The following is a 57671-nucleotide window of genomic DNA, read 5'->3' as shown; positions in this document are numbered from 1 at the left end:
AGCCCGGCCCCGCCGGGACCGCCGGGGTTGGTCAGCATCACGCCCTGGTACTGCGAATCCGGCGTGGTGTGCAGGATCCTCGACACCGCGAGCCGGATGGTGGCGCCGCGCGGACGGGCGTAGTCGAGCGGAACGGTGAGGAATCCGCACTGCGCGCCGAGGGCGGCCAGATTCGGGTCCGCGCAGCCACCCCATGCGATCCGGGTCGTGGCGGCCGCCGTCGCGGACGCTCCGGCGACGGTCATCAGAACACCGACCACGGCGGCGGCAACCAGTTGCCTCGTCCGGCGGCGGATCATCGTGCTCTTCACGCGCCCTCCCTGGGTGTGAGTGCGGCAGCGTCAGCATTTGTGATGCTTGTCGACATCGCGCACCGGGGGCAACGTTCCATTGTGCGCAGTGCGCGCCCGACGGTCCTCGGAATCCGGTGCCGGCCGTTACCGGCCGGCTGATGACGCACGCGTGGAGAAGTTTCGTCGTCCCGCTCACGGCATGCTGAGCGAGAGCGTGCGCCACAATCGCGCCGGCCGCAACGACGGGGCCGGCCATGGTTCGGGGCAATTCTGAGGGGAATCGGGCTATGAATAAGGGCAGCCGGTTGAACGTTGCCATCCTCGGAGCGGGGCTCATTGGGCTCGATCTCTTGACAAAGATCAAGCGTTCCAGATTCCTGGACTGCCAATTGGTGGTGGCGCGCGACAGTCAGAATCGCGGATTGCGCACCGCGGCGGAACTGGGCTACCGGACGGCCAGCGGCGGGGTCAGGTCACTGGCGTCCGCCCCGGTGAGTTTCGATGTCGTGTTCGACGCCAGCAATGCGGCCTCGCACGCCGAGCACTGGGAGTACCTGGAGGGCCTCGGTGCGTTGGTCGTCGATCTGACACCGAGCAGGATCGGCCACATGATCGCGCCCACGGTGAACGGGGCGGACGCCCTGGTGCACCGCAACGTCAGTTTGATCAGCTGCGGCGGCCAGACGGCGATTCCGATCCTGCACGCGCTCACCCAGCGGTACTCGCCCGATTACATCGAGGTGGTGACGACCGCGGCCAGCCAGAGTGTGGGCCGGGCCAGCCGGTTGAACCTCGACGAGTACGTCGGGACGACGCAGGCCGCCATCCGTGCGTTCACCGGGGTGCCCGACGTCAAGGTCCTGCTGAACCTCAGCCCCGCCGAGCCGCCTCCCACCTTCCGTGTGGCGATCTCGATGACCGGCGACGACTTCGATCTGGACGTGATCCGCAAGCACGTGACCGCGGCGGCGGAGGAGGTCCGGACCTTCGCCGCGGGCTTCGACATCGCCGCGTGCAGCGTCGTCGACGGCAGAGCGTTCATCGCGATCGAGGTGAGCGCCTCGGGAGATCTGATCCCGCGCCACGCGGGGAACCTCGACATCATCAACTCCGCCGCCATCTACGTCGCCGAGCAGTACGCAGCGGGCCGTCCGGTCGACCAGAAGAGGACAGTGAGCTGAACATGGACCAGGCTACGCAGGAGGACGCCGTGACGATCCGGCCGGTGACCATCCACGACCCGACACTGCGCGACGGCCAGCACGCGATTCGTCACCAACTCGGTCGCGATCAGCTCCGGCGGTACGCCGCCGCGGCGGATGCGGCCCGCGTCCCGGTCGTGGAGGTGGGTCACGGCAACGGCCTCGGTGCGTCGTCGCTGCAGGTGGGCCGGGCCGCGCTGACCGACGCCGAGATGCTCACGGTGGTTCGGGAGCAGCTCTCGCACAGCAAGATGGCCGTGTTCATGCTGCCCGGTTGGGCCACCACACACGATCTCAAGGAAGCGGTGAACCACGGCGTCGACGTGGTGCGGGTCGGTGCCCACTGCACCGAGGGCAACACCATGGAGCGATACCTCGGTTTCCTGCGGGACGCCGGAGTGGAGGCGCAGAGCGTGCTGGTGATGAGCCACATGGCCGCACCCGGACGGCTCGCCGAGGAGTGCCGCCGGCTCGTGGACTACGGCGCGTCAGCCGTAGGGATCATGGACTCCGCCGGGTACTACCTGCCCGAGGACGTCAGCGAGCGGATCACCGCCATAGCCGGGGCCGTTGACGTGCCCATCATCTTCCACGGGCACAACAACCTCGGGATGGCCGTGGCCAACTCCGTGGCCGCGGCGCGCGCCGGGGCCACGATCATCGACGCGTGCGCCAGAGGATTCGGGGCGGGCGCCGGCAACACCCAGCTCGAGGTGGTGGTACCGGTCCTCGAACGGAGCGGCTTCTCCACGGGCGTCGACCTGTACGGCCTTCTCGACGCGGCGGACCTGGCCGAGCGGGAACTCATGCCCAAGCCGCCGACCATCGACTCGGTGGGCATCGTGAGCGGGCTCGCGGGCGTGTTCTCCGGCTTCAAGAACCCGGTGCTCGACGCGGCGGGGCGCGAGAACCTGGACCCGCGTGACATCTTCTTCGAGCTGGGCAGACGCCAGGCGGTGGCCGGCCAGGAAGACCTGATCGTCGACGTCGCCGCGGCCCTGAGCAGAAGCAGGGCCGGTGTCCCGGACTCGACGCACTAGAACCGCCGCGCCGGGCGCCGTCTGACGTGCCTTCCCTCGACCCCTGGGAGTTGCCGTGCGCATCCTGGTCCTGAACTGTCCGAGCAAGACCCACCTGTACGCGCTGACGCCGCTCGCCTGGGCCCTGCGCACGGCCGGGCACGAGGTCCGGATGGCCACCCAGCCGGACCCGGTCGGGCTGACCGCCCAGGATGTCGCGCACTGCGGCCTGACCGCGGTGCCCCTCGGCGAACCGATCGACCTGACCGCGATGGTGTCCGAGAAGGCCGCCGAGGGGGAACCCGCCGTTCCGCACGCGGAAGCCGGGCCATACGAGAACGGGCGCAAGTCGGTGCAGGCCGACTACGCCGCAGACGACCCGCTGGGCGAACTCACCGCCCTGGCCGACTGGCACTTCACCACCTTCAACCCGGACACCGTGATCGACGCCGCAGTGCGCGTCGCCCGGGCCTGGAAGCCGGACCTGGTGCTCTGGGACGGCATGACGATGGCCTACGCGGGCCCGGTCGCCGCCCGGGCCTGCGGCGCCGCGCACGCCCGCCTGGTGATCTGCACCGACGCGCTGATGCAGCTGCGGAACGCGGCGCGGGCTGTGGACCCGACGCGCGACCCCATGCGGGCCGCCCTGGAGCCGATCCTCGCCCGGTACGGCCTGGACTTCACCGAGGACCTGGTGACCGGCCAGTGGTCGGTGAACGCGATGGCGCCCTGGACCTGGCAGCCGGAGGGCATCGACTACCAGGCGGTGCGGGCGGTGCCGTTCAACGGCCCGTCGATCGTTCCGGAATGGCTGTACGCCGAGCCGGAGCGCCCGCGTGTCTGCCTTACGCTCGGCCTGTCGTTCCGCGAGCTGAACGCGGGCGCTTCGACGAGCGACATGCTGGACGCGGTCGCCGACCTGGACGCGGAGGTCGTCGTGACGCTCAGCAAGGAGCAGCACGACGCCCGGGTGACCCTGCCGGGCAACGTTCGTTCAGTTCCCTTCGTGCCGCTGACCGCGTTGCTGCCGACCTGCTCGGCGATCGTGCACCACGGCGGGTACGGCACGGTCATCTCGGCCACCCATTACGGCGTGCCGCAGCTGATCGTGCCGGGCAAGTTCGGCGGGGACAAGTTCTGGGGCCCACTGGCTGTCGTCACTGCCCTGGAGGAGCAGGGCGCCGGCGTCTACGCCAGCGATCCCGGCCGGCTCAGCGCCGACGTCCTGCACGGCCACCTGCGGCGGGTGCTCGGCGATCCGTCGTACGCCCGCAACGCCGAGCGCCTGCGCGCCGAGGCCGCGGCCGTCCCGTCGCCCAACGACGTGGTGCCGGAGATGGAGAAGCTGACGGCTCTCCACCGTGCCGGTTAGCGGCCTGAGACTGTCCGTCCACTTTCGGAGGCCGGCCGGCGGGGATGCACCCCGCCGGCCGTTCTGACGTTTCGGGGCCGGCCGGTCGCGAGGTGGGGTGACCGGCAACGGGGTCAATCGGGCAGCGGTCACGCCGGCGATCGCCCTTCCGACGCACTGGTCAGCGCGAGCCCGCAGCCGGCCAGCTCTCGATCTGGTCGAGCACCAGCCGGGCCAGTTCCGGTGTCACGTCATCGGGCCGGTCCCTGGTGGGCGGCGGGGTGATCCGGTACCGGCCCGGACCGGTACCGGGGAGCACGAAGTGGGGGTCGTCGGTCAGCACCGTGACCTCGACCGCCTCGGCGGGCGGCTCGGCGGGCCGGTCGTTGCGGCAGGCCAGCAGAAAGGCGAGCCAGGTCCGGTACGACACCAGCAGCTCGGAGAAGGCCAGCGGGGCGCTGTCGAGGCCGTGCCGCTTCGCCAGCTCCGTCATCTCCGCCCGCATGAGCTGTTCCATCTCCGCGACACAGGACCAGGGATCGCCGTCCAGGTCGGGACACGGTTGACCGCCGGCCCCCAGCTTCGCCTGGAACTCGGAGAACCCCTCAACGACGTGCTCCGTACCCGGCCAGGTCGGCTGCACCAGGATGGCGGTGACCTCCCGGACGGCGCTCAGGTGGCCGGCGATCCGCAGGGACAGGGCCGCGGCGCTGCAGTGGCTCACCACGAACAGCCGCTGGTCGCCCGCCGCGGAGGATTCGGCGCGGAAGAGGGCGGCTGCCTCGTCCGCCAGTTCCGCCAGGGAGGCGTAGAGCCGGCCCCCGGACAGCGCGCCCCGCGGATCCACCTGGTAGATCCGCTGATCGGTGGCCATTTTACCGAGCAACTGGCTGAGCCGGGGCGTCCCGTTGAGCGCCTGAAAGTCGGTGACCAGCACCTCCGCCCCGTCGCCGGAGCTGAGCTGACTGCAGAGTTGGCCGGTGCCGGCGACGGGGCGCATCGGTGTTTCCTTTCGTCAGGCGCTGTCGAAACGGCCGATCGCGCGTCAGGACGGTTCGCCGTCCAGGGCCGCGACGGCGCGCTCCACCGCGATCCGCGTGTGATACAGGTCGTCGGGTTCCTGCGGCAGGTCGAAGACGAAGGTGCGGGCACCGCCCTTCAGGTACGTCGCCACCGCCTGCGCCACCTCGTCATAGCTCCCGACGAGGTACGGGCAGAACGTGTGGTGGTACCGGAAGGGAACGAGCCAGTACGCCCCGCCCTCCCCCTCGTCGGCGATCGGCACGGAGGCGAGCTGCGGCTGCCAGGACGACACTGCGGCCGAGAGGAGCAGTTTCATCCGCTCCGCGCCGTCCGGATCGGCCGGGAACCGCTTGTGCGCGATCCGCCACGCCTCGGACGAGTCGTCACGGGCGATGATGCCGATGCTGATGCCTGCGCCGAACCTGTTCTTGCGGGTGTCCGGACTGGCGAACTCGGCGGGCAGCAACGGGAAGGAGAGCTGGCTGAGGCCGAGTGACTCGCCCGCCTGCAGGCTGGCCGCCGACGAGCCGGACACGTACGCCGTGGGTAGCAGATCTGCGGGCACCGGGGTCGTGAGCCGCGCCCGCCGGAAGTTGTAGTACCGCCCCTCGTGACTGGTCAGGCCGCCGTCGAGCAGCGCTCTGACGATCGTCACGTACTCGACGAGCCGGTCGTACCGGGCGTCGTGCGGCAGCGCGTCACCCTGGACCCGGAGGTCACGGCTGAAGCCGCCGCTGACGTAGTTGAGGTCGACCTGCCGTCCGTACAGGTGGGCCAGCGACGAGATCGCCCGGGCCAGCGCGAACGGGCTCTTGTCCAGCGGCTGTACCGCGATGAGCGGCACGAAGCCGGCCGTGTTCGCGATGGCGGCCTGTGCCGACATCCAGGCGTCGATCGAGGTGTTGTCGCTGTACAGCAGGGCCCCGCGGTAGCCGGCCTCATCGGCCCACCGAGCGGTCTCCAGCAGCTTGCGCAGGTGGGAGTCCTGGCCGTAGCCGATGCTCGACCGACATGTCGAGTAGATGGTCACACCCCTGGCCGCCAGATCCATCGTTCCTCCTCCGGGAGGTCGTCTCGTGTCGATCAGGACTGTCCGGTCGTCTGCGGTGGCGCCTGACCGGCGACCGCACCGACGGACGGGTCGGCGAGGAAGCTCTGCAGGCTGATCCTGATACCGAGCTGGCTCTCCAACCGGGCGACGAGCACGGCGCCGAGCAGCGAATGCCCGCCCAGGTCGAAGAAGTTGTCGTCGACGCCCACCCGGTCCACCCCGAGCACCTCGGCGAACAACTCGCACAGGGCCTGCTCGGCCGGGGTGGACGGTCCCCGGGCCGGGCCCGCGGCGTAGTCCGGGGCGGGCAGTGCCCGCCGGTCCAGCTTCCCGTTCACCGACCTGGGCAGCTCGTCGATGGCCACCACGGCGGACGGCACCATGTGTCCGGGCAGGGCCCGGCCCACCGCGGCCCGGACAGCGGCCGGGTCCACCTCGTGCGCCCGGCCGGCCTCGGGCACCACGTACCCGACCAGGCGGCGGTCGCCCGGGCGGTCCTCCCGCAGCGCCACCACGGCCCGGGCCACACCGGGCTGCCCGGCCAGCACGGCCTCGATCTCGCCCAGCTCGATCCGGAAGCCCCGAAGCTTGACCTGCTCGTCGACCCGGCCCAGGAACTCCAGCTGGCCGTCGTTGCGCCAGCGCACCAGGTCACCGGTCCGGTACATCCGCTCACCGGATGCGAACGGGCAGGCCACGAACCGCTCCGCGGTCAGCCCGGGCCGGTTCAGGTAGCCCCGCGCGAGGCACGGCCCGGCCAGGTACAGCTCCCCGGGCACCCCCGGCGGCACCACACCCAGCCGCTCGTCGAGCACGTACGCCCGCACGTTCCACATCGGCACCCCGATCGGCGGTGTCTCCCCGCCGCCGGACAGCCGCCGGCTCATCGTCGTACCCACGGTCGCCTCGGTCGGGCCGTACCCGTTGTAGATCCGCCGGTCCGCCGACCACGCGGCGATCAGCTCGGCGGAGCTGGCCTCGCCCCCGACGATGAGGCACTCCAGGTCCGGCACCTTGGCGGGCGTCGCACCGGCGAGCGTGCTGGGCGCCACCATCGCGTGGGTGATGCCGAGCTCGTGGAACGCCTCGGCCAACGGCTCCCCGGCCAGCGGCCACTGCTCGGGAAGCACCAACGCCGCTCCGGCGGTCAACGACAACAGCAGCTCCACGAGTGACATGTCGAAGCTCAGCGAGAGCAGCTGCGCCACCCGTGACCCCGGCCTGGTCTCGAAGGTGTGCACCAGGAACGCCGCCAGGCTGGGCAGGCCCCGGTGGCTGACGACGACGCCCTTGGGCCGCCCGGTGGACCCGGACGTGTAGATCACGTACGCCGGATGACCGGGCAGCAGTGGCGCGATCCGCTCCCCGTCGGCGACCTCGCCGTCGGGCTGGCTCGCCACCGCGGCGGCCACCGCCGGGTCGTCGAGGACGACCCGCACGCCCGCGGCGGGCAGGTCGGCGTCGAGCTGCCGGGTCGTGAGCATCCCGATCGGCGTCGCGTCGGCGAGCATGAACGCGATCCGGTCCGCCGGATACCCCGGATCGACCGGCAGATACGCCGCACCGGCCTTCACCACACCCAGCACCGCCGCCACCATCTCCAACGACCGCGGCAACGCCACCGCCACCACCCGCTCCGGCCCCGCACCCAACCCCACCAGATACCGCGCCAACCGGTTCGACCGCGCATCCAACTCCGCGTACGACCACGACACACCACCGAACTCCACCGCCACCGCGTCCGGCGTCCGCGCCGCCTGCGCCGCGAACAACTCCGGCAACACCACACCAGGCACGTCCCGGGCGGTGTCGTTCCACCGCGAGAGGACCAGCTCGCGTTCCGCCGCCGACAGCAGCTCCACGCCGCTGATCCGCTGACCCGGGTCGGCGGCGACGTGGCCCAGCAGCCGGACCAGCCGCTCCGCCAGGGCCTGCGCGGTGCTCGCGTCGAACAGGTCCGCCGCGTACTCCAGCGTGACGCCGATCCCGCCGGGGGCGCCGTCCGGCTCATGTCGCGACCGGTACGTCAGCGACAGGTCGAACTTGGCCGACTGCTCGGGCAGCGGCAGGTTCGTGGACTCCAGGCCGTGGACCTGCCAGTCCCGGCTGGTGTCGTCGTCGGAGGCCAGCGTCACCTGGAACAGGGGGTGATGAGTGGTCGACCGGACCGGGTTCAGCACCTCCACCAGCCGCTCGAAGGGGACGTCCTGGTGCGCGTAGGCCGCCAGGTCCTGCTCCCTGACGCGGCGGAGCAGCTCCCCGAAACTCGGGTCACCCGACAGGTCGGTCCGCAACACCAGCGTGTTGACGAAGAACCCGACCAGGTTGTGCAGTCTCTCGTCTCCACCTCGACCGGCCACCGGCACGCCGATCGGGATGTCGGCGCCGGCGCCGGAACGGGACAGCACAACCGCGAGCGCGGCCTGGAGCACCATGAACAGCGTCACCTGGTGCCGGCGCGCCAGCTCCGCCAGCCCGCGGTGCACGGCCGCGTCCACGTCCACCGCGACCTGCCCGCCCCGATAGGAGCGGTGGGCCGGGTGGGGCCGGTCGAACGGCAGCTCAAGTCGCTCGGGCAGCCCGGCCAGCGCCGACTGCCAGTACTCCACCTGCCGAGCCAGCACGCCGCCGCCGTGCTGGTCGCCGCCCAGGAGGCCGCGCTGCCACAGCGTGTAGTCCGCGTACTGGACCGGCAGGTCGGTCCACTCCGGCGCGTGGCCGGCCAGCCGCGCCTCGTACGCCTGCCCCAGGTCCCCCAGCAACACGCCCAGCGACCAGCCGTCACTGGCGATGTGGTGCGTGAGCAACACCAGCACGCACTCCTCCGGTCCCAGCACGAACAGCCACGCGCGCACCGGCAGCTCACCGGCCAGGTCGAAGACGTACTGCGCCGCCCGCTCGGTGAGCGCCGGCAGCTCGCTCTCCTGGGCCGGCACCACCGTGACCTCCGGCGCCGCCAGCGCGGCCGGGACCACCCGCTGGTACGGCTGCCCGTCCACGGTCGGGAACACGGTCCGCAGCGTCTCGTGCCGCCGGACCACGTCGCCCAGGGCGGCGGTCAGCGCGGCGGTGTCGACCCGCCCCCGCAGCCGCCACGCGAACGGCACGTTGTAGGTGGTGCTCGGCCCCTCCACCTGCGCGAGGAACCACAACCGCTGCTGGGCGAACGACAGCGGCAGGCGCGCCGGCCGGTCCGCCGGCTCCAGCGGTGGCCGGGCCGCCCCGACGCTGTCCAGCGACCGCGCCAGCGACTCCACGGTGGGATGGTCGAACACCGCCCGGATCTCCAGCTCCACCCCGAGCACCGACCGCACCCGGCTGATCAGCCGGGCCACCAGGAGCGAGTGTCCACCCAGGTCGAAGAAGTTGTCGTCCACGCCGACCCGGTCCACGCCGAGGACCTGGGCGAACAGATCGCACAGGATCTCCTCGGCGGGCGTGGACGGCGCCCGGCCGCCGCCGCCGACGAACGTCGGGGCCGGCAGCGCCCGCCGGTCCAGCTTCCCGTTCACCGTCAACGGCAGGGTGTCCAGGACCACCACGGCGGCGGGCACCATGTAGACAGGCAGCGTCTCCGCCACTGCTGCCCGGATCCCGGCCGGGTCCAGCTCGCTTCCGGCAGCCGGCACGACGTAGCCCACCAGGCGTTGGTCGCCGGGGCGGTCCTCCCGCATGATCACCACAGCTCGGGCCACCCCGGGCTGCCCGGCCAGCGCGGCCTCGATCTCGCCCGGCTCGACCCGGAACCCGCGGACCTGGACCTGCTCGTCGACGCGGCCCAGGTATTCCAGCTCGCCGTCATCGCGCCAGCGCACCAGGTCGCCGGTCCGGTACATCCGTTCCCCGGACGCGAACGGGCAGGCCACGAATCGTCCGGCGGTGAGACCGGGCTGGCCGAGGTAACCCCGCGCCAGGCTCGGCCCGGCCAGGTACAGCTCCCCCGCCCCACCGGGCGGCACCGGCCGCAGCCGATCGTCCAGCACGTACGCCCGCGCATTCCAGATCGGTCTCCCGATCGGCGGGGCGTCCCCTCCCGACAGCGGCCCACTCATCGTCGTTGCCACCGTCGCCTCGGTCGGGCCGTAGGCGTTGAACATCCGCCGGCCCTTCGACCACTCGGCGGCGATCTCGCCCGGGCACGCCTCGCCGCCGACCATCAGACACTCCAGGCCGGGCATCTGGTCCGTGGTCGCCCCGGCCAGGGAAGCCGGCCCGACCAGGGCATGAGTGGCCCGCAGCTCGCGCAGCGTGTCCGCGAGCGCCTCCCCGGCCAGTTGCCCCTGCTCGGGAAGGACCAGGGCCGCTCCGGCGGGCAGCGACATCATCAGTTCCATGACCGCCGCGTCGAAACTCAGCGAGGCCACCTGTCCCACCCGTGACTCGGGCCCGATCTCGAAGGTCCGGATGAGGAAGCCGGACAGGCTCGCCAGGCCGCGGTGGCTGACCACCACGCCCTTGGGCCGCCCGGTGGACCCGGACGTGTAGATCACGTACGCCGGGTGGGCGGTACGCAGCGGCGCGAGCCGGTCCGCGTCCCGCACACCGCTGCCGTCCTGCCGGGCCACCGACTCGGCCACCCGAGGGTCATCGATGTTCATCACCTCGACGCCGGACACGTCCGGCAGCCGCACCGCCGTGGCCCGGTCGCTGATGAGCAGACGCGGGGCGGCGTCGGCGAGCATGAACGCGATCCGGTCCGCCGGATACCCCGGATCGACCGGCAGATACGCCGCACCGGCCTTCACCACACCCAGCACCGCCGCCACCATCTCCAACGACCGCGGCAACGCCACCGCCACCACCCGCTCCGGCCCCGCACCCAACCCCACCAGATACCGCGCCAACCGGTTCGACCGCGCATCCAACTCCGCATACGACCACGACACACCACCGAACTCCACCGCCACCGCGTCCGGCGTCCGCACCGCCTGCGCCGCGAACAACTCCGGAAACACCGTTTCCGGCACGTCCCGCGCCGTGTCGTTCCACCGCGAGACGACCAGGTCCCGCTGCGCCTCCGTCAGCGTTTCCACGGCACTCACGCCCGTTCCGCCCGGACCAGGCTCTGCGGGCGCATGTCAGTCCAATGTTCTTCGACGTATCGAAGGCAATTCGATCGGGAATCCGTGTCGTGCGCGGTGGCCCAACCATCTGGGACGGCAATTCCGGAAGGCCACAAACTGTGCTGCCCCTCGTTATTGACAAGGACCAGGTACAGGGCGTCAGCGTCCTCAAACGGATTAGCCATGGCAACCTCATTCCGATTGGCAGACCCGGTCAGCCAATTGACTCTCATCGCTGCCGCGCTACGACGGGCGGTTCGCTGACCACCCTGCCCGGCCCATTCATTCCGGTGCATCTCCACAGTTGCCCATGCGATTCGGGCGCCGACGGGATGCGGGCCGCCCGTGCCGGAGCCCGGGCCACGAGGCGAGGTTCAGGAATCGCGCCCGGCTCGGTCACGCCCCGGACCCGGGAATCGGACCGAGCCCTGGGCCGTCGGTGGCGGCGGCGCGCGACGTCGGGATTCCTCCCCGGTACGAACATCGCCCGCCTCGGCCGGCCTGGCGTCTCGGGGGCCTACTTGAGCGGCATGAGGTCCAGAAGCCGGTCGAACTCCGCGACGGTCGGCGCGTCGAAGAGGTCATCCATCGAGATGTCCCGGCCGGTTACCGCGCTGGCACGGCTGGCTATCAGCATGGCGTCGATCGACTCGCCGCCGAGGGTGAAGAAGTTGTCGTCGATGCCGCACCGGGGCCGGGCGAGCACCTCGGCGAAGATCGTGCAGAGCGCTTCCTGGCGGGGAGTGTCCGGCGGCCGGTAGGGCATCAGGCCCCGTAGGTCGGGTTGGGGGAACGCGTGCGGGTCGGCCGATCCCCCGGATTTGACCGGAATGGCGTCGACGACGGTGACGGCGGCCGGCACCAAGCTGCCCGGCAGCCGCTTCCTGAGGTGCTTGTACAGCTCGGCGAGGTTGAGGCCGACGCTACGCAGCACGATGTAGGCCACCAGGACATGGCCGAGGGCTTCGTGCTCGTGGGCCAGGACCGCGACCTCGGTGAGCCCGGGGTAGTCGGTCAGGGCATCTCGCACGCTTTGGATCACGGCAGTAGCCATCAGCCGCTCACCTTCCAATCGAGGCTCCATCCAAGGCTTCCGGGCTACCTTCGCACGCGAGGGCATGGGAGCTGTCTCCCAGATTGCGCGGATGCCGAGCCTGCTCAGAGGCAGCACAGGCCGATCGTGTCGATGAGCTTCGAGGGGTGACAGGCAAGCGGGCCAGGCCGATGTGGATCAGCTACGACCCAGCGGGGCACCGGCGTCGGTGCCCCGCTGGTGACGGAGGCGGGAACTGGTCAAGCGCAGCGGCGCGGCGGCCGGGTCAGCGCGTGGGCGGGAGCCGCTTCAGCAGGACCGGCACGACGATCGCAGCGGCGACCAGGTGCAGAGCGACCAGGGTGACCGCAGAGCCGGCATCGAACCCGATCGCGAGGCTCGGGACGACGGACAACACGAGAAGGGCCACCACCGTCCGCAGGAATGTGGACCGAGGCCGACGTGCCTTGCGCGCCATGACAACGGCGATTCCGACGCCGACGAGCGAGAAGATCAGCGTCAGCACCGTGAACACGGGGAGTGGGATGCTCTCACCGGTGCCGTCACTGAACGAGACACCCACAGCCGAGGCGATCGCCGCGAGGACGGTTGTGGCGATCGCGGCGACGACGGCCGCGACGACCCCATGCTTCCAGATCGACTGTCGCTCGGTGGCCGGGACCGACGAACCGGTGGACGGGGCTGTCCGGGTGTGCGTGTCATCCATCATCGTGTATTCCTTCGCAGTGCGGGCTAGACGGGCGACAGCACCGGCGGACACGGAACGCCACCGCTCGGCTCCATCGGCATGGTCACAAACCGGAAGGTATCGGTAGGCGACAACCAGCGCATCTTCCATCGTGCGCACTTCGGCAACGGTCTCGCTGCTCATCCGGCGGCGGGCGCAGCGGCGACCGACGCGGTCACCTTCATGCCCTGCCTGAGGGTCGCGGCCACCAGGCAGCCGCGTTCGGCGACCACGACGAGGTGTTCGAGGTCCGCAGTCGGGCACGAGTCGCAGGACACCTCGATGTGGATCGCACCGAATCGCCGGGGGTTCGCCTCGAACACGCCGGTGACGCGGCAGGCCGCGCCCTCGACCCGGGTGGACCGGGCCTCGGCGGCGGCGTAGAGGGTGCTCATGAAGCAGCCACCGACCGAGGCGAGCAGCGTCTCACCGCCCATCGGGCCCGCGTCCGATCCACCGTTCGAGGACGGACGGTCCATCACGATGGTGTAATCGCGAATGCTGGCAATGGTTGCCGTATGCCCGCTTTGGGTGAGAGCCACCGTCATCTGGTCCATGTAGGCATTCCCCTTTCGCGAGGTCATGATCGGCACCTCGAAACAGGCCACCACGCCGGCTGCCCATCGTGCCGCGCCTGTCGACGTTCCGACAACCCGCCCTCATCCCGGCGATAGGCGTGTGGTCCGAGGAGCCGCCGGTTTCAGCACTGGTGAAGTGGCACCGTCGCGCGTCCGGCCGCCACCATCGAACGGATCCTCGGGAATGATGAACGGCGTCGCTCAGGAGGAGGAAATTGATCCACAGGCGTCGGGCGATGCATGCTGCCGGTATCCACAAAGGAGGCAGGAATGCATCGTCCTCGGGTCCTCATCGTCGGTGCCGGGCTTGCCGGCACGGCGACAGCCATCCGGCTCCTGCAGTTCGCCCGCGAGCCCATCGAGATCGTCTTGCTTGAGCGTCGCCGGGACTACCGCTACGCGGGCGTGGCGTACCACCGGGACGGCAACCCCTGGGACCACGTGTTCAACATCCAGGCCGGCCGCATGTCCGCGTTCCGCGAGGACGTCCACGACTTCGTCCGCTGGGCCAATCACGAGGCCGATCGCAGCGGATGGACCGCGCCGTGGGGAGACTTCACGTTCGTCGGACACGGCCCCGCTCCACGCCGGATCTACCACGACTACCTGACTGATCGCATCGCCGGAGCACGCTCGGAGGCGTACCCCGGCGTGGACCTCGTCGAGACCGAGGGTGAGGCGGTCGACCTCGACATCCGCGCGGACCACGTCGAGGCCTCCATCCGGCTGTGCGACGGCGACGGCGCCGGGCACACGCAGACCCTGACGGCCGACCACGTGATCCTCGCGACCGGCATGGAGCTCCGGGAACCGGCGTTCGCCAGCCAGGTGCTGGGGCATGACGCGTTCATTCGGCACCCGTACTCGGAGGAGGGCGTGCGGCGGCTGCTGGCAACACCGCCCGAGGCGAGCGTCGTGGTCGTCGGATCGGTGTTGAGCGCGTACGACTCCGTGGCCCTGCTCCTGCGCCAGGGGCACACCGGCGCCATCCGGCTGGTCTCCAAGTCGGGCACGATGCCGCGTGCGTACCCCGAGCACCACGAGCACGGCGTGGTCCAGCTCCCTGCCCCTGAGCGACTGTTCGAGCCGTACCGGGACCGGTCGGACTTCCTGGCACGCCTCCACGCCGAGTGGGAGGCCGCCTGCGCCGCGGTCGGCGCGGAGCACCCCGACATCCACCGGCGGATCATCACCGAACGGGTGGCGAAGGCATGGGAGCCCCACCTCCCCCGGGTCATCGCGCAGATCCCGACCGACGAGCTGCGGCAGTTGCTCAAGGAGTTCAGCACGCAGATCGCCTCGCTGCGAGTCGGCGCGGTGCCCTACACGACGGCCATCGTGGAGCAGGCCATGTCCCCCGACCACGGCTCGGTCGAGCTCGTCGTCGGCCGGATCGAGGACGTCGACCCGGCGGCGTCGGGACGACTCGACGTCGCCGTGGCGACGCGGGCCGGCACCCGCGTCCTCTCCGCCGACCTGGTGGTGTGCAACTTCGGCCGGGAGTTCGACTACACGCACGTCGGATCTCCGTTGTGGACGAACCTGCTGGCCGACAACGTCGTCACTCCCCATCACCGCACCGGCCGCGGCATCGAGGTCGACACCCGGGGTACGCCCCTTCGGCCCGACGGCGAGCCGGTCGAGGCGCTCTCGGCCATCGGGGTCATGCGCGAGGGCGACGAGATCGTCCGTAACGGCCGTACCGGCGCCTTCGCGTTCAACCTCGCCGCGATCAAGAACCACTCCGTCATGGTCGCCGCGCACGTTCTCGAACGGCTCGAACTGCGCTGCGACGGTGCGGCACGCCGGGCCGCGGCGGAACTGCGCCGCACGCTCACCGACGACGAGGCGACGCGCGACGGGTTCGCGCACGCCGTCACCCTGGAGGTCAGGCGACTCGCCGCGCGGTCCCGGGCCGAGCGGGAACGCCTCGACGCAACCCTGACCGGTCACCTGCGCTCCGATCACTTCCACGGTGTACGCGCCGAGGAGGGTGACCGGCTGCTGCGCGCCGCGGTCAACCAGGCGGCGCTCGAGAAGCTCACTGACATTTCGGTGACGCCACGCGAGCTGCGGCGGCAGCTGGGCATCACGAACGAGGGAGAGGCGGAGTACCCATGACCGAACGACAGATCCGTGGCGTGCTGCTCATCGGCGGAGCCACATCCGTGGTCGACGGGCCGTGCAACCGCACGGAACGACCGGTGGCGGGCTCGGTCGTCGTCGCACAGACGCTCACCCCGAGGCTGTACGACGCGCTCACGGCCGCTCGCGCCGTCGTCTGCGGCTCCGGCGGGCGCACCGGCCACATGCAGTCCGTCTGTCGCGCCAAGGGCATCCCCGTCCTGCGCGTCGACCCCGGCGACCTGGACAAGCTCGTCGGCGTGGTGACGCTCGACCTGGAGCGGGCGACGGTCGTCGTCGGCGCCGGCGGCGGCGCCGACGCGGCGGCCACCGGCCGGGCCGGTCCGCCACCGGACGTTCTCGGCTCGGCCTGCGCCGTGATCGCCGACCTTCGGGACATCCGCAGCCTCAACGCGAGTGCTCGGGGTACGACGGCCGTCGAGTCGTTCTTCGTCCGGGAGGAGTTCCTGTGCTTCTCCGCGGGCCTCAGCCCGATCGACGCCCTGCGCGGCGGGGCTGCGGTGCACGCCTACGGACGCGCGATCGCCGACCAGCTGCGGGCATGCGTGGAGGCGCTCCGGCCGGGCCAGCGGCTGATCCTGCGGATGCTCGACCTGCGTTCCAACGACGCCGCCCACATCACCGGTGAGGCCACGGTGCCGAGTGAGCCCAATCCCGACATGGGCCTGCACGGCACCCGGTGGCTGCTCCGGTCGGCCGCCTATCCCGAGGCGCTGCACGTCATGCTGGACACCCTGCGCGCGCAGCTCGGCGCTCAGGCCGGCCTGGTGCACCTCTCGGCGCCGTTCCTCACCGACGCCGAAGAGTTCGCGAAGTTGCGGCCACACCTCGGCCTGTCGACCGAGACGCCCCTGTCCGCGTTCATCGAGACACCGGCGGCGGTCCACGCCACGTCGGACATCTGCGCCGCCGGCGCCGACGAGCTGTTCGTCGGCACCAAGGACCTGGTGCAGTTCTACCTCGCCGCCGACCGCAGCAACCACCTTGTCGCCGACTCCTACCGCACCCGGCACCCGGCCGTCCTCGACGGGCTGCGACGGGTGATCGAGGACGCGCGCGGCACCGGCACCCCGACCCGGGTGTTCGCGCTCGGCGCCGACCTGCGCTACTACCTCGACCGGCTGCCGACGCCGACCGGGTACATGATGTGCGTCTCGGAACTCCGGCACGTCCTGCGGCCCTCGGATCGCGCTGCCTGACCCGCCCTGGTCGGCGCGTGGAGCGGGCCACTGTCGATGTGAGAACTGCGCACGCAGGAAGATGTGCCCCCGACCGCCGCGTGCCACGGTACGACATGGCTTACATCGATCTGGGCGTGGACGAGCATGAGTTTCCGGGAATCACGGGCCCGATGCGGTTCCGCCCGGAAACCGCGCAGCCGCTCAACATGCTCGCCGAAGTGCTGCTGCGCGCACCGCACTCCATACCGCCCGGCGAGCGGGAGCTGATCGCGGCCTACGTCTCCGGTCTCAACGACTGCACGTTCTGCTGCTCGTCGCACTCGGCGTTCGCCGCCGTCCAACTCGACGCCGGCATGACCGTGGTGGACAAGGTGCGCGCGGACCTGGACTCCGCGCCGGTGTCACCGAAGCTGCGAGCGTTGCTGCGCATCGCCGGCGCGGTCCAGCAGAGCGGCCGGGCGGTGACCGCCGACCTGGTCGACGCCGCCCGGGCGGAAGGCGCCGACGACGTCGAGATCCACGACACGGTGCTCATCGCCGCGGCGTTCTGCATGTACAACCGCTACGTCGACGGGCTGGGCACCTTCGCGCCGCAGCGACCGGAGGACTATCTGCCGATGGCCACGCGCGTCGTGGAAGAGGGCTACGGCAGCTGACCGTCGGACAGGTCGAGCACGGACCAATATGACATCCAAAAACTCCGGTCAATATGGTCCGGGTCATGGCTGGTGACGCGACAGCGGTGGTGATCGGTGCGAGCATGGGCGGCCTGCTTGCCGCCCGGGCGCTCAGCGAGCATTTCGCACGGGTGGTCGTGATCGACCGGGACCTGCTGCCCGCCGCGCCGGAGAGCCGCCGTCACGTGCCGCAGGACCGGCAGCTGCACGTACTGCTGGCCCGCGGCAGGTCGGTGCTCGAGGAACTGTTCCCGGGGCTGTCCGCGCAGCTGCGCGACGCCGGTGCGCCCATCGTCGACCTGCACGAGCAGGTCCACTGGTACAACGACGGATACCGCATGCGACGGGCACCGTCGGACCTCATCGGCGTCGGGGTGAGCCGACCCCTGCTGGAGCACGTGATCCGCACCCGGGTCGCCGAGCTGCCCGGCGTCGAGCTGGTGCCGCGGACCGACGTCACCGGCCTGCTCACCGACGCCGGCGGTACGACCGTCACGGGCGTCCAGGTGGCCCCGCACAGCCAGGCCGCGACGCCGTACACCATCACGGCGGACCTCGTCGTCGACGCCGGGGGCCGCACCTCCCGCAGCCCTCGGTGGCTGGCTGAGCTCGGTTACCGGCCGCCGCCGGAGGACCGGGTCCGCGTCGACGTCACGTACGTCACCCGCCTGTACCAGCGCTGCCCGGAACACCTTGACGGCCTGCTCGGCGCGCTGACCAACGCGGTACCGGGTGCGCCCCGCGCCGGGATCGCCGCAGCTCTGGAAGGTGACCGGGTGGCGATCGCGCTCAACGGCATGCTCGGCGAGCAGCCGCCGACCGACGACGCGGGCATGGCGGCATTCGCCGAGGGACTGGCAGCGCCGCACATCGCGGCAATCGTCCGGTCCGCCCCACCGGCCGGCGAGCCGGTGACGATGCGGTTTCCGGCCAGCATCCGCCGCCGGTACGAGCGGCTGCGCCGGTTCCCGTCCGGATACCTGGTCGTCGCCGACGCGCTGTGCAGCTTCAATCCCATCTACGGGCAGGGCATGACAGTCGCGGCGCTGGAAGCGCTGCTGCTGCGCCGCCTGCTCGCCGAACACGGCACCGGGATCGCGCCTCGCTTCTTCCGCGGCGCGGCCCGGATCATCGACGGACCATGGGCGATCGCGGTCGGCACCGACCTGCGGTTCCCCGAGGTGCCGGGTCGGCGCGGCGCCCGCGTGCGGCTCACCAACAGGTTCGTGCACCGGCTGCATGTCGCGGCCAGCCACGACGCGGTGCTCGGCGCGGCGTTCCTGCGGGTGCTCAACCTCGTGCGGCCGCCGACGTCTCTGCTCAGGCCAGGCATCGTGCTACGGGTCCTGCGCGGGTTCCTGAGGGCGGATCGTCCGGCCGGCGCCCGCGTGCACGCCTGATCACCATCGATCAGCTGCCGGCGTTTCACGGTGCCGGGCCGACGAGTCGGTAGAACCTGATCGTGGGGATGGGACGCCACCGCGCGCGCCGAGTTCCGACATGCGCCGCGCGGTGTCAGGCCGGCAACGGGGACCTGGCGAACTGACCGGCCGCGCGTCCCCTGCCGGCCGGGCCACGGTATGCCTGCGCCAGTCCGATCCATGTGCGCGCGTCGGTGCCGGTGGCGACGAGGCCCAGGTCGCTGTGATGGCGGCGGCGGGTCGCGAGCAGGCACAGGTCGACCGCGGAGCCGGTGACCGACTGGGCCGCGTCGGCCGGGCCGAACGTCCACTGCTCGCCCGAGGGCGCCGTGACCTGGAAGCGGAACTGCTCAGCCGGCGGGGTCAGGTCATTGGCCTGGTAGCCGAACTCCCAGGTGTGCACGACGAACTCCACGATCCGCTTGACGCGGTCGGTGTGTCGCCGTTGAACGCCGAGCGCGTCGGCGATGTCCTGACCGTGGGCGAAGAGCTCGGTCATGCCGGCCGCGCACAGTACGGGCGCCGGTATCGGCCGGACGAGCCACGGCACGAGCGTCCCGTCCGGAACGACCGCGAGCGCCGCGACGCCGGCGTCACGCTCGGCCCGCCACCGGGCGAGGAGCGCTTCCCGCGGCAGCACGAGGTATTCCGCCAGCGCGGCGTTGACAGCCCGGTCGAAGGCGCCGAAGCCGGTGCCGATGCGCTGGGTCAGGGCGGTGAAAGCCGAGGGGTCGGCGGCGGCGAGGCCGGCGATGCGAAAGACGAAGGCCAGATGACCGACCTGATGGGCGACGGTCCAGCCTTCGGCGGGCGTGGGCAGTGTCCACTGCTCGTCGGTGAGACCGGCGACCATGCGGTCGACATCCTCGGCACCGGCGGTCAGGTCGGCGATCACGTCGTGTGCGGTCACGTGTGGATTCCTCCGGTCGAAACGGGTACGGGGCGGATCGGTGTACGCCTCAAGCCTGCGGCGGTTCGCTCGCCGTGTCGTCTCCGCCCGTGCCCGTGGGCGGCGTCGACCGCATCGCTGCCGTGGCCCGGCTCTGTCCGTCTCCGTCCGCGGTCAGGCCGGAGGACTCAGCGTTCAGGCACGGGCGTTGTTGGGCATGTGCACGACCCGCAGGAAGGCCCGCAGCCGCCACGGGCGGGGGCCGCCGACGATCACGTCCCGGCCGGCCGCGGCGCGCAGTGCGCCGACGCGGCCGAAGAGCATCAGGTTGAAGCGGGCCGGACGGAAGGTCAGGCTGACGTCGTACGGGTCGTCGGGCGGCGCGACCACCACCCGGCCCCGGTGCAGCACCAAGGTCGCCGTCGTGGTGTGCGCGGAGCGGAACTGGACCGCGATGCGCTGACGGGGCATACGGACCGAGGGGTTGAGCAGCGCGCCGTAGTCGTTACGGATCATGTCGACGAGGAACAGGTCGAAGAACAGCGCCGCGTCGGCGTCCGGCATCCGCCACGGCAGGCGGGCCGCGCGCGCGATGTCCCAGCCGTGCACGAGCATCTCGTTGACGAGGTGCGCGAGCACCCCGACCACGGTCACCTGGGCGTTGCCCAGCCAGGTGACCGTGGAGGCCGGTTCGGCGGTGCGGGTGACGAGCAGGATGCGCTCGATCGACGTCCGCAGGTCGCGAAGGACGGCTCTCAGGTCGCGCTCGGTGAGGTGCCGCATGACGTGGGAGTTCGTGTCGGCGACGGTGTCGACGTTTGTGCTCGACAGCAGTTCGCGCAGGCCCGGCACCGGCAGCGGTGGCGCGTCGGGGTCGAGCAACAGCAGACACAGCGAGCCGATGGACAGCACGTGGGCGGCAGAGTCGGCGATGGACCACTCCGCGGTCGCCATCGCCGCGGGATCGGGTGCGGATCTGACGAGCGCGTCGAAGCGTCGGCCGGTCTCGAGCACAGCGGCCCGGGCTCGCATCCAACCGTCCTGCGTCACGACTGTCATCCGCACCATCCCGAGGACGTATTCCGGCCGGGTGGCGCTCCCGGGGCAGGCAGCAAAGGGCGAGAAGCGGCCGTTACCGCACAGCCGTCAGTCGCCGAACCGCGCAGCCACCTGATTCCGGCGCACCGTCCGCATCATGACCGACATCAACACGTCGAACAACACACTGCGCACCATGGCTTCGGCCTTCGCATCGCGACCGCTCCCCCTGATCAGGTCCATCTCGGCCTCCACCACGCTGCCCGCCGCCTCCGCGAACGTCAGGAAGTACCGACCATGGGCATCACAGCCAAGAGCCCGCAACGTGGTGAGCACCTGCACCAACGACTCACGCCCCGACCGCGTGGCCTCCTCGTCCCACCCCAACCTGTCAGCCAGCGCATCGATATCCGATCTCGCCGCCTCCGTGCCGTCGAAGTCAGCCGGATACGGCGGCGCGGTCACTCCCACCCGATCCAATCCCGCATAGACCCCGGTCAACGTCACACTCGGATCCTCAAGCACCGTCAACAGACCACGCACCGCCCCGATCTCCAACCCACCCACCGTGGTGAGCGCCCGGATCAGGCGCAGCCGCTCCAGATGACACTCCTCGTACCGCGCCTGGTTACGCGCGGTCGGCGTCCCCGGCGGCAACAGACCTTCACGGAGATAGAACTTCACCGTGGGGATCGGCATGCCAGCCCGCCGGGCCAGTTCCGAGATGCGCAAACCCACCCCCATCGCCGAGTGACCTTGCCGCGAGTCTGCCACGATCGTCATGACAGAGCTACCGCAGAAATCTTGCACGCTGGGAATGTCGACTGTAGTAATTGCACGGTCGCGGCGGGGCGGGCGTGTCCTCAGTGGTCGAACTGGCCTGGCCGGCGGCCCTCGCCGGCCGGTCCGCGGTACGCCTGGGCGATGTCGAGCCACCGGTCCGCCTCCGCGCCGGTTCCGGTCAGGGCCAGGTCGTCGCGGTGCCGGCGTCGGGTGGCGAGCAGGCACAGGTCCACGGCAGGCCCGCTGATCACGTCGGTCGCGTCGTCCGCGCCGTACGTCCAGAGGGCGCCCGACGGCGCGGTCACCTCGAAGCGCAGCCGAACGTCGGGCGTCTCCAGGGCGCGGGACTGGTATCCGAAATCCCAGGTGCGGGAGATGAAGTCGACGAGGTGCCGGAGCCCGTCGTCATAGGTGCGACGCACGCCCAGCGCGTCAGCGATGTCCTGCCCGTGCGCGAACAACTCCATCATGCCCGCCGCCGCCAACACCGCGGCCGGCAAGGGGCGCACCAGCCACGGCACGATCTGCATGGGCGGCGTCCCGGCCAGCGCCTCGTCGACCGCCACCCGCGCGGCCCGCCACTTCTTGAGCAGCACGTCGCGCGGCTCGGTGAGGTAGGCGCCGAGGGCGCGCTGCACGTTGGCGTCGAAGTCGCCCCCGAGGGACGCCGTGAACGCGCGGAAGTCGTCGGGCGCGGACACCGCGGTCTCCGCCATCCGGAACGTGGCGGTCAGGTGGGCGATCTGGTGCGCGACGGTCCAGCCCGGAGCCGGCGTCGGCCGGTCCCAGCTCGCGGCGTCGAGGTCCGCGACCAGCCGGTCGACTTCCTCGCCCTGGGCGGTGAGCTGCACGTAGATGTCAGGCGGTGCGGTCATCGGGGTTCCTTTCGGTGGAGGGGAGGCGCCAGGCGACGGGGGCGGCGCCCGGCCGGCGGACGACCAGGAGGAAGACCACGACGAGGACGACCAGGCCGTCGATCACCAGCAGCGTTGCGCTGACCGGGTCGACGTCGTGGCCGCCGTGCCCGGCATGAGCGCCACTGTCGTCGGCGGCCGGCTCCGTGAGGACACGGAAATGGCGGGTGCCCTGCTCCTGCCCGCCGTCGGCGAACGTCACCGAATAGACGATGGTGAAGTCGCCGGCTCGCGCGATGCCCACCGGCTGCGTCAGGCTGAGTCCGGCGCGGACCGGCCCGCCCGGCCCGTTGACCGGGCGGCCGTCGCCGGACAGCACTCTCACCTGCGACGTCTCGGCGACCGGGGCGCGGGTGAAGGTCAGCGTGACCTGCCGCGGCGCGGCGGTGAGGGCCGCGCCGTCGGCCGGGTCGCTGACCGCCGCCGCCACCGCGGCGGCCGGTGCGAGCAGGAACACCGACGCCGCGAGCAGCGGCAGCACCGCGTTCCGGAGAAGCCGCGGCATGTCAGGCCGTCGTCGGACGGGGAATGCCGGGCGAGAAGCTGGTCTGCGGTGCCGCACAGTCGCAGGTGACGTTCGCCCGCTCGACCGGGGTCGGGCGCAGGTGCAGGTACATGCCGATCACCATCGGGATGAAGACGACGGAGTTGTAGAACAGGTGCAGCTCCACCCGGGGCATCACCAGCTGGGCGATGCTCGTGGGCACCGTGCCGCCGAAGAAGTAGGTGCCGGTCTGCGCCTGGATCAGCAGCAGCAGGTGCTCGATGTGGTGCCAGAACTGCAGTCCGAGCGCGATCCCCCACCACACCTTCGAACGTCCGGAGAAGCCGGGGAACAGCAGGAACAGGAATACCAGCATCACGATGGCGTAGCCGTAGTGCAGCCACTCGGAGCTGACCAGCCAGGGCCAGAACTGTCCCAGCACCCCGCGGGCCTGGGGGCGCGGCTTGTTGAGCACCCAGATCTGGTAGGCCTGCACGAGATGCTCGGCCCAGTGCGCGACCACAACGATGAGAAAGAGTCGCAGCGTGACCCGATGATAGCGCCCGTTCACGAGGGCGAGAACCCCGGAATTCTGTCCCATCATTCGTCTCCTCCGATGTGACGACGTCGACGAGTCACCTTATCGGCGCACTGAAGACCATCATTCTTCTGCCGTGCGGTATTCAGACTCCGGTAGATTTGCGGGTGGCCGCCCGGCCGGCCTGGGCCGCGCTCAGGTGATCCGCTTCGTGCAGCCAGTGAACGGTGTCGGCCAGGGTGTCGACGAGCGGTCGCGGGGCCGGCGCGTCGTCGAGCGGGCGGGCCACCTTGCAGACGTAGATGGCGCCGTGCTCGACCGGGACGTGCACGGGCAGCACCCGCTGGGCGAGCCCGGCGAGCCGGCCCACCGGCAGCAACGCGGCGGCCGGCAGGTGCACGGTCGGCAGCCTGCGGCCGGTGACGTCACGCAGCGCCCGCAGCAGCTCCGGGGTGCGCACGAACCGGCCCGGCGCGGCGAGTCGGGCGGGCCCGCCGCGGATCAGCACGTCGGCGTGCCAGGCGGCCGCGTCGCGGACGTCCCCGATCGGGAAGCCGCCGTCCGGCCAGATCGGCATGAGGCCACGCAGCACGTCGCGCACCCGCCGGGTCTGGTCGCCCAGGCGCGGGTCGTGCGGCCCGAGCAGGGCCGGCGGGTAGGTGACGAGCACCGGCAGCCCGTCCCGCCGGTACTGCCGGGCCACCTCATCGGCCGCCGCCTTGCTGGCCAGGTAGGGCTCCCTCGGGGCGCCGACCGGCGCATCCGAGGTGATCGGCCCGGTCGCGGGCAGCAGCGCGCCGAACGTCGAGACGTGCACGACCCGGTCCACCCCAGCGTCACTGGCGGCGGCCAGCACGACCTCGGTGCCGGGGCGGTTGACCGCGCGCATCTCGGCGTGCCGGCGCGGATCGAAGCTGTAGACGGACGCCGCGTGCAGCACCCCGACGCAGCCGCGCAGCGCCGCTGCCACGGCCGCCGGATCGGTGACGTCCCCGAGCGCCATCGGCACACCGGTGGCGCCGTCGGTGAGCGGCTCCAGCACCTTCCGGGCCCGCTGCGGATCCCGTACGAGCAGCCGCACCGGAACTCCACGGCGGACCAGTTCGGCTGCGATGTGCGAACCGAGGAAGCCGGAGCCTCCGGTGATCAGAAATGTCATGGCGCACCTCTACGCATTCTGGGAGTTGGCCCGAGGTACAGGCTGGCGAAAAGAATTGAAGAATCCCACTTTGCACCCGAATGGAGCGACGAATGGTGTCCATGGTGAACCCCGCGGAAGGCGCGGCCACATTCGCGCGACAGGTCAAGAAGGCCTCGGACGCCGAATTGCGCGAACTGGTCGCCGGGGACCGGCGCAAGACCGTTCTCGGCGACCTGATCGCCGGCATGCCGGACGTATTCCGGCCGGACCGCGCCGGTGCCCTCCAGGCCGTGGTGCACTGGCACGTGACCGGCCCCGCCGACGGCGAGGACGACGTCTTCGAGCTGGAGATCGCCGGCGGCCGGTGCACGGTGTCCCCGCGACCGGCGCGCACGCCGCGGCTGGTGCTGCACCTCGACGCGGTCAACTTCGTCAAGATGACCACCGGCAACGCCAACGCCCGCATGCTCTTTCTGCGCGGCAAGCTGAAGGCCCGCGGTGACCTCGGTCTGATCAACAAGTTCCCCGCCCTCTTCGACGTGCCCCGGCCCTGAGTGGCCGGGGCCACACCGGCGAGCGGCCGGGTCCGTCGAGGCGGACCCGGCCGTTTCACGCCTGGGCGAGGAGAGGACGGCGGCTGCTGGTGCGCGCCTCCGGGGGTTCGGCCACGTACCGCACCTCGACACCGCGCCGGGCGACCGCCTCGACGATCCGGGGCACCGCCCGCTCGGCCAGCGCCGCGATGGTGAAGGCCGGGTTCACGGTCAACGCACCGGGCACCGACGAGCCGTCGGTGACGAAGATGCCGGGGTGGTTGCGCAGCTCGTGCGTGTCGTCCAGGGCGGACGTCTGCGGGTCGTCGCCGATCCGGCAGGACGACAGCGGATGCACCGTGTAGGCGCCGATCACCTCGTCGCTCCACGGCGTCACCTTGGCCAGGCCGTCGCGCTCCAGGATGTCACGCACGTCCGCGTCGGCCCGCGCCCAGGCGGCCCGGGTGTTCGCCGTCGGGTCGTAGCGCAGCGGGCCGCGGCTGAGCATCTGCTGCGAGACCCGGTCGGCGTTGCCGGTCTCGGGCGGCGGGCCGAAGACGCCCTCGTTGTCGTCCTCGGACATGATGAAGATGGTCAGCCACGACTGCCAGCGGCGCAGCATCTCCTTCTTCTCGAGGCCGAACCACGTGGGCCCGGTGGCGTCACGCACCTGAGCGAGGATCGTGCCGAAGCCGGGCGGGAAGTAGAGCTGCTCCAGCGAGTAGCGGTGGAACTCCGGCAGGTTCTCGTCGAGCCGGTCCCAACTGGCGCAGACCGGGCCCTTGCCGATCTGGTACCCCTCGTAGGCCCGCCCGTCGGGACGGGAGAGGCCGAGCACCTCACGCACCCGGTTCTCGTCGACGACCGCCGTGTTGAGCCGCTCGCCGTTGCCCGAGAAGTACCGGCCCACGGCGGCCGGCATCTCGCCGAGGTCGTCCTCGGAGCGTTGCAGGATCGCCGGGGTCGCCGCTGCGCCGGCCGCGACGATCACGACCTTGCAGTCGATCGCGCCGCTGCCGGTGACGCTGCGGTAGTCCACCTCGTCCACGGTGTTGAAGTGCACCCGGTAGCCGTCGTCGGTGCGCGAGATGCGCTGCACCTCGTGCAGGGGCCGGATCCGGGCGCCGTGCGCCAGCGCCCCGGGCAGGTAGTTCAGCAGCAGTGAGCGCTTCGCGTCGAACCGGCAGCCGGACATCATCCAGTTGCAGTTGGTGCACCTGTCCCGGTCGATGGCGGCGGGCACCGGGTTGGCCGTACGGTCCGCGTGCGCGCACGCCGCCCCGAACAGGCCCCCGGAGTACGTGACGTCGTTCCAGTCCTGCCGGGTGATCGGCAGCGACTCGGCGACCATGTCGTACCAGGGATCGAGCGCGGCGCGGCTGATGCTGCTCGGCCACAACCGTCGTCCCGCGCCGCCGAGCCGCTCGAAGGCGTACCGGGGCGCCCGTGGCATGGCCGCGAAGTAGACGACGCTGCCACCTCCGACGCAGTTTCCCCCGAGGATGTTCATGCCGTCGCCCATGGTGAACTCGAAGGCCCGGGTGCTCGAGCTGCCGAACTTGAAGTCGTGCTCGAAATCCTCGCCGGTGAGCCAGGGACCGCGTTCGAGCACGACGACGCGGGCGCCGCCGGCAGCGAGCCGGTAGGCCGGGATCGCGCCACCGAAGCCGCTGCCGATCACCAGGACGTCGGTGGTCTCAATAGGTGTCATGCGGGATCTCCCGAGGGTGTGGTGTGCGGGTGCGGGGAGGCGAGCACCCGGCGGTAGGAGAAGTCCGGGAAGCGCCACAGGCCGTCGGTGTCGGGCCCGGTGAAGCCCATCGTGGTCAGGCCCGGATGGCCGGCGGCCAGGGCCTCGGTGGTGTGCACGGAGGCGCCCGTGTCCCAGGCCATCACGCTGAACATGGCGAGCGGCACCCACAGGTCCTGCTCGTCGGTGCGTGGCGCCATCAGCTCGGCGGCCAACGCGGTCCGGTCGTCGAAGTCCAGGGCGACGAAGGCGGGAACGCTGTCGTCGAGGGTCAGGCCGCGCCTGTCGGCGTACGCCTGCGCGTGGTCGTTGAGCCCGATCACGAGCGTCGGCAGCAGCCCGCCGAGGCCGCCCTCCTCGGACGCCATCAGATCGACGGCGCCGGACGCGACCGCGCCCCCGCCGTCGGCCGCGCCGGCGACGGCTCGGTCGGTGGCGTGCCGCCGCTCTCCGGGGATGATGGTGTCCGCGAAGGCCTCGAGCGTCATCACCTCGGAATCGGTCAACCGCGTGGATTCCGGTGGCATCCCTGCACCGCCTTTCTGCGAACGTCGAATCGAATTCCCATGTTCATTCGCTGCGCCGTTCGGGGTCATCTCTGGGCTTGCGGCACGATGCTGCGCACGCGTGAAGGCGCTAGGCGGGCACGGATGTGGACACGATGGAGACGGCCGTTTCGCCGTCTCGTCGAGAAAGAGAGAGCCGATGACTTCGACTACCGCATCCACCGAACAGGCCGCCATCGCCGCCGTCCCGGCGCGCATGGTCAACGCGTGGCGTGAGCACGACGCCGACGCCTTCGCCCGGTTGTTCGCCGAGGACGGGACGCTGATCCTGCCCGGTGTCTTCGTTCAGGGACGCGAGGCCATCAGGCAGTTCATGACGAACGCGTACGCCGGGCCCTACCGCGGTACGACGGTCACCGGGACGCCGATCGCGATCCGGCCGCTCGGTCCGGGTGCCGTGGCGCTGCTGACCGAGGGCGGGGTGATCGAGGCCGGCGCCGAGGAGTTGGCGCCGCAGAACGCGATCCGGGCGTCGTGGATCCTCGTCAAGGAGAACGACGACTGGGTGCTCGCGGTCTATCAGAACTGCCCGCGCGACCGTTCCTGACGTCCCTTTCGGCCAAACCGAACACGCCGCCGGTGGAAAAGCACCGGCGGCGTGTTCGTCTCACCTCTGCCCGGTGGTGGTCAGTTCCGCGGAAGCCGCCGGAGACTGCATGTAACGCCGGCTCAGCCGTCGGTACGAGCGGCTCAGCATCGCCAGGACGGTGACGATCAGGCCGATGACGCCGCTCAGCATGAACATGAGCGCGAGGCCCCGGTCGGCGCCGGTGCCGTACCAGCCGCCGATCGTCCGGGCACCGGCGCCGTCGGTCATGAACGGGACGAACAGGAACTGGGCGATCGGCGCGATCAGGAACGTGGCCAGCGGTGAGGCAGCCTGCTCGACGCTCTGCGCGAAGCCGAAGACGCGCCCCTGCCGCTCGTAGGGCACCACCTTCTGCAGGATCGTCTGCTCGGAGGCCTCGGCGTACGGCTGGAGCAGGGTGTAGATGAACATGCCCACGGACAGCAGGATGATCGAGGACCGTAGTGGGAACAGCAGGGTGACCGTCCACAGGCAGAGGTTCACGATGAGCAGCAGCCGCACCGGGTTCCTGCTCAGGCCGGTCCGGGCGATGATCAGCCCGCCGACGATGAAGCCGGTGGACAGCACTCCCCAGAGCAATCCCCACGCCTGGACCGACATCAGCGACAGTCCGTAGGGGGTGATCAGCGCCAGGAACACGCCGCCGAGGACGTTGTTGAACGACGAGAAGACGATCAGGGCGCCCAACCCGGGCGCCTCGCCGATCAACCGGATGGTGCCCCGCAGGTCCACCATGCCGCCCGGCACGCCCGCGTCGGACGCCGGCCCGTTGGCGGCCGGCTCGCCCGGACGGGTGTCGGCGGCCGCCGCGCGCTCGGGGACCGGCACGAGGCGCAGGTGCGCCGCGGAGGCGGCGAGCACCACCAGGGCCAGGACCAGCACCCAGAACATGCCGTCGATCGCCACGAGCACGCCACTGATCACGTTCGTGACGACGCCGACCACCCCGATGGTGGCGCCGATCAGGCCGTTGGCACGGTCCCTGGCCTCCTCGGGGATCAGGACCGTCACCAGCGTCGGCAGTGCGATCAAACGGATGTTGCCCGCGACGACACCGGACATCAGCACCACGACCAGCGTCCACAGGACCACGCTGGTCGGGTCGGTGAACGACGCCGGCGACGCGGTCTGGTAGATCACGAAAGCCACGAGGTACAGCACCAGCGACACCACCGACGACAGCTGCATCATCGTCTTCTTCGGGTGGCGGTCGACGAGGCTGCCGAACCAGATGCCGGTCAGCGCGGTCATCGCCAGGTAGAGCCCGGAGATCACTCCCGTGGCGAACACCGAGCGCGTCTGCAGGTACACGTAGAAGGTGACCCCGAACCAGACGGTGACATTGATGATCGAGACCAGCACGGTGCTGACCAGAAGATGGTGGAAGGCCTTGCGTTTCACGTCGACGATGCTCATAAACGCCTCCCGCTCGAACGCCAGGTGAGTTCGTGCTCCGGGGCATCACCCGGACGACGCGACCGGGCCCAGTCTGGCCTCGTGCCCGAACCCGGGGCATCTCCTGAAAAGCGACCTCGGCGCCCGGCGGTGGCCGGGTTCGCGCACGACGGCGTGGGCGCCGCCGCCGTCACGGGTACGGCGGCGACGCCCACAGTGGCCGTCGCGGCGGCTCGACTAGGCCAGGGCCGGTGCCAGCTGCGGCCGGCGGCTCTCCCGGTACGAACGCACCCACCAGTACACGCCGCGGATGACGCACACGATGGTGACCGCGAAGAACAGCGTGTAGACCACGTTGAAGACCATCAGGATGCCGTAGACGGTGGCCACCGAGGCGCCGAACATGAACATCGCGCGGCCGGTCGAGGGCGTCGTGCCCGGGTCCGTGATCATGTAGTTGGTGAACAGGACGAAGGCCACACCGGTCATCGGCACCAGCGCGCCCCACAACGAGACGTCCCAGATCCAGTGCCGTACCAGTGCCTGGATGACGAAGCCGCCCGCCCAGCCCATGATCAGCAGGACCTTCCTGGTGAGCATGGCGTTCAGCACGGTGCCCGCCGTGAGGATGACGAACGGGACGATGAACGAGATGGCGTCCGGCACCGACTCGGTGAAGTGGTACGGCGGCGCGATGTTCACCCACGAGAAGGCGAGCAGGGTGATCGTGATGCCGAAGTTCGACGGGTTCAGGAAGTGGCGCATCCGGCCCTTGATCGGGGCACGGAAGACGTACTTCTGCCCGATCGCCACCACGACGGCGAACGCGATGGGCCAGAAGTGCACGTTGGCGTAGAGCAGCATGTTGCAGGCCAGCGCCGTGATGTGGGTGGGCAGCAGGAAGGTGTACATACCCCACGCGCCGTTGCCGGCGTACTCCGGCCGGCGGCCGTTGGCCCACGCCGCCACCGACTCGATGGCGATCTCCGCGGTGTAGCCGACGGCCAGGGCCAGCAGCGGCCAGAGCCACGGCTGCTCGAAGCCGAGCACTGTGTAGCCGAGGATGTTGAAGACGCTCATCGAGATGGCGAAGTTGCGCAGCGCCTTGTAGCGGGGGTCGGCGGAGTCGACGCGGGCGGGCTCACGCGCCGCCTCTCCGGAGGCCGCGGATGGTGAGACCAGCGGCTCTGCCGGCCGGCTCCTCGTCGCGGTCCGAACCTCGGTGTCGGTCATCGTCCTGGTACCTCCGTTGCCTGCTCGGTGAGCATTACGTCGTGCCACCCGTTGGTGAGGTCGAGCGTCTGGCTGCGGGCGACCCCGTTGGCGTCACGCCACTTGACGGTGGCCTCGACGGGCTGCGAGCCGGCGTCGCCGAGCCCGAAGAAGACGTCGAAACTGCGTCGGCCGCTGTGCCCGCTGCCACCGTCGAGCTGCGAGATCTGCATCCGGCCGTCGGCCCTCTTGATGCAGACCTGCGCGCCGTACGCGGGCGTACGGGCCCGGTCGTCGCCCAGCGCCGGGCGGAAGAGCCGCAGCCCGAGGAAGTTCCCGTTGCCCGCCTTGGCGTTGCGGTAGTAGACGGGCGCGTCCCACTGGCGGGCCACCGCGAAGTCCTGGGCGCCGTCGTTGTCGGCGTCACCGACCGCGATCCCGCGCGTCGGCACCGGCACCGCGAGGCCGAGGTCCTCGCTGACGTTCAGGAACTTGCCGTCCTTGCCCGGTGCCCAGAACGCCAGCTTCTGGTGGCCGGCGATGTCGTCACCGGGCTCGGCCTTCGGCCACATGTGCGGGTTCTGCAGCATGAGGTCGTTGCTCATGGCCAGTTCCTGCAGCCACGGCCAGCGGTTGATGGTGCCCTTGACGAAGCCGTCCGCCTGCACCACAGCCATGCGCCCGCTGTTGTCGAAGTCGGCCATCTTGGCGTCCCAGCCCCAGCCGGTGAAGGCCATGTGGTGCTCGGCGGCCTTCTGGTCGTACGGGGCGATGCCCTTGCGGAGCTTCCGGCCCGCCTCCTGCTCGTTCGCCGCGTTGTTACGCCACACGAAGTTGCTTTCCTCGATCCCCCACGGCGTCGTGATGTTGCTGACGAACATGTCGAACCGGCCGGTGCCCATCAGGTCGCCGAAGTCGATCGACATGCCCTTGAACGAGTCGTGGCCGACCACCATCGACTTCGGTGTCATGGCGCCGCGGCGTCCCTCCGTACCGGCGAACTTGATCTTTCCGGGGGTGGACACGTTGTGCAGGAGGTGGTCGTTGCCGAAGTCGTTGGCCAGGTACAGCTCGGGCAGCAGGTCGCCGTCCAGGTCCGCGGAGCCGGCTCCCAGCGTCCAGCCGGAGGCGAGCTTCGGCGGCACGGCGCCGGGCTGCTCCTGGTAGCTCACCGAGGGCTGGTCGCCTCCGGTGGCGCCGGTCCAGCGCAGCACGTGCGCGCCGCCGCCGTTCTTCGCCCGGGACATGGAGTGGTTCATCTCGACGTTGCGCGGGGAGTCGGGGTCGAGCACCCCGCTGTCCGGGAAGTAGTTGAACACCCCGATGTCCGGATGCGAGTCGCCGTCGAAGTCGGCGACCGCCACCGCGTTGGTGTTCCACAGCGGGCCGTGGTAGCTGCCGTCCGCGGAGGGCGACTGGGGCACCAGCTCGGACGGTTGGTAGGTCGCCTTGCTGAGCGACGTCGAGGCGCCGGTCTGCTTGTTGAGGAAGACGATCGGCGTGCGGCCCCAGTAGTAGGTCAGCAGGTCCATCCGGCCGTCCTGGTTGAAGTCGCCGGGCGTGCAGCCCATCGGCGCGACCCCCGGGCCGCTCGGCAGCGGCGCGGGATCCAGCACGAACGGCGCATACCGAGTCCCGGTTCCGGGTACGGGAGTGACGATGACGGAGTCGCTGCGGGTGTCCACCAGGCAGAGGTCCTGGGCGACGCCCGCCCCGGTGAGGTCGTTGACGGCGATGCTCGCGCCGACCGACGAGATCCAGGAGCGGATGTGCTGGTAGTCCTGGTTCACCCGACGGACGTTGTTGTTCGGCAGCCCCGGCGGGAGGGCGATCGGGAGTTCGGTGAACTGGTAGCGGGACGAGACCTCGGCCCGCTCCGAGGCTGAGGCGGACGGCGCGCGGGCGATGGTGTAGAGGCCGGCGACCAGCAGGATCGCGAACAGGGCCGGCAACATGCGCCGTGGCCGTCCGATCGTGGGCGTTGACAAGGGGCTCTCCATTCAGGGTCAGGCGGCCTGCACCGTCACCGGCAGTCCACCGCGTATGCGCAGCGACAACATCGGTTCGGCGACGACCGGTCGGCCGGGAAGCCCGGTCAGCCGCAGGTCGCGGCAGAGCAGGGCGAGCACAAGCACCGCCTCGAGCAGACCGAGGTGGTTACCCACGCAGAAGCGGGGGCCGGCTCCGAAGGGGATGTAGGCGAACCGCGGCCGGTCCGTCCCGGCGTCGCCGAGGAAACGCTCCGGGTCGAACCGGTCCGGCTCCGGCCAGAAGGCCGGGTGGCGGTGCAGGGTGTACGGCGAGACGAGCACGTCCGCTCCGGCGGGCACCCGGTAGCCGCCCACCACGTCGTCCTCGATCGCGATCCGGGGAAGCAGCCAGACGGGCGGGAACAACCGCATGGCCTCGGAGATGACGGCCGAGGTGTAGGTCAGCCGCCGCAGGTCGTCGTACTCGGGCGCCCGGCCGCCGAACACCTCGACCGCCTCGTCGTGCACCCGCTGCCAGACCTGCGGGTGCCGATCCAGCAGGTGCAGGCTCCAACTCAGCGTGCTGGCCGTGGTCTCGTGCCCGGCCAGCAGCAGCGTCACCAACTCGTCGCGCAGGCGCATCCGCCCCGTGCGGGGGTCGGCCTCGCGGTCGGCCGACACGATGAGCCGGGACAACACGTCGTCGGCGTCGGTCCTCCGCCGGCGTCGCTCGGCCACCAGGCGTTCGACGACGACCTCCAGGCGTTGCCGGGCCTTGCGGAACCGCATCTGGTGCGGCAGCGGGATCCACATCGGCACCATGCTGAGCGTCTCCAGCTCGAACATGGCCTGGTCCTGTACCCGGGCGAAGTCGTTGCCGATGCCGTCGAACTCGTGCAGGTCGGCGTCGAGCAGCGTGCGGCCGAGCACACCCAGGGTCAGGCCGGTGAGTTCGTCGACCAGCTGCACCGGGCCGGCGCCGATCCGGCTCCGCAACCGGTCGACCAGCCGGGCTCCCTCGGCCGCGACGGCCCCGGCCTGCTCGGCGATCCGCCGGCTCTGGAAGGCCGGCTGGATCACCTTGCGCTGTTCCTTCCAGAGTTCGCCCTCGCTGGTGAGCAGGCCGTCGCCGAGCGCACGCCGGGCGTGCACCAGGCCGATGCCCTTGCGGTAGTTGGCGGCGTTGCCGGCCAGCACGTGCTTCGCTGTCTCGGGGTGGTTGAAGAAGTACAGCGCCTTGTGCCCGACCGGCAGCCGGGCGGCGTCGCCGTACTCCCGTGCGGCGCCGGTCATCATGGCCAGCCGGTCGCGGTTCATCTGGGCGAGCAGCCGCAGCGCCGCCCGCCGGGACGGCCCCGGCAGGGCGCGCCCCCGCGACGGGGTGTCGGCCGGGGTGACAGCGGCGGTCATGCCGCCCTCCGGTCGGCCGCGTCGCACTCGATCCGGCCGAACCGGCCGCGCAGGAAGACCAGTACGTCCTCGTCGCTGCTACCCGCCATGCTGAGCAGCCGGCCGACGAAGATGCTGTGGTCGCCACCGTCGTACGTGCGCCACAGCTCGCACTCGAAGTGGGCGGCCGCGCCGGCGATCAGTGGGGCGTCGCACCAGGCGCCCCGCAGGCAGTCGGTGTCGGCGAACTCCGCGGCGCCGATCGGCCGGCGTCCTGCGAAGTGCCGGGCCACCCTCTCCTGACCGGCGCTGAGCACCGACACCCCGAAGGTGCCGGCCCGCACCATGGCGCTGTGCATGTTGGCGTTGCGGTCGACGCAGACCAGCACCAACGGCGGCTCCAGCGACACCGCGGTGAAGCTGTTCGCCGTCATGCCGTGCGGCTCGTCGCCGCCGGTCGTCACCACCGTCACGCCGGTCGCGAACGAGCCGAAGGTACGCCGCAGCAGGGCGGTGTCCTGCACCTGCGGCACGGGTTCGCGCTCGGTCTGCAGCTCGGCCATCAGCGGGCCCTCGCCAACTGGTGGGTGTACGGCTCCAACGCGCGCACCAGCGCCTCCGGCACCCGCGACGGCACGGTCCGGTTGTTCGGGCCGCGCATGCACGCCACCCGCTGCATCCCCCGGGCGACGAGCGTCTCGCCGCCGCCCGGGTTGAGCCGCACGTAGTCGAAGCCGAACTGCAGCTGGGTCTGGCCGAGCTCGACCAGGCGCATCCGGATGGAGACCTCGTCGAACGCGGTGATCTCGGCGAAGAACTCGCAGTCCACCTTGAGCGTGAACAGCTTCAGGTCGTCCTGCAGATCGGCGAGCACCTCCGCGGCGCGCTCCTTGAGGAACAGCTCGCGCGCCCGGCCCTGCCACCGCAGGTAGTTGACGTAGTAGACGTTGCCCACCAGGTTGGTCTCTTCGAAGCCCACGGTGTGGCGATACTCGAAGTAGTTCACTGGCCCTCCTTTGCGAGTACGGCGAAGACCACTGGCTCGACGCCGCCGCCGCGTACCGTCGCCGCCAGGGCGCCGATGCGGATGCCGCCGGAGGCGAGGGTGACCCAGCCAGCGCGTTCGGTTCCGGCGAGCGTGATCGGGGCGTCGGCCGAGGCGCCCGCCTTGCGCAGGCACTCGATCGCCGACCAGACCCGGGTGGCCGCCACGTCCAGCGGCTCGGCGCACGTATCGGCGATCAGGCGGGCCAGGTCGAGGTGCCGGCCGAGCAGCCCGTGCCAGTCGTCCTCCGTCCGGGCGGTGACCGGCTCGACGTCGCAGCCGAGCTGCCCCTCCCCCACGGCGCACAGGGTGAGACCGGCGCCGTGGGCCGCGGTCAGCGTCAGGTCACCGTCGATCTCCGGCCGCCCGTCCGGGCGGTACCGGACGTTCACCGGGCGGTTCACGGCCCGCCCGGCCGCGCGGCCGGTGCGCACCCGCCGCGTGCCGACGTGGTCGCCGGTGTCGTCGCCCGGGTCGTCCGGCTCGACCACCACCGCGGCCCGGATGCCGGTCAGGTCGCCGATCGTGCGCTCCAGGTACGGCCCGAGCAGTGCCGGCGCCCACGGGCCGCGCCCGTCGCGCTTGCGTACCGCCCGCAGGTGCAGCCCGGTCCAGCGTTCGATGACCGAGCCGTCCGCGTCGCGCAGGGCGATGTCGTAGACGTAGGTGTCGCCGTCCCGGCTGCGCTCGGTGGCGCAGTAGCGCAGCTCACCGGCCCGGTCGAGCCGGTCACCGGCGGGGTGCAGCTCGTCCACCCGTACCGGCAGCAGCGTCGCGTCCGGCACGCAGACCTGGTTGCCGTGCATGAGGGTGTCCCGCACCCCCGGGTCGCCGAGCACGAGCGCGCCGGGCAGGAAGGCGGCGAACCAGTCGGTCTGCGGCAGCGCCTCGACCACGACGTCCACGTCCCGGGCCTGCGCGCGCCGGTAGCCGCGCAGCCGCTGGAACCGGCCGCCCTGGAAGAGCACGTCGCCGTAGAGTTCCGCGGCCGGGTCGAGGGCCACCGGCGGCATCCCCTCGCCGACCTGGTCCGGGGCGCCGCCGGCCGGGCCGGTGTCGCGCCGGAGCAGCCGGGCGCGGAAGTGGTCGGCCGCGAACGCGGTCTCCTCGCTCTGGATCACCACGTCGACCGCGTCGTCGTCGGTGCGCACCGCGGCGATCCGGATCGTCGTGCTGCCACCCGGCGGCACCACGATCGGCCGCTCGAACCGGGCGTCGGTGATCGTCGGCGCTCCGGTCCAGCCCGTCAGGGCCCGAGTCACCTGGGCCATCGCCTCCATGCCCAGCACTGCCGGGAACAGCAGGTTGCCGTCGAGCAGGTGGTCGGCGAGGTACGGGTCGGTGCCGGCGTTCAGCTCCGTCTCCACCACCAGCTCGACGCCGTGGTAGCGCACCAGCGGCCGGTCCACGAAGCGCAGCAGCGGCAGCGGAGGGCTCTCCCGCTCGACCGTGTGGATGCCCTCGGTACGGCCGCTGATCACCACGGTGGACGGCACCGACGGGTCGTCGAGCAGCCGGCGCAGCATCGCCAGCCCCTGGTCCGGGGTGATGGCGGTGACGCCCTCGCGGGCCAGCGTCTCGACCACTGACAACCGCTCGCCCATGCCCACGCCCGACCAGACCGACCACTCCAGCACCAGGGTGCGGCAGTCCGGGTGGTCCGTGCCGTAGCGGGTGACCAGGTCGTCGAGCCACTCGTTGGCGATCGAGTAGTGCGCCTCTCCGCGCAGACCCGCCCGGCCGATGATGCTGCCGAGCGCGACCAGCAGCTTGAGCCCATCGCCGCCGACGGCGTCCAGGACGTTGCGCAGGCCGTCCACCTTGGGTGCCAGCGTGCGGCGGACCATGTCCTCGTTCACGCCGGTGAGGGCGGTCGGCTCGTTACGCCCGGCGCCGTGCAGCACCGCGGTCACCGGACCGCCGAGTTCCGCGGTGAGCGAATCGACCGCCGCGCGTACCTGGGCCGGGTCGGTGACGTCGGCCCGCGCGTACCGGACGGTGACGCCCTGCTCGGCGATGCGGGCCAGGTTCGCCGAGATCTCCGGGTCGGTGGCCGCGTCGGAGCGGCCGAGCAGGGCCAGCCGGGCGCCGCTGTCCTTGGCCATGGCCAGGGCGCACTCGGCGGTGATGCCCTTGGCGCCGCCGGTCACCAGCAGCACGTCGGACCCGTCGAGCGCCGCCTCGGTACGCGCCGGGCTCACCGGCAACGGGCGCAGCACCGGCACGCGGCGGGTGCCGTCGGCCGCGTACCACGCCTCGGTGAAGCTCGTGGTGCCGGCGACCTCGGCGACGATCCGGTCCACCGCGTCGGGCTCCGGCGCGATGTGCACGACCGTGGTGCGGATGTGCGGCGCCTCCAGGTGCAGGGTCTTGGCCAGACCTGCCGCGCCCCGCCCGTGCTGCACCAGGACGAACCGGCCACCGGAGGCGCCGGTCACCGCGGCCCGGGCCCCGGCGAGCGCCTCGGCCAGATCCGCCTCCTCGCAGTCGGTCGGCAGCAGGACCAGCACGCCGCCGCCGACGTCGCCGCGCTCGAGCGCGGCCCGCAGCGGCTCGGCCAGCGGGTGCTCCGCCGGGGCGTGCACCTGCCAGCTGCCGCGCTGCTCGACGCCGGCCGCCGCCGGCACGTCGCGCTCGTCGAGGTCGACCCGCCAGGACCGCACCCAGTCGGCGGCGCCGGTGACGACCGGCGCGGCTTCGGTGGCGCCCGCGACCGTCTCCGACCCGCGCAGCCCTTCGAGGGCCTCGGCCAGCTCGGCGAGGGTGGCGGTGGCGAAGTTGGCGGGCGTGCGGCTCGGCGGGATGCCGATGCTCTGCGCCACCCGGTTCACCATCTGGCCCACGGTGATCGAGCTGAAGTGCAGGTCGTCGAGCAGGCGGCTGTTCATGTCGACCAGCTCGGGCGGCAGTTCCGCCCGTTCCGCGGTCATCCGGCGCAGCAGGTCGGCGACCGACTCACCGGCCGGGCCGGGCGCGGGTTGCGCCTCCGGCGTGCCGGACGGCGCCGCCGGAATCCCGCCGCGGTTGCGTGCCGGCACCTGCGGCGCGGCCTCGCACGGGCTCTCGAAGAAGCGGAACTCCGTGCCCACCGCCAGCGGGCGCACCAGCCGCCCGTGGAACAGCGCGGGGTCGACGTCGGTGGCCCCCACCACGAAGGCCGCTCCGAGCACCCGCAGCAGGCCGACCGACGACTCGTCGTCGGTGTCCAGCGCGACCGCCGGTACGTCCACCACACCGCTCGCCAGGCCGCTGAGCACCCGGCCGGGGCCGACCTCGATGAGCAGGTCGACGTTCTTGGCGGCCACGGCGACCGCCTGGGCGAACAGCACCGGCTCGGTGATCTGCCGGGTGAGCAGGTCGGCCAGGTCGGTCTCGGTGGGCAGTTCCTCACCGGTCACCGTCGAGACCACGCGCCGGTCGGGTGTGCCGAAGGACTCCCGGCGCAACAGGCCGCCGAAGGCGTCCGCGGCCTCGGCGACCAGCGACGAGTGGAACGCGTGGGAGACCGCGAGGCGGGTCGCCGCGACACCTGCCTCCTCGGCCCGCCGGCAGGCCTGCTCGACGGCCTCTACGCTGCCGCTGATCACGGTCTGTCCGGGGCCGTTGTGCCCGCCGACGACCGCGGACAGCCCGGCGATCAGCCGCTCGGCCTGCTCGGGCCCGCAGGACAGGCCGGCCATCGTGCCCGAGGAGCTGTGCTCGGCCATGGTGCGGCCGCGCAGGGCGGCCAGGCGCAGCACGGTCTCGTCGTCCATCGCCCCGGCCCACTGGAGAGCGGTCAGCTCGCCGAGGCTGTGCCCGACCGCCACGACTGCCTCCAGGCCGAGGGTCCGCAGCACGCGCTGGCCGGCGATCGAGCCGGTGACGATGCGCGGCTGGGCCACCTCGGTGGCGACCATGTCGCCGCTGCGGGGCAGCGCGGCGGCGCGGTAGACCTCCTCGGCCTCGGCGAAGCGCCGGCGTAGCGCGCCACCGCTGGTGCCCCTGCCGGAGCCCTGCCCGGGGAACAGGAAGCCGATCTCCCCGTCCCCGATCTGCCCGAAGCAGGTACGCCCCCCGTCGGCGAACAGCTGCGGCTCACCGGCGTCCAGGGCGGCGACCACTGCTTTCAGCCGGTTCGTCGCGTCGGACGGGGTGTGCGCCACGACCGCCGCCCGCCAGGGCAGCTCGCGCAGTTCGCCGTGCAGGGTCGCGGCCAGGTCGCTGAGCTGGGCGTAGCTGATCGACGGCACGAAGTCGGCCACCCGCTGCAACCGTTCGCGCAGCTCGGCCGGGGTCAGCGCGTCGAACAGCAGCAGCTCGGCGTCCTGGGCGCCGGCCGCGATGGCCCGCGTACGGCTGCCGTAGCGCACCTTGCGCACCGGCTCGCCGCGGTCCAGGACGAGGTGGGTGTTGATGCCGCCGAAGCCCATCGCGGTCACGCCGGCACGCACCGGGCGGTCGTCCGGCCACGGTTCGGCCCGACGCGCGACGCGCAGCGCGGCGTTGGGCGACTCGAAGACCTCGTGCGGGTCGACACAGCCGACGGTGGGCGGGATGACCTCGTTGTGCATCGCCATCGACGCCTTGATCAGACCGGCCACACCGGCCGCCGCCTTGGTGTGCCCGATCATCGCCTTGACCGACCCGATCACCGCGGGCGCGGCGGCCGGGTCGGCGGCCAGCCGGTTCTGGTTGAGTGCGGTCAGCTCGTTGGAGTCGCCCACCTTCGTGCCGGTGCCGTGCCCCTCGAACAGCGGCACGGTCTCGATGCCGAAGCCGGCGCGGGCGTACGCCCGGTTGAGGGCGAGGTGGTAGCCGCGGGTCTCCGGCCGGGTGATGCCGCCACGCCCGTCGGAGGAGATGCCCCAGCCGGCGACCGTGGTGTAGATGCGGTGGTTGCCGCGCAGCGCGTCACTCTCGCGCATCAGCACGACCATGCCGCAGCCCTCACCCGGCCAGAACCCGTTCGAGCCGCGGTCGTAGACGCGCATCTCGCCGGTGGCCAGCGCCCCGGTCTTGGCGAACCCGATGACCTCGAACGGGTCGACCGACAGGTCCACCCCGCCGGCCACCGCGACGTCGAGCTCGCCGTCGGCCAGCGCCTTGCAGGCGGTGGCCACCGAGAGCAACGAGGACGAGCAGGCGCCGTCCACCGTGTAACCGCCGCCCTGCAGGTCGAAGTGGTTGCAGATGCGCCCGGCGATGGTGTTGGACAGGCCGCCGGCCAGGGTGTCCTCGTCGACCGCCGGGAACGGGCTCTTGTACGTCTGCTCCAGGTCGTCGAGGAGAGCGTCCAGTTCGTCGTCGGCGAACCCACGCTCGCGCAGCACCGCGGTCACCGTGCGCTGCACGTACGGCCAGCGCAGCCGCAGCTGGTTGGCGCGGGAGAACTCGCCGGTGAGCGTGTTGCCGACGATCACGCCGGTGCGCTCACGGGGCAGGCCCTCGGCCATCGGAAAGCCGGCGTCGGCCAGGGCTCCGGCGGCCACGTCGAGAGCCAGCCAGTGGGTCAGGTCGGTGGACCGGTACGTGCTGCCGGCCACCTTGTACGCGATCCGGTCGAACTCGTACGCGTCGATGACGGCCGCGTTGCGGGCGTAGAAGCGGTCCGGGGTACGGGGATCCGGATCCCAGTAGTCCTCCAGCCGCATCCGGACGTCCGGCAGCCGGCGGAACGCCCGGCGACCGGCGACGGCGTTGTCGAAGAGTTCCTTGGGGGTGGTGGCGTCGGGATATCGGCACGCCATTCCCACCAGCGCGATTCTGGACATGGGCGATCGGGGCTCCTCACATGGACGGGCGGACGGGCGCACGAGACGGGATCAGCGAGGCCGTTCCACCCCGGTGTGTGCCGAGAACGCGTCGGCGATGCGTTGACGCCAGGTCGCATAGGCGGGCACTGCACCGTCGGCGGGCAGGCCCTCGCGGGCGTGGTCGGTGGCGGCGGCGGCAGTGGCCACGTCCGTGCCGCAGAGGACCTCGGTGGCCAGTTCGTTGTGCGGGACGACGAGACCGGCGCGCAGCCGGGCCTGCGCGGCGAACGCGGCCCCCTGGGCCAGCTGGCCCCGGTACGGGCCGGCCGCCTCGGCGAGGCACTCCAGCTCCGCGCGGTCGACGCCGCCCGCGTACGTGGCGGCCAGGCCGGCCCCGCTGTAGAGGTCCGGCCGGCGCTCCTCGGGGAAGGTGGCGAACAGCGCGGCGAGCCGCTCCGGGTCGGTGCCGCAGACGAACCAGCTCGCTCGGCCGATGCCCTGGTCGATGACCTGGTTGGTGTGCCACGCCGGACCGGGCACGACGGTCGGGACCCGGGGCGCCTGGTACCGCTCGTGGACGTACTGGCGGGTCTTGAAGTACGCCTGGTGGAAGCCGTAGCCGTCGAGCAGCAGCCAGCGCAGCAGCGGGTCCGGGCCGTACAGCGTGGACCAGCGGAACCTCGGCAGGCGGGCCATCGCCCAGCCGACCCCGACGTACACCATGTAGACGTGGTCGGCGCCCGGCCCTTCGAGCAGCGACCGCACGTGCCCGCCGCGTCCGGTGGGCAGGCCGTCGAGCACGGCCATGGCCATCCCGGCGCCCTCGTAGGCGAAGCCGCGGTAGAGCTCGGGCAGTTGCGTGAGCTCGGCCTCGACGTCGGCCGGCCGGCCGGTCGCCGCGGCGGCGCCGTAACCGGTGAGGAAGGACCTGCCGACGGTCTCCAGCCGGTCGACGGCCTCCGCCGACTTGGCGTGGAAGCCACGGACGGCGACCTTGGTCTCCGAGATGTCCGGCGTCAGGACGCGCCGTCGCAGGTTGTGCCAGGCTGTCATGTCACGGCCTCCGCTGGGGGGTGGGAGAGGGCGAGCGCATCGAGGTGGTCGCGGATCTGCTGCCGCCAGGACTCGTAGTCGGGCGGGCCGGTCGGGTCGGGTCGGGTCAGGCTGATGTCGTCGGCCAGCGCCGCCGCGGCCGGCACGGTGAGGCCGGTCAGCGTGTGCAGCGTGCTCGCCGAGTGCTCCGGCACGAAGCCGGAGAAGTCGCGGGCCTTGGCGGCGAACACCGCACCCTGTGCCAGGTGCCGCCAGTGCTCGCCGGACGCCCGTCGCAGCACCCCCAGACCGGTCTCGTCGCAGCCGCCCGCGAAGGTGGCCGCGAGACCGACACCGCTCCACAGGTCGGCGTGCCGCTCGGTGGCGAAGGCGCGCACCGCGGCGTCGACGTGCTGCGGGATTCCACCGTGGATGAACCACAGCGCCCGCCCGATGCCCTGGTCGACCGCGCGCGGGAAGTAGTCGGCGCGGCCCTGCCACGGGTACGGCGCCGGACGGCGCTGGCGGTCCACCACGTCGCGGGTGTCGAAGTAGGCCCGGTCGAAGCCGTAGCCGTCGACGGCGAGCCAGCTCATGGTCGGGAAGTAGGGCGTGCCGGTGAGGTCGGGCAGGACGCCGCGCCACAGCGGGCGGGGCAGCCGGGCCATCGCGAACCCGATGCCGATGTAGGTGAGGAACGTGTGCGGGACGCCCGGTCCGCGCAGCAGCTCCCGGGTCCGGGTTCCCCGGCCGCCGGCCATCGCGTCCCGCACGGTCAACGCCATCGTCGCGCCCTCGTACGCGAAGCCGCGCAGCTCGGCGTCGACCATGTCGAGCCGGCGCTCCAGGCCCCACTGGTCCCGCAGTTCGATGCCCCACTCGAAGCCGCAGACGACGGCCTGCGGGATGGCTTCGAGGGCGCGGGTGGCGTCGGTGGGGGCGACCGGAAATCCGCGCCCGGCGAAACTCACGTCGCGGAACGACGGAGTCAGGACCATCCGGCGCAACGAACCTAGGACTGCAGGCATCGAGAAACTCCCTCACGCTTTGTGTGGGTGAGACTTCATCGTGTTATGCGATTCCCGTCCAGCGCGTCTCCTGGTGTGCGGGGTGCCGCACGACGCTGCCGGGCCCCGATGCGGCGGGCGGCTTCGAAGGCCGCCCACCCGGTGACCTCCACGAGCGCCTCGTCTCCGGGCTGGTGGCGCCGGAACTCGGCGACGACCCCGTCGCCCACCTGGTGTGAGGACACCGCGGTGAGCAGCGCGAGCCGTCCGGCCGCGCGGTCGGCCGGGTCGAGCGGGGTGAGCAGGTCCTCGCACCAGGCCGTGGAGATTCCGGTGTCCGCGCCGCGCCAGCCGTCGAGGTGCTCGCGCACCACGGCGCGGACGGCGGGTGACAACCACCGCTCGCCGGCCGCGTCGAACGTCGCGGCGGCCCGCGCCAGCGCACCGCCGATGAACGGGTTGCCCGCCGCCCAGCCGGCGTCGGCGGGCAGCGGCGCGTCCGGCAGCAGGTCGAGGGATCGGCCGGGCTCGCGGTGCGTGCGCAACGTCTCGCGCAGCAGCCGGGCCACCCCCTGCTTCATCCGCTGCCGCGCCCGCCCGGTGAGGCCGGGCGGAAGCAGGAAGTTGGAGAGGAAGACGTTCACCATGCGGGTCAGGTAGTGCATGGCGGTCACCGTGCCGATGAGCTCGGCGCTCTGCGCGGGGGTGAGCCAGGCCGGCATCCCGGGCCCGTCGGGCGCCTCCTGTGCGCCCCGCGCCCATTGGCTGATCTCGCGCAGCCGGGGGTCGCGCATGTCGTCGACGCGGTCGGCGGCGAGCTGGTCCGCGTCGTACTCGCCGGCCAGGTCGTACATGCTGACCGAATGCATGTCGACGCAGTACGGGCAGATCGTGGCGACCGCGACCGCGGTGGCGGCGGCCTCCTTCGAGGCGCGGTCGGCGGCGCCGCTGACCAGCACCGGCTCGCGCATGAGGGTCCAGTAGGCGGCCAGCACCCGGGGGGACGGTGAATGCATGAGCGCCGGTGGGATCACCAGGCGCATCTCGTCCGCCACCTGCTGGTACACCTGCTCGATCACACCGCTCGCGGACGATGCGGAGACCGGTGTGACGTGGCGGACCTGACGTTGCACTACTGAGGCTGCGACGCGGCCGACGATCATGACTGCTCCTTCCGCCGGTGTGGCCAGTATCAGCAGATCGAACGCGAAAATCCCGCGTGCCGGGCGAGGGAAGCAATTCTGGAAAAATATTTCCCAGCGGAGACCCGCGATCGGGTATCTCCGGTATCCAATGGCTACTTCAATATTGCGCTCGGCCCTACTGGACGGCCTTTCCGGTTGCCCGCCCACTCGGCCGTGGCTAGCCTGGCGACACATGAACGTGGGGCGCGCGCCGTTCGGCGCGCATTCCACCGCCCGCCGCGACGGATCGGCCGAGAGAGTCGGAATTTGATTATTGCGGCGTGGCTCACCCCTGGGGGAAAGAATGCAGGATACGTCGGAGAAGGCAGTTCTGCGCGCCATCGAAACGATGCACGAGCGCCTCGGTGAACAATTAACCGTTGACGACATGGCACGCGCCGCCATGTTCAGCAAGTTCCACTTCACGCGCATGTTCCAGCGGGTCACCGGGGTCTCCCCCGGCCGCTTCCTCTCCGCGCTGCGCCTCCAGCGGGCCAAGGAACTGCTCGTGTCCACGCCGATGAATGTCGCCGACATCAGCGTCAGCGTCGGCTACAACAGCGTCGGCACGTTCAGCTCCCGGTTCAGCCGGAGCGTCGGCATGTCGCCCACCACCTTCCGGCAGCGCGCCGGCTACGCCAGCGAGATCCGCACCGACTCCGACGAGGTGAGCGTGAGCGACGCGAGTCTCTCCTGCGTGGTGCACCCCGCGGGCCGCAGCGAGAACACCCTGACGTTCGTCGGTCTCTTTCCCGAGCGGGTGCCCGAGGGGCGCCCGGTCCGCTGCGCGGTGCTGCGCGAGTCGCGGCACATCACCTTCAACCACGCGCCGCTGGGCCGGTGGCACCTGCTCGCGCAGTCGGTCTCGGCCGACCGGTGCCCACCCGGCTCCTGCCGCGATCATGCCGACCGGCCGGTCGCCGTCGCCACCGCCGGGCCGATCGTCATCCGGCCGGGCCGGCCGATCTCCACCGAACTGGTGCTGCGGCAGGGCCGGGCCCCAGATCCACCGGTGCTGCTCGCGCTGCTCGACGTCCGCACCTACGCGCTGAGCCGGCTGGCCGAGCAGAACCGGCCCGCCAAGGAATACGCCGACGTCGCCTGAGTTCCGGTCGCCACCCCCGCGGGCGGGCCGGGAACGCCTGGCCACATCCGCCCGGCTCTACCCGCTATTTCGGATTCGGAGGGTTTCCGGCGATGCTCGACAACTGATTCTGAGTACGCAGCAGTGCGTTCCACTATCTACATTCCGCCACCTCGGCAAGGCCCTCCGGCCAGGGCACCCACACGCCGGGTCCCGGAGCGGGGATTCGGCGTCGGGGCGCCGATGACCCGGTGGATTGCGTCCGCTCCCGCCCTGGGATAGCCTCGGGGAAGAGCGACGGACATCACAAGGCCGCCAGCATTCGGAATTGGCCGGAATGGGCGCAATGGAACAGGCAGTAGAGGTAGCAGTCAAACGCGCGGTGACGACGATGCGCGACAATCTCGGCCAACCTTTGACGATTGACGACATGGCCCGCTCGGCCATGTTCAGCAAATTCCACTTCACTCGGGTGTTCCAGCGGGTCACCGGCGTCTCCCCCGGCCGCTTCCTCTCCGCGCTCCGGCTTCAGCACGCCCAGCAACTGCTCGTCTCGACTCCACTACGGATCGCCGATATCAGCCAGCGGGTCGGCTACAACAGCGTCGGCACGTTCAGCACCAGATTCAGCCGCAGCGTCGGGATGTCCCCCACCGAATACCGGCTCCAGTCCGGATTCGCCCGGCAGATCGTCGCGGAAACAGACGCCCACACCGCGTCGTCGGCCGGGGGTCGCGTCGAGTGCCACATCCGGATGCCACGGGACGGCCAGCCGCGGCTGGTCTTCGCCGGCCTTTTTCCCGAACGCATTCCGCAGGGCCGTCCGGTGCGCTGCACGGTGCTCGCCGACCCGGAGCACCTCGAGCTCGACGACGTGCCCAGCGGCACGTGGCACCTGCTGGCCCAGTCGGTTCCGGGGTCGTGCAGCCACCCGGATGGCTACCAGGCCAACGTGAACGAATCGGTGTCGGTGGCCAGCCTCGGTCCGATCACCGTCAGGCCACGCTCGGTGGTCCGTTCCACGCTGGAGTTCAACAGCGCCGGCCCGCTCGACCCGCCGGTCCTGCTGGCCCTGCTGGACGTCCGCAAGCTGGCGATGGAGATCGTGGCGCAGCACGCCCAGGCGCACGTTCCGCTGGCCGCCGGAGTGGCCGGCCACGACCCCTCCGGCGGCTGGTAGCGCCCAGGGCCGCAACCGGGAAGTGGACCACCCTCCGGCGGCTCCGCGACCCTGGTGCCGTGACTGTCCCGACCGCACCCAGGACGCTGGTCGCCGGTGCCCTCGCGTTCGCCACGCCGGCCTTTCCCGACGAGCGCGGCGTCTTCCGTACGCCGTTCCGGTCGTCGGCGTTCGCCCCGGCGATCGGACGTCCGCTGTTCCCGGTGGCCCAGGTCAACTTCAGCGTCTCGCGCCGCGGCGCGGTACGCGGCCTGCACTACACCGCGACCCCGCCGGGCACGGCGAAGTACGTCTACTGCGCGCATGGCCGCGCCCTCGACATCGTCGTCGACCTCCGGGTGGGCTCGCCGACGTTCGGACGGTACGACGCCGTGGAACTCGACCAGGAGCGGTGCCCGGCGCTGTACCTCCCGCTCGGGGTCGGTCACCTCTTCATCGCCCTCGAGGACGACACGGTGATGAACTACCTGCTGTCGCTGGAGTACCGGCCGGAGAACGAGCTGGCGCTGGCGCCGTTCGACCCGCAGCTCGCGCTGCCGATCCCGGAGGACATCGACCCGATCCTCTCCGCGCGGGACCGGGCGGCGCCCGGTCTCGCCGAAGCGCTGGACGCCGGCCTGCTTCCGGACTACACCGCCTGCCGCGCGCTGGAGGAGCGGCACCGCGCCGGCTGGTAGTGCCGCGCCGCGGCGGTCACGCCTCCGAAACTGCGCACCCCGCGCTCCGCGCCCCAGGGGGCACGTCCACCGCACTTCAGGAGACCTGAGCCGCCGGTCACCCGTCACATACTGGTGCTCCGGCAGGTCGGACACGACGAACGGACCCGATGGTGAAGGGAATAGTTCTCGCCGGCGGCACCGGTACGCGGCTGTACCCGCTCACGCTGGCGACGTCCAAACAGTTGCTGCCCATCTACGACAAACCGATGCTCTACTACCCGCTCTCGGTGCTCATGCTGGCCGGCATCCGGGACATCCTGATCATCTCGAACCCGGACGTGGTCCCGCACATGCGGCACCTGATCGGAGACGGGTCCCGGTTGGGGCTCAACGTCAGCTACGCGGAGCAGAAGGAGCCACGCGGCATCGCCGAGGCGTTCCTGATCGGCGCCGGCCACATCGGGCACGACCGGTCCGCGCTCATCCTCGGTGACAACCTCTTCCACGGCTCCGGCTTCTACAACGTGCTGCAGCACGAGGCCCGCTCGGTCGACGGCTGCACCCTGTTCAGCTACTCGGTCTCGGACCCCGAGCGCTACGGCGTCGCCGAGACCGACGCGGAGGGCCGGCTGGTCTCGATCTTCGAGAAGCCCCGCCGGCCGCGCTCCAACCAGGCGATCACCGGCCTCTACCTCTACGACAACGACGTGGTGAGCATCGCCGCCGGCCTGAGTCCGTCGGATCGCGGGGAACTGGAGATCACCGACGTCAACCAGGAATACCTGCGGCAGCACCGGGCCGGGCTCGTGCCGCTGAGCCGCGGCTACACCTGGATGGACTGCGGCACGCACGCCAGCCTGCTCGCCGCCAGCCAGTACGTGCAGGTGATCCAGGAGCGACAGGGGGTCCGGGTGGCCTGCCTCGAGGAGATCGCCCTGCGCATGGGCTTCATCGACGCCGAGGCCTGCTACGAGCTGGGCGCTGCGATGCGCCACTCGGACTACGGCCGCTACCTCACCGAGATCGCATACGCACTCGACTAAGGACGACGATGGGAAGACTGCTGAGAGCGGCGACCCGACGCATCGCGCCGGCCCACATCCGGTACGTCCGGCCGGTGCCGCCGGAGACCGCCCCCGAACCGGTCGCGCGGGTCTACCGCCAGGTCGAGACGGACTTCGGGATGCTGGCCCCGCCGGTGGCGCTGCACGCCCCGGCGCCACCGGTGCTGGCCGCCTGCTGGAGCATCCTGCGGGAGACCCTGGTGGTGTCCGGCCGGGCGAGCCGCGCCGACAAGGAGGCGGTCGCCGCGGCCGTCTCGGTGGCAAACCGCTGCCCGTACTGTCTGGACGTGCACGGCGCCGCGCTGACCGGCCTGCTCGGCGGCCAGGACGCCGCCCGCATCGCGGCCGGCGGGACCGGCGAGGTGACCGACCCACGGCTGCGCGCCCTGGTCAGCTGGGCGCGGACCGGTGCGGGGCCGGAGCCCTTCCCACCGGAGCAACGGGCCGAGCTGGTGGGCGTGGCACTGGCCTTCCACTACATCAACCGCATGGTCAACGTGTTCCTGCGGGACTCACCGCTGCCGGCCGTGCCGAGGCCGGCCGAACGCGTCCTGCGGCGCACCGCGGCGTCGGTGCTGGGCCGGCTCGGCCGGGTCGAGGTCGCGGCGGGCGCGTCGCTGGACCTGTTACCCGACGCCGGCCCGCTGGCGGGCACTGCCTGGGCCGCGAGCGTCCCGCACATCGCCGAGGCGCTGAACCGCGCCGGCGCCGCCATCGCCGCCGCCGGCGAACGGAGCGTCCCGGCCGGGGTGCGCGAACTCGTCGAGGCCCGGCTGGCAGACCCCCGCTTCGCGGGGCCCGGGATCAGCGCCCGGGCGTGGCTGGACGAGGCGGTCCAGGAGCTGCCCGCCGCGGATCGACCGGCCGGGCGGGTGGCGCTGCTGACCGCGTACGCGTCCTACCGGGTCACGCCGGAGCTGGTCGCACAGTGCCGGTCGGACGACGCGCAACTGGTCGAGCTGACCGCCTGGGCGGCGTTCGCCGCGGCCCGTGCGACCACCGGCCGGTTCGTGCCGGATGAGGGCAAGCGGGGAGATGTGAGCCCGCCCGTCTGACTGCGACGCTCATCCCGATGGCTGAGGGTGTTCCGCAGCCAGGTCGGGTGGCCCGATCGGTGGCCCGCCGACGTATCCGAGCCGTGCTGTTCCTCCTGTCGTCCCGCTCGGCCCGTGTCACCGGCCAGACCTCGCCGTGGACGGCGGCCTGCCCGGTTCCGTGCCGATGAGCAGGATGCCCGGCTGACCCGTGACGCAGCCGCATCGCACAGAGAAAGGGTGGAGCCACCCATGGGGAAGAATCCACGCCGGGCGCTGGTGCTCGGCGGCAGCTACGCCGGCCTGTTCGCCGCGCGAGTGCTGACCGAGCGGTACGACGAGGTCCTGATCGTCGACCGAGACAAGCTGGTCGGTGAGCGGGGACCGCGCCGCGGCCGCCCGCAGGGCAAGCACATCAACGCCATGCACGTCCGCGGCCTCCAGGTGACCGAGGAACTGTTCCCCGGCTTCATCGAGGAGCTCGTGGCGGACGGCTGCCCGACCGGCGACTACGCCGGCTCGTGCCGGTGGTACTTCAACGGCCGGCCGCTGGTCCGCGAGGACATCGGCTACATCGCGGTTCCGGCCACGGCCCCGCTGATGGAGCGCCACCTGCGCGAGCGCGTCGAGCAGCTGCCCGGCGTGCGGTTCCTGGAGCGCCGCGACATCGTCGAGTTGCAGACGACACCGGACCGTTCCCGCGTCACCGGCGCCCGGCTGCGCGATCTGGACGACGACCGGGACGAGGTGATCGAGGCCGATCTGGTCGTCGACGCCACCGGGCGCGGCTCGCGGACCCCGGCGATGCTGGAGCGGTTCGGCTACGAGCGGGTTCCGGAGGAGCGCATCAAGATCAATCTCGGGTACGTGACCCAGCACTACGAGCTGGACGACGACCCGTGGGACGGCGACCTTGCCATCATCCCGGTGGCGTACCCCGCCTCGCCGCGCGGCGCGATCTTCACCCAGACCGACCACGGCAAGGTGGAACTGACCGCCTACGGTTTGCTCGGCGACCACCCGCCGACCGACCAGGAGGGCTTCTACGACTTCATCCGGTCGTTGGCGATCCCGGACATCGCCGACGCCCTCAAGTCGGCCCGCCCGATCGACGAGCCCGTCCCCTTCCACTATCCCGTCACGCTGCGCCGGCGCTACGAGCGGATGTCCCGGCTGCCGGCCGGCCTGCTGGTCACCGGCGACGCGGTCACCAGCTTCAACCCGGTGTACGCGCAGGGCATGACGGTGGCCGCGGTCGCCGCCCTGACGATCCGCCGGCACCTGAGCGCGCACGGCGAGCCGGACCCGGCCGCGTACTTCCGCGACCTGGCCCGCGACTGCATCGACGCTCCGTGGGAGATGACCACGACGGTCGACCTGAACTTCCCGGACGTGCCGGGCCACCGGTCTCTCAAGATGCGGATGGTGCAGCGCTACCTGCGGCTCGTGCAGGTCGCCGCGACCCGGGATCCGAAGGTCACCACGGCGTATCTGCGGGCTGCGGGCATGGTCGACACCCCGCAGGCGCTGATGCGCCCCGCGACGCTGTGGCGCGTGCTGCGCGGCGCCCTCGCCCGGAGCTCCCCCGTCGACCGGCCGCGTCAGCCGACGCTCGCACAGTCGGGCTGAGCCGCCGTCCCGAACCGGGCCCGTCGTGCATCCCCCCGCACGACGGGCCCAACTCTGTGCCGGTCTCCCCCGGGAGCAGGGAAGCGCAGCCGCCGCCGGGGCAGCGCAGGCAGCGGGTTCACCGCACGATTGGAGGAGCACCCGGCGCCACCGGTCGCCTCCGCGCGTGCTCGCCCGGCAGAGAGCACGATGCGAGTTGATTCGCGCGCCGATCTTGTCACAATCCAAGGGAAATGACCTGAAAGAGGCGTTGATGACGCAAACGATGCGGGACTGGCTCTTCGCCGGTATCCATCTGGCACCCTGCCGCTTCGCGAACGTAGAGGCCTTCCTCGGCGGTGTCGAGCCCCAGCTGCCCCTGGATGACGTCGTGCCGGTCGGGCAGGCGATCGACCTGCTGCGCCGGGCCGGCGCGTCGCTGGACCGCGACACCGGGGAGTGCGCGGACGACGCCACCGCCGCCCGCCGGCTCACCGCCGCCCAGCTCCGCGAGCTGGCGGACGCCCCGCTGGCCCTCGGTGGCAGCAGTACGGAGCACGCCGTGCTCGCCGCGGCGGGACCGCTGCGCGACCGGCTCACCGCGGCCGGCCTGGACGTGGCCGGAATGACCGTCACGGTCGGGTCGGTTCTGCCAGATCCGTACGCCGCGTCGGAGCGCACGGCCATCTCCATCGGCCCGTCGAAGGCTGCCCGGCACCGGCTCGAACCCGGTGTCTACCTGCGACTGTCCGGGCTGCGGCCGTTCCTCAGCATCACCCGGGCCGGACGCAGGCTGGTGCATGCCGCTGCGGACTCCGGGCCGGACGGGTCCGACCGAGGGCTGGAGCAGGGGCTCGCCGACGTCCTCGGGCTCTGCTACGCGGCGGCCGCGGTCGTGCCGCGCACCGCGCTACGGTCGATCCTCGTCCACGACCGGCACCGCCCCGAATCGCCGAGGCTGCGCTTCGCGCACCTCCGGCAGGCCACCCTGCTCTACCACGAATTCGGCGTCGCCGGCCTGGCCGCGCTGGTCTCCGGCGGGCGGCACCGCATCGCCGAGGCCGAGGTGGCGGTCCTGACCGGCCGGCATCGTGAGCTCGACCTGCCACGCGGGCCGGGCGACGAGGTCACCACCTGGCTGCTCGACCACCTCTGCGGCGCGCTGCTGCCGTCCTACGTGGTTCCGCCGCTCGATCTGTTGCTGCTGGACGCCGTCGACGACGGCGCCGGCGTCGCCGAGGTGTGTGCCACCGCCGGAGTGCCGGTGTCGGTCGGCGCCGCGCGGCTCGGAGAGCTGAGCCTCTCGACGGCGCTGTTCAAGCTGACCCGCGGGACGGTGACGGACTCGATCCTGCCCCGCTATCGGGAGGCCGAGCAGCAGTCCGGTCAGCCGGTGCTGCGCTGGCTGGCCGGCTGACGGCGGGGCCAGGCGGGCGCGGGGCGGACCCCACGGGGGTACGTCGGGCCCGTCAGCGTTCCGGCATCCACAGGTCGGGGGCGGTCCACCCGTCCAGGTCGTACTCGGCGAGGCACTGCTCGGCGAAGGCCTTGTAGCCGTCGACCAGGCCGGTCGCCGTCTGCGCGTGCAACAGCTCGACCCTGGTGTTCTCGTGGTTGCCGGCGTAGTTGCGCTCATAGAGCTCGTGCCGGCCGCCGAACTCGGTGCCGGTCGCGTCCCAGAGCAGCTTCATCACCTTGACCCGCTGCTCGGCGTCGGAGCCGTCCGAGCCGCGCAGGTACCGGTCGAGGTAGGGCCGGATCTCCGGGTTGCGGAAGTCGTCGGCGCTGGAGTTCACGTAGATGAGCCCGCTGGCCACGTCCTGCTGGATGATCTCCTTGACCCGCGGGTAGCCGATCTGCATGAACCAGCGGTACGCCATGCCGTACTGCGGGTTGGGCAGCAGCGCGCCGTTCTTCCACTGCACCGGGTTACGGGCGGCGGCGTCCGACAACCCCCAGAACAGGTTGCGCCACGCGAGCACCTCACCGAGCCGGCTCTGCACCCCGCGGAAGTCCTTCGTGCCGGTCAGCTCCAGGGCCTTGGCGAGCAGGCCGGCGAGGAACTCGAGCTTGACCGCGAGCCGGGTGCAGCCGTGGAAGGTGAACCGCTCGGAGAAGCCGGACTGACCGGCGAACATCTGCACCTTGCCGAGGTTCCCGTACACGAACACGTTCTCCCACGGCACCAGCACCTGGTCGAGCACGAGGATGGTGTCGTTCTCGTCGAGCCGTGACGAGAGCGGGTAGTCGAACGGTGTGCCGACCGCGGCGGCGTTCGCCCCGTACGACGGCCGGCAGATCAGCTTCACCCCGGGCGCGCCCATCGGCACGGTGGCGATCAGCGCGAACTCCTTCTTGCGCACCGGCAGGCCGAAGTGGGCGATGAAGTTGTAGTGGCTCAGCGCCGACCCGGTGGCGACCACCTTGGCGCCGCTGACGATCAGACCCTCGCCCGTCTCCCGCTCCACCCGGATGTAGACGTCGGCCACCTGGTCCGGCGGCCGGTTACGGTCCACCGGCGGATGCACGATGGCGTGGTTCCAGAAGAGCACCTTCTCCTGGGACTCCCGGTACCAGCGTTCCGCGTTGTCGCTGTACGGCGCGTAGAAGCCGGCGTTGGCCCCGAGCGTGCCGAGGAACGAGGCCTTGTAGTCGGGGCTGCGTCCCATCCAGCCGTAGCTCATCCGCGCCCAGGCCGCGATGGCACGCTGGTCGGCGATCATGTCCTCGACGGTGTGCGGGGTGCGGAAGAACGGGTGGGTGAAGCCGCCCGACCCGGTGTCCGTGGGCGCGGTCAGCACGTCGCGCTGGGCCGGGTCGTGCAGCGCGTCGTAGAGCCGGGCCGTCATGCGTACCGGGTTGCGGAACGCCGGGTGGGTGGTGACGTCCTTGACCCGCTCGCCGTAGAGGAACACCTCGCGGCCGTCGCGCAGGCTCTCGACGTACTCGTCCCCGGTCAGCGGCCCGGTCATCGCCGTGCTCCCCCGCGCCGGGCCGCCCGAGCGGACGTACCCCCGATCAGCCGGCGACCGGCGTCGTCCCGCTGTCGTGGAACGAGCCCGGGCACCATGGCCCGGGCTCGTTCGATCAACTCGGTCGTGGCGGACGGGGGTGCGGACGGCGCAACCACGTTCGATATGACGGTCATGCCGACAGCGTCACATCGGGGTGGTCGGCTCGGCATCTCCGCCGGTGCTCAGCGCCGCGCCGGCGCCGCCCGGCTCAGGGCAGGATCTCCATCTGCGCCATCATCCCGATGCTGGAGTGCTCGAGGAAGTGGCAGTGGTAGACGTACCGGCCCAGGTAGTCGGTGAAGGTGGCCTGCAGCCGCACCGAGGTTCCGGCCGGGATCAGCACGGTGTCCTTGAGCCCCGCGTCGTCCGCGGTCATCGGCGCGCCGGTGCGGCCCAGCACCCGGAACTGCGTCAGATGCAGGTGGAAGTTGTGGTCGATGCCGGCATCGACGTCGTCGTTGTAGACGGTCCAGATCTCGGTCGTGCCACGCTTGATGCTGAAGTCCACCCGGTTCGGGTCGTAAGACCTCCCGTTGACCATCGGGTACGGCGGCTCCTGGTTGAAGTCGAACCGCAGGTGAACCTCACGCTGCTTGGTGGCCACGGGCAGCGTGGGCAGCGGGCGCAGCCGGAGCGGAACCTTGCTGGGATCGGTGGCGGTGGAGCGCACGTCGAAACGCAGCACCGGTCCCTTGACGGCGTCGCTGAGCACCACCGACGAGCCGACCGGCAGGCCGGTGAAGTCGACGAGGAGGTCCGCCCGCTCGCCCGAGCTGAGGGTCAGCGAGGTACGGGCCACCGGCGCGGGCAGCAGACCGCCGTCCGAGCCGACCTGCCACATCTTCCCCTTGTCGATGCTGAACGTGTACTTGCCCTCGTTGGTCGCGTTCAGGACCCGGAACCGGTACCTGCGGGCGGCGACCGGGAAGAACGGCTTCACCTTCCCGTTGACCACGACGACGTCACGCTCGTTCGGGAAGCCCCAGATCAGTGAGCCGTCGGTGTCCATCTGGACGTCGGTGAACATGATCGGCACGTCGTACGAGCCGGTCGGCAGCCCCAGGTCCTTCTCTGCCGGGTCGTTGACGAGGTAGAAGCCGTGCAGCCCGCGGTAGGTGTGCTCGGCCTCGTCGCCGTGCACGTGGTCGTGGTACCAGAGCGTGGCTCCGCGCTGGTTGTTCGGGTAGTAGTAGGTCCTGGCGGAACCCGGGAGGATCATGTCCATCGGGTGCCCGTCGTCGATCGCCTTCACGTGGCCGCCGTGCAGGTGCACGTTGGTGTGCGTGTCGAGCTGGTTCCGGAAGGTCACCTTGGCCGGCCGGCCGGTGCGGCCGTAGATGGTCGGACCCACCCAGCCACCGCCGTAGGTGAGCGCCGCGGTGCTGAGACCCGGCACCAGTTCGAGCTCGGCGGGCTGCACCATGACCTCGTACTCGTCGCAGTCCGCCGTCTGCCGCTTCGGCACCGCGACCGGCGGCACCGGCATGCGCGTCTGGAACGGCGTGACGCTGAGCGTCGTCGCCTTGCGCGTGGTGGCCTCGGCCGGGCCGTGCGCGTGGTGGTGAGCCGCGCTTGACGCGTCCGGCCCAGCGGTGGTCGCCGCCGCCCCCCGCGACAGCATCACCGCGCCCGCCACCGATCCGCCCGCGACCAGGATCGCCCGTCTTCTCATCGATAGTTCCCCCCACTCGGTTGGTGAGCGGGATTCTATGGTCGTCGATCGCGGCCCAAAGTCTTCCAGATTGCTATCCTGAGCAGCCGATCGGCGCCACGGTGACCGGTACGCCGTTGAAGACCGCGTTGCCGGAGGGCACGTCCACGACGCCACCGGTCAGTTCGTTCACATTGACCCCGGCGCGACCGGCGGCCACCCGTTGCCCGGTGCGCCGGTGGCCCCAACCGTGCGGCAGGCTGACCACCCCCGGCATGATCGTGTCGGTCGGTTCCAGCTCCACCTCCAGTTCGCCGGTGGCCGAACTGACCCGCGCCCGCTCGCCGAGCCCGAGCCGGGCCACGTCGTCCGGGTGGATCTGCAGGGTGCACCGGTTGGTGCCGCCGGTGAGCGTCGGCACGTTGTGCATCCAGCTGTTGTTCGAGCGCAGGTGCCGGCGCCCGATCAGCACCATGGGCGCGGGCGGGCGGACCATCGCCGCCCGCAACCGCCCGGTGTCCTCGGCGAGCGGCTCGGGGGCGAGCTCGACCCGCCCGGACGGCGTCTTGAGGATCTCGGACAGCCGGGGTTCCAACGGGCCCAGGTCGATCCCGTTCGGATGGTCGAGCAGCTTCCTGCGGGTCAGGCCGTACGGGCCCATCCGCAGCATGGCGTCGAGCAGCAGATCCGGGCCGTCGTCGCCGTCCAGTTCGGCGCGGGTGGTCACCGGGATCGCCGACAGGAGCTGGCCCAGCATCTGCTCGGGCAGCCCGGACGGGTCGGCCTGCGCGCCCATTCCCATCGCGATCAGCGTGAGCCGCTCCAGGATCTCGGCCTCGCTGCGCTGCCCGGCGTCGAGTGGCACCACCGCCGGCGAGTAGCGGGCGTAGTTGCGCACCTGGATGGTGGAGATGAGGAAGTCGTAGTGCGGCATCTGCAGGGTGCGCGGCGGCGGCAGGATGACGTGGGCATGCCGGGTGGTCTCGTTCAGGTACGGATCGACCGCCACCATGAAGTCGAGGCTCTCCAGCGCCCGGTCGAGCCGGCCGCCGTCCGGAGTGGACAGCACCGGATTGCCGGCGACGGTGACCAGAGCCCGCACCTGACCGGGGCCGGGCTGCTCGATCTCGTCGACCATGGTGGCGGCCGGGAACTCCCCGAGGGTCTCGGGGAAGCCCCGTACCCGGCTGCGCCACCGTCCCGCGGTGAACGGCTCGGGGCTCTTGTGCACCTCCGCGGTGGCCGGCTTGGCGTACATCACCCCGCCGGCCCGGTCGAAGTTGCCGGTCAGCACGTTGAGCACGTCCACCAACCACTGCGCGAGGGTGCCGAACTCGGCCGTGCAGGTGCCGATGCGGGCGTAGACGGCGGCGGTGGGGGCGGCGGCCAGCTCCCGCGCGAGCCGCCGGACCGTCTCCGCGTCGACGCCGCAGAACGGGGCCACCAGTTCGGGCGTGAACGGCGCCGCCAGCTCGCGCAGCCGGCCGAGGCCGGCCACCGGCACCCGGATCGTGACCAGCTCCTCGTCCAGCAGCGTGTGCACCATGGCGAACAGCAGCGCCGGGTCACTGCCGGGCCGGACGAACACATGCTCGTCGGCCAGTTCGGCGGTCCGGGTGCGCCGCGGGTCGACCACCACGATGCGCCCGCCGCGCTCACGCAGCCGCCGCATCCGCCCCGGGAAGTCCGGCGCGGCGCACAGCGAGCCGTTTGACACCGCCGGGTTGGCTCCGATGATCAGCAGGTGGTCGGTGCGGTCGAGGTCGGGCACCGCCACCGCCCACGGGTCGCCGGTCATCAGCCCGGACGCCACATGCTTGGGCATCTGGTCGACGGTGCTCGCCGAGAACACGTTGGGGGTGCCGAGCGCCATGGCCAGCGGACCTCGGTAGAGGATGCCGGCCATGGTGTGGAAGGTCGGGTTGCCGTAGTAGAGCGCCAGGGCCTCCCGCCCGTGCTCGGCGATGACTCCCTCCAGCCCGCGGGCGACGATCGCGAACGCCTCGTCCCAGTCCGCCCGGCGCCACGCCTCACCCTCGCGGACCATCGGGCCGGTGAGCCGGTCCGGGTCCTCGTCGAGGCGGCCCAGGGTCGCGCCCTTCGGGCACAGGTAGCCCTTGGAGAACGGGTCGTCCGGGTCGCCGGTCACCGACGTGACACGATCGCCGTCGAGGGTGAGGCGCAGGCCGCAGACGGCCTCGCAGAGCGGGCAGGTGCGATACGCGGTCCGCGTGCCGGTCATGAGGTTCTCCCGTCAGTGCAGTTGGACGCCGGCGTCGTCAAGAGCGTTGAGCAGTGTGCCGCGCTCCAGCTCGGCGGCGACGAGTTCGAGCTCGTCGGCCATGTAGCGGTCCTCGTCGAGGGTCGGCACGAGCGACCGGATGGTGTCGTAGGTGAC

Annotated in this window: 47 protein-coding genes (2 of these 47 cut by a window edge); 16 read left to right on the top strand and 31 right to left on the bottom strand. The window is 71.3% G+C overall.

What is annotated here, in order from left to right; all coding sequences use genetic code 11:
• Nucleotides 1–311: the 5' end (the start) of an alpha/beta hydrolase gene (locus ACFYON_RS07870; protein WP_354864268.1), read on the bottom strand. 1303 nt of this gene lie to the left of the window's left edge; the window shows 311 of its 1614 coding nt (coding positions 1–311); the start codon lies at nucleotides 309–311; its stop codon lies off the left edge, out of view.
• A gap of 287 nt (nucleotides 312–598) precedes the next feature.
• On the opposite strand from ACFYON_RS07870, the gene ACFYON_RS07865 reads away from it, so the two are divergent.
• From ACFYON_RS07865 to ACFYON_RS07855, 3 genes are read left to right on the top strand one after another with little or no spacing between them, the layout of a single operon-like run.
• Nucleotides 599–1474, top strand: coding sequence for an acetaldehyde dehydrogenase (acetylating) (locus ACFYON_RS07865; RefSeq protein ID WP_354864270.1), 876 nt, complete (start codon nucleotides 599–601; stop codon nucleotides 1472–1474).
• A gap of 2 nt (nucleotides 1475–1476) precedes the next feature.
• Nucleotides 1477–2535 carry a 4-hydroxy-2-oxovalerate aldolase gene (gene dmpG / locus ACFYON_RS07860; protein ID WP_354864272.1) on the top strand — a complete coding sequence of 353 codons (1059 nt, stop codon included), beginning with the start codon at nucleotides 1477–1479 and terminating at the stop codon, nucleotides 2533–2535.
• A 55-nt stretch (nucleotides 2536–2590) separates the two neighbouring features.
• Nucleotides 2591–3886: a nucleotide disphospho-sugar-binding domain-containing protein gene (locus ACFYON_RS07855; RefSeq protein WP_354864274.1), complete on the top strand. Its 1296-nt coding sequence runs from the start codon at nucleotides 2591–2593 to the stop codon at nucleotides 3884–3886.
• 160 nt (nucleotides 3887–4046) lie between these two features.
• On the opposite strand, the gene ACFYON_RS07850 is transcribed toward ACFYON_RS07855, so the two are convergent.
• From ACFYON_RS07850 to ACFYON_RS07820, 7 genes are all read right to left on the bottom strand, one after another.
• A complete protein-coding gene (locus tag ACFYON_RS07850; protein WP_354864276.1) occupies nucleotides 4047–4865 on the bottom strand; it encodes a hypothetical protein in 819 nt (272 codons plus the stop codon).
• A gap of 45 nt (nucleotides 4866–4910) precedes the next feature.
• Nucleotides 4911–5939, bottom strand: coding sequence for an LLM class flavin-dependent oxidoreductase (locus ACFYON_RS07845; RefSeq protein ID WP_354864278.1), 1029 nt, complete (start codon nucleotides 5937–5939; stop codon nucleotides 4911–4913).
• Nucleotides 5940–5971: 32 nt separating this feature from the next.
• Entirely contained in the window at nucleotides 5972–10981 is a 5010-nt protein-coding gene (locus ACFYON_RS07840) for an amino acid adenylation domain-containing protein (protein WP_355047227.1), read from the bottom strand.
• The gene (locus ACFYON_RS07835) at nucleotides 10978–11187 is read right to left on the bottom strand and encodes an MbtH family protein (RefSeq protein ID WP_357708400.1); all 210 of its coding nucleotides are present in this window, start codon (nucleotides 11185–11187) and stop codon (nucleotides 10978–10980) included. Before ACFYON_RS07835 ends, ACFYON_RS07840 begins: the two co-directional genes overlap by 4 nt.
• Nucleotides 11188–11519: 332 nt before the next feature.
• Entirely contained in the window at nucleotides 11520–12056 is a 537-nt protein-coding gene (locus ACFYON_RS07830) for a phosphopantetheine-binding protein (RefSeq protein ID WP_354864282.1), read from the bottom strand.
• 265 nt (nucleotides 12057–12321) lie between these two features.
• A complete protein-coding gene (locus ACFYON_RS07825; RefSeq protein ID WP_354864284.1) occupies nucleotides 12322–12927 on the bottom strand; it encodes a DUF6069 family protein in 606 nt (201 codons plus the stop codon).
• Complete coding sequence (locus ACFYON_RS07820) at nucleotides 12924–13367, bottom strand: OsmC family protein (RefSeq protein ID WP_354864286.1); 444 nt, start codon at nucleotides 13365–13367, stop codon at nucleotides 12924–12926. The genes ACFYON_RS07825 and ACFYON_RS07820 overlap by 4 nt, the downstream gene beginning before the upstream one ends.
• A 264-nt stretch (nucleotides 13368–13631) precedes the next feature.
• Between ACFYON_RS07820 and ACFYON_RS07815 the strand changes: the two genes are divergently transcribed.
• From ACFYON_RS07815 to ACFYON_RS07800, 4 genes are all read left to right on the top strand, one after another.
• On the top strand, nucleotides 13632–15482 hold the full coding sequence (locus tag ACFYON_RS07815; protein ID WP_355047228.1) for an FAD/NAD(P)-binding protein: 1851 nt from the start codon (nucleotides 13632–13634) through the stop codon (nucleotides 15480–15482).
• The gene (locus ACFYON_RS07810) at nucleotides 15479–16705 is read left to right on the top strand and encodes a putative PEP-binding protein (RefSeq protein ID WP_357708396.1); all 1227 of its coding nucleotides are present in this window, start codon (nucleotides 15479–15481) and stop codon (nucleotides 16703–16705) included. Before ACFYON_RS07815 ends, ACFYON_RS07810 begins: the two co-directional genes overlap by 4 nt.
• 95 nt (nucleotides 16706–16800) lie before the next feature.
• Nucleotides 16801–17343 carry a carboxymuconolactone decarboxylase family protein gene (locus tag ACFYON_RS07805; protein WP_355047230.1) on the top strand — a complete coding sequence of 181 codons (543 nt, stop codon included), beginning with the start codon at nucleotides 16801–16803 and terminating at the stop codon, nucleotides 17341–17343.
• Between the two features lie 65 nt (nucleotides 17344–17408).
• On the top strand, nucleotides 17409–18764 hold the full coding sequence (locus ACFYON_RS07800; protein ID WP_387188688.1) for an FAD-dependent oxidoreductase: 1356 nt from the start codon (nucleotides 17409–17411) through the stop codon (nucleotides 18762–18764).
• Between the two features lie 115 nt (nucleotides 18765–18879).
• On the opposite strand, the gene ACFYON_RS07795 is transcribed toward ACFYON_RS07800, so the two are convergent.
• The 7 genes from ACFYON_RS07795 to ACFYON_RS07765 form a co-directional block, all read right to left on the bottom strand.
• Nucleotides 18880–19695, bottom strand: a complete 816-nt coding sequence (locus ACFYON_RS07795) for a TIGR03084 family metal-binding protein (protein WP_354864296.1) — start codon at nucleotides 19693–19695, stop codon at nucleotides 18880–18882.
• Nucleotides 19696–19869: 174 nt separating this feature from the next.
• On the bottom strand, nucleotides 19870–20733 hold the full coding sequence (locus ACFYON_RS07790) for a maleylpyruvate isomerase N-terminal domain-containing protein (protein ID WP_355014870.1): 864 nt from the start codon (nucleotides 20731–20733) through the stop codon (nucleotides 19870–19872).
• Between the two features lie 87 nt (nucleotides 20734–20820).
• Nucleotides 20821–21495 (bottom strand): MerR family transcriptional regulator, encoded by a 675-nt coding sequence (locus ACFYON_RS07785; RefSeq protein ID WP_354864300.1) that lies wholly within the window; start codon nucleotides 21493–21495, stop codon nucleotides 20821–20823.
• An 80-nt stretch (nucleotides 21496–21575) separates the two neighbouring features.
• Nucleotides 21576–22370 (bottom strand): TIGR03084 family metal-binding protein, encoded by a 795-nt coding sequence (locus ACFYON_RS07780; protein ID WP_354864302.1) that lies wholly within the window; start codon nucleotides 22368–22370, stop codon nucleotides 21576–21578.
• A complete protein-coding gene (locus tag ACFYON_RS07775; RefSeq protein WP_354864304.1) occupies nucleotides 22354–22914 on the bottom strand; it encodes a copper resistance CopC family protein in 561 nt (186 codons plus the stop codon). The genes ACFYON_RS07780 and ACFYON_RS07775 overlap by 17 nt, the downstream gene beginning before the upstream one ends.
• A 1-nt stretch (nucleotide 22915) precedes the next feature.
• Nucleotides 22916–23494 carry a hypothetical protein gene (locus tag ACFYON_RS07770; protein ID WP_354864306.1) on the bottom strand — a complete coding sequence of 193 codons (579 nt, stop codon included), beginning with the start codon at nucleotides 23492–23494 and terminating at the stop codon, nucleotides 22916–22918.
• A gap of 82 nt (nucleotides 23495–23576) precedes the next feature.
• Entirely contained in the window at nucleotides 23577–24590 is a 1014-nt protein-coding gene (locus ACFYON_RS07765; RefSeq protein WP_387188692.1) for an NAD-dependent epimerase/dehydratase family protein, read from the bottom strand.
• 80 nt (nucleotides 24591–24670) lie between these two features.
• Between ACFYON_RS07765 and ACFYON_RS07760 the strand changes: the two genes are divergently transcribed.
• Entirely contained in the window at nucleotides 24671–25126 is a 456-nt protein-coding gene (locus tag ACFYON_RS07760) for an SCP2 sterol-binding domain-containing protein (RefSeq protein WP_387187949.1), read from the top strand.
• Nucleotides 25127–25181: 55 nt separating this feature from the next.
• On the opposite strand, the gene ACFYON_RS07755 is transcribed toward ACFYON_RS07760, so the two are convergent.
• Nucleotides 25182–26816, bottom strand: coding sequence for an FAD-dependent oxidoreductase (locus tag ACFYON_RS07755; protein ID WP_387188694.1), 1635 nt, complete (start codon nucleotides 26814–26816; stop codon nucleotides 25182–25184).
• Nucleotides 26813–27382, bottom strand: a complete 570-nt coding sequence (locus ACFYON_RS07750) for a DUF5987 family protein (RefSeq protein ID WP_387187946.1) — start codon at nucleotides 27380–27382, stop codon at nucleotides 26813–26815. Before ACFYON_RS07750 ends, ACFYON_RS07755 begins: the two co-directional genes overlap by 4 nt.
• A gap of 178 nt (nucleotides 27383–27560) precedes the next feature.
• Here ACFYON_RS07750 and ACFYON_RS07745 point away from each other — a divergent pair, with 178 nt between their 5' ends.
• Nucleotides 27561–27968, top strand: coding sequence for an SgcJ/EcaC family oxidoreductase (locus ACFYON_RS07745; protein WP_354864315.1), 408 nt, complete (start codon nucleotides 27561–27563; stop codon nucleotides 27966–27968).
• Nucleotides 27969–28028: 60 nt separating this feature from the next.
• Here ACFYON_RS07745 and ACFYON_RS07740 read toward each other — a convergent pair whose 3' ends face one another.
• The 10 genes from ACFYON_RS07740 to ACFYON_RS07695 form a co-directional block, all read right to left on the bottom strand.
• Nucleotides 28029–29426 carry an MFS transporter gene (locus tag ACFYON_RS07740; protein ID WP_354864317.1) on the bottom strand — a complete coding sequence of 466 codons (1398 nt, stop codon included), beginning with the start codon at nucleotides 29424–29426 and terminating at the stop codon, nucleotides 28029–28031.
• A gap of 216 nt (nucleotides 29427–29642) precedes the next feature.
• Nucleotides 29643–30638: an enediyne biosynthesis protein gene (locus ACFYON_RS07735; RefSeq protein ID WP_354864319.1), complete on the bottom strand. Its 996-nt coding sequence runs from the start codon at nucleotides 30636–30638 to the stop codon at nucleotides 29643–29645.
• Nucleotides 30635–32572: a CRTAC1 family protein gene (locus ACFYON_RS07730; RefSeq protein WP_387188698.1), complete on the bottom strand. Its 1938-nt coding sequence runs from the start codon at nucleotides 32570–32572 to the stop codon at nucleotides 30635–30637. The genes ACFYON_RS07735 and ACFYON_RS07730 overlap by 4 nt, the downstream gene beginning before the upstream one ends.
• 51 nt (nucleotides 32573–32623) lie before the next feature.
• Nucleotides 32624–33997: a cytochrome P450 gene (locus ACFYON_RS07725; RefSeq protein WP_354864321.1), complete on the bottom strand. Its 1374-nt coding sequence runs from the start codon at nucleotides 33995–33997 to the stop codon at nucleotides 32624–32626.
• Nucleotides 33994–34539: a flavin reductase family protein gene (locus tag ACFYON_RS07720; protein WP_355096180.1), complete on the bottom strand. Its 546-nt coding sequence runs from the start codon at nucleotides 34537–34539 to the stop codon at nucleotides 33994–33996. Before ACFYON_RS07720 ends, ACFYON_RS07725 begins: the two co-directional genes overlap by 4 nt.
• The gene (locus tag ACFYON_RS07715; protein WP_355096182.1) at nucleotides 34539–34982 is read right to left on the bottom strand and encodes an acyl-CoA thioesterase; all 444 of its coding nucleotides are present in this window, start codon (nucleotides 34980–34982) and stop codon (nucleotides 34539–34541) included. Before ACFYON_RS07715 ends, ACFYON_RS07720 begins: the two co-directional genes overlap by 1 nt.
• On the bottom strand, nucleotides 34979–40774 hold the full coding sequence (locus ACFYON_RS07710; protein WP_357708385.1) for a type I polyketide synthase: 5796 nt from the start codon (nucleotides 40772–40774) through the stop codon (nucleotides 34979–34981). Before ACFYON_RS07710 ends, ACFYON_RS07715 begins: the two co-directional genes overlap by 4 nt.
• Before the next feature lie 51 nt (nucleotides 40775–40825).
• Nucleotides 40826–41809, bottom strand: coding sequence for a DUF1702 family protein (locus ACFYON_RS07705; protein ID WP_355047233.1), 984 nt, complete (start codon nucleotides 41807–41809; stop codon nucleotides 40826–40828).
• A complete protein-coding gene (locus ACFYON_RS07700; RefSeq protein ID WP_355047234.1) occupies nucleotides 41806–42816 on the bottom strand; it encodes a DUF1702 family protein in 1011 nt (336 codons plus the stop codon). Before ACFYON_RS07700 ends, ACFYON_RS07705 begins: the two co-directional genes overlap by 4 nt.
• A gap of 35 nt (nucleotides 42817–42851) precedes the next feature.
• Complete coding sequence (locus ACFYON_RS07695) at nucleotides 42852–43874, bottom strand: carboxymuconolactone decarboxylase (protein ID WP_354864333.1); 1023 nt, start codon at nucleotides 43872–43874, stop codon at nucleotides 42852–42854.
• Nucleotides 43875–44283: 409 nt separating this feature from the next.
• Between ACFYON_RS07695 and ACFYON_RS07690 the strand changes: the two genes are divergently transcribed.
• From ACFYON_RS07690 to ACFYON_RS07660, 7 genes are all read left to right on the top strand, one after another.
• Nucleotides 44284–45084 carry an AraC family transcriptional regulator gene (locus tag ACFYON_RS07690; RefSeq protein WP_355047235.1) on the top strand — a complete coding sequence of 267 codons (801 nt, stop codon included), beginning with the start codon at nucleotides 44284–44286 and terminating at the stop codon, nucleotides 45082–45084.
• A gap of 316 nt (nucleotides 45085–45400) precedes the next feature.
• Nucleotides 45401–46243 (top strand): AraC family transcriptional regulator, encoded by an 843-nt coding sequence (locus ACFYON_RS07685; RefSeq protein ID WP_354864498.1) that lies wholly within the window; start codon nucleotides 45401–45403, stop codon nucleotides 46241–46243.
• Between the two features lie 59 nt (nucleotides 46244–46302).
• Nucleotides 46303–46920: a dTDP-4-dehydrorhamnose 3,5-epimerase family protein gene (locus ACFYON_RS07680; protein ID WP_387188703.1), complete on the top strand. Its 618-nt coding sequence runs from the start codon at nucleotides 46303–46305 to the stop codon at nucleotides 46918–46920.
• Nucleotides 46921–47072: 152 nt separating this feature from the next.
• The gene (gene rfbA / locus ACFYON_RS07675) at nucleotides 47073–47945 is read left to right on the top strand and encodes a glucose-1-phosphate thymidylyltransferase RfbA (RefSeq protein WP_355047246.1); all 873 of its coding nucleotides are present in this window, start codon (nucleotides 47073–47075) and stop codon (nucleotides 47943–47945) included.
• 8 nt (nucleotides 47946–47953) lie between these two features.
• Nucleotides 47954–49021: a carboxymuconolactone decarboxylase family protein gene (locus ACFYON_RS07670; RefSeq protein WP_355047236.1), complete on the top strand. Its 1068-nt coding sequence runs from the start codon at nucleotides 47954–47956 to the stop codon at nucleotides 49019–49021.
• A 231-nt stretch (nucleotides 49022–49252) separates the two neighbouring features.
• Nucleotides 49253–50629 carry an FAD-binding monooxygenase gene (locus ACFYON_RS07665; protein WP_354864341.1) on the top strand — a complete coding sequence of 459 codons (1377 nt, stop codon included), beginning with the start codon at nucleotides 49253–49255 and terminating at the stop codon, nucleotides 50627–50629.
• Nucleotides 50630–50882: 253 nt separating this feature from the next.
• Nucleotides 50883–52025 (top strand): hypothetical protein, encoded by a 1143-nt coding sequence (locus ACFYON_RS07660; RefSeq protein ID WP_354864343.1) that lies wholly within the window; start codon nucleotides 50883–50885, stop codon nucleotides 52023–52025.
• A 52-nt stretch (nucleotides 52026–52077) separates the two neighbouring features.
• Here ACFYON_RS07660 and ACFYON_RS07655 read toward each other — a convergent pair whose 3' ends face one another.
• The 4 genes from ACFYON_RS07655 to cmdF form a co-directional block, all read right to left on the bottom strand.
• Nucleotides 52078–53580: a 4-hydroxyphenylacetate 3-hydroxylase N-terminal domain-containing protein gene (locus ACFYON_RS07655; RefSeq protein ID WP_354864344.1), complete on the bottom strand. Its 1503-nt coding sequence runs from the start codon at nucleotides 53578–53580 to the stop codon at nucleotides 52078–52080.
• A gap of 250 nt (nucleotides 53581–53830) precedes the next feature.
• Nucleotides 53831–55294 carry a multicopper oxidase family protein gene (locus tag ACFYON_RS07650; protein ID WP_354864346.1) on the bottom strand — a complete coding sequence of 488 codons (1464 nt, stop codon included), beginning with the start codon at nucleotides 55292–55294 and terminating at the stop codon, nucleotides 53831–53833.
• Between the two features lie 73 nt (nucleotides 55295–55367).
• Nucleotides 55368–57515 (bottom strand): molybdopterin oxidoreductase family protein, encoded by a 2148-nt coding sequence (locus ACFYON_RS07645; protein WP_354864348.1) that lies wholly within the window; start codon nucleotides 57513–57515, stop codon nucleotides 55368–55370.
• A 12-nt stretch (nucleotides 57516–57527) separates the two neighbouring features.
• Nucleotides 57528–57671: the 3' portion of a tyrosine 2,3-aminomutase gene (cmdF, locus tag ACFYON_RS07640; RefSeq protein WP_355047238.1), read on the bottom strand. 1476 nt of this gene lie beyond the right edge of the window; the window shows 144 of its 1620 coding nt (coding positions 1477–1620); the start codon falls outside the window, past its right edge; it ends in the stop codon at nucleotides 57528–57530.

It is taken from the genome of Micromonospora sp. NPDC005686 (assembly GCF_042871665.1).
In the GTDB taxonomy this organism is placed as follows: domain Bacteria; phylum Actinomycetota; class Actinomycetes; order Mycobacteriales; family Micromonosporaceae; genus Micromonospora.
Note: the sequence above shows the minus strand (reverse complement) of the source record. Positions and strands in the feature narration are given on the sequence as shown.

Coding starts and splice junctions, on each gene's coding strand:
- dmpG (WP_354864272.1), top strand. CDS start 1,477: ATGGACCAGGCTACGCAGGAGGACGCCGTGACGATCCGGCCGGTGACC.
- ACFYON_RS07850 (WP_354864276.1), bottom strand. CDS start 4,865: ATGCGCCCCGTCGCCGGCACCGGCCAACTCTGCAGTCAGCTCAGCTCC.
- ACFYON_RS07845 (WP_354864278.1), bottom strand. CDS start 5,939: ATGGATCTGGCGGCCAGGGGTGTGACCATCTACTCGACATGTCGGTCG.
- ACFYON_RS07835 (WP_357708400.1), bottom strand. CDS start 11,187: ATGGCTAATCCGTTTGAGGACGCTGACGCCCTGTACCTGGTCCTTGTC.
- ACFYON_RS07830 (WP_354864282.1), bottom strand. CDS start 12,056: ATGGCTACTGCCGTGATCCAAAGCGTGCGAGATGCCCTGACCGACTAC.
- ACFYON_RS07825 (WP_354864284.1), bottom strand. CDS start 12,927: ATGAGCAGCGAGACCGTTGCCGAAGTGCGCACGATGGAAGATGCGCTG.
- ACFYON_RS07820 (WP_354864286.1), bottom strand. CDS start 13,367: ATGACCTCGCGAAAGGGGAATGCCTACATGGACCAGATGACGGTGGCT.
- ACFYON_RS07815 (WP_355047228.1), top strand. CDS start 13,632: ATGCATCGTCCTCGGGTCCTCATCGTCGGTGCCGGGCTTGCCGGCACG.
- ACFYON_RS07810 (WP_357708396.1), top strand. CDS start 15,479: ATGACCGAACGACAGATCCGTGGCGTGCTGCTCATCGGCGGAGCCACA.
- ACFYON_RS07805 (WP_355047230.1), top strand. CDS start 16,801: ATGGCTTACATCGATCTGGGCGTGGACGAGCATGAGTTTCCGGGAATC.
- ACFYON_RS07800 (WP_387188688.1), top strand. CDS start 17,409: ATGGCTGGTGACGCGACAGCGGTGGTGATCGGTGCGAGCATGGGCGGC.
- ACFYON_RS07790 (WP_355014870.1), bottom strand. CDS start 20,733: ATGACAGTCGTGACGCAGGACGGTTGGATGCGAGCCCGGGCCGCTGTG.
- ACFYON_RS07785 (WP_354864300.1), bottom strand. CDS start 21,495: ATGACGATCGTGGCAGACTCGCGGCAAGGTCACTCGGCGATGGGGGTG.
- ACFYON_RS07780 (WP_354864302.1), bottom strand. CDS start 22,370: ATGACCGCACCGCCTGACATCTACGTGCAGCTCACCGCCCAGGGCGAG.
- ACFYON_RS07775 (WP_354864304.1), bottom strand. CDS start 22,914: ATGCCGCGGCTTCTCCGGAACGCGGTGCTGCCGCTGCTCGCGGCGTCG.
- ACFYON_RS07770 (WP_354864306.1), bottom strand. CDS start 23,494: ATGGGACAGAATTCCGGGGTTCTCGCCCTCGTGAACGGGCGCTATCAT.
- ACFYON_RS07765 (WP_387188692.1), bottom strand. CDS start 24,590: ATGACATTTCTGATCACCGGAGGCTCCGGCTTCCTCGGTTCGCACATC.
- ACFYON_RS07760 (WP_387187949.1), top strand. CDS start 24,671: ATGGAGCGACGAATGGTGTCCATGGTGAACCCCGCGGAAGGCGCGGCC.
- ACFYON_RS07755 (WP_387188694.1), bottom strand. CDS start 26,816: ATGACACCTATTGAGACCACCGACGTCCTGGTGATCGGCAGCGGCTTC.
- ACFYON_RS07750 (WP_387187946.1), bottom strand. CDS start 27,382: ATGCCACCGGAATCCACGCGGTTGACCGATTCCGAGGTGATGACGCTC.
- ACFYON_RS07745 (WP_354864315.1), top strand. CDS start 27,561: ATGACTTCGACTACCGCATCCACCGAACAGGCCGCCATCGCCGCCGTC.
- ACFYON_RS07740 (WP_354864317.1), bottom strand. CDS start 29,426: ATGAGCATCGTCGACGTGAAACGCAAGGCCTTCCACCATCTTCTGGTC.
- ACFYON_RS07735 (WP_354864319.1), bottom strand. CDS start 30,638: ATGACCGACACCGAGGTTCGGACCGCGACGAGGAGCCGGCCGGCAGAG.
- ACFYON_RS07730 (WP_387188698.1), bottom strand. CDS start 32,572: ATGTTGCCGGCCCTGTTCGCGATCCTGCTGGTCGCCGGCCTCTACACC.
- ACFYON_RS07725 (WP_354864321.1), bottom strand. CDS start 33,997: ATGACCGCCGCTGTCACCCCGGCCGACACCCCGTCGCGGGGGCGCGCC.
- ACFYON_RS07720 (WP_355096180.1), bottom strand. CDS start 34,539: ATGGCCGAGCTGCAGACCGAGCGCGAACCCGTGCCGCAGGTGCAGGAC.
- ACFYON_RS07710 (WP_357708385.1), bottom strand. CDS start 40,774: ATGTCCAGAATCGCGCTGGTGGGAATGGCGTGCCGATATCCCGACGCC.
- ACFYON_RS07705 (WP_355047233.1), bottom strand. CDS start 41,809: ATGACAGCCTGGCACAACCTGCGACGGCGCGTCCTGACGCCGGACATC.
- ACFYON_RS07700 (WP_355047234.1), bottom strand. CDS start 42,816: ATGCCTGCAGTCCTAGGTTCGTTGCGCCGGATGGTCCTGACTCCGTCG.
- ACFYON_RS07690 (WP_355047235.1), top strand. CDS start 44,284: ATGCAGGATACGTCGGAGAAGGCAGTTCTGCGCGCCATCGAAACGATG.
- ACFYON_RS07685 (WP_354864498.1), top strand. CDS start 45,401: ATGGGCGCAATGGAACAGGCAGTAGAGGTAGCAGTCAAACGCGCGGTG.
- ACFYON_RS07670 (WP_355047236.1), top strand. CDS start 47,954: ATGGGAAGACTGCTGAGAGCGGCGACCCGACGCATCGCGCCGGCCCAC.
- ACFYON_RS07665 (WP_354864341.1), top strand. CDS start 49,253: ATGGGGAAGAATCCACGCCGGGCGCTGGTGCTCGGCGGCAGCTACGCC.
- ACFYON_RS07660 (WP_354864343.1), top strand. CDS start 50,883: ATGACGCAAACGATGCGGGACTGGCTCTTCGCCGGTATCCATCTGGCA.
- ACFYON_RS07655 (WP_354864344.1), bottom strand. CDS start 53,580: ATGACCGGGCCGCTGACCGGGGACGAGTACGTCGAGAGCCTGCGCGAC.
- ACFYON_RS07650 (WP_354864346.1), bottom strand. CDS start 55,294: ATGAGAAGACGGGCGATCCTGGTCGCGGGCGGATCGGTGGCGGGCGCG.
- ACFYON_RS07645 (WP_354864348.1), bottom strand. CDS start 57,515: ATGACCGGCACGCGGACCGCGTATCGCACCTGCCCGCTCTGCGAGGCC.